Raw genomic sequence first — 57,076 nt, forward strand, 5'->3', positions numbered from 1 at the left:
TCCAGCTTGCGCATGGAGGCCGGCAGCAGGCGCATGTCCACCAGGGCGGTGATCAGGGCCTTGCCGAAAGTGGCCTCTTCTTCGTACACCATCTTGTAGTACTGGATCTTCATGGTCAGCGCGCTGCCGAACACGATGGCGATGAAGGTGATGATGGAGCCCACTGCCAGAGTGGACACACCGGTGATCGCCTGGCCCACGGTACACCCCATGGCCAGCACACCGCCGAAGCCCATCAGCACGGCACCGATGAAGTGGTTGAGGAAGTCCTTGAAGCCGGCGAACCACTCGATACGGAAACCCTTGCTCAGCAGCGACCACAGCAGCGAACCGAGGATCACGCCGAATACCGACATGATGCCGAAGGTCAGCAGGCTGCTGTCGAAGCCCTGGGCGGCATAACCGACGGTCTGCCCCATGGGATTGATGAAGGTGAAGGACTGCGGGCTGAGCGGTGCGGCCACCGGCTTCTCCTCGATGCCCTCGTGGAAATCGGTGTACATGTCCCAGTAATCCGGGGTCACGGCATGGCGCAGGGCCACCGCCTCGTCCTCGATGTTGATGTAGAGATTGGAGGTGATATACCAGGCACCGACCACGCACAGGCCGACCACCACACCACCGAGGATGTTGTCGAAACTGGAACGGAACTCGGCCGATTTGAGGACGAATACCAGCAGGGCCAGCGCAATCACGCCGCCGATGACCAGGCGGGCCATCTCCGCGTTGTCACGGCTCACCAGGCTGCCCAGGTCCTGATAGGGACCGACATTTACCGCCAGCGGACGAATCCAGTCGATGAACAGAATGGACATCAGGGTCTGGTCGCTGCCCGGGAAGGGATTGACCATGAAGTAGGCGATGACGCCGATGATGAGCAGCACCATGATGGACTTGATGTTGCCGCCGCCGATGCGGATCAGGCACTTGTTGCCGCAGCCGCTGGCCAGGGTCATGCCGATACCGAAGATGAAGCCGCCGAGCAGGTTTTCCGCCCACACCAGTTGGCCCATGCGATAGGGCGGGAACGCGTCGTTGGCCGCCACCATGCCGGCCGCCTCCAGCACAATCACGCCGACCAGCGCCACCACGATGGCCAGCAGCCAGGCGCGCATGCGGCCCCAGTCCCCCATGTTGACGGCGTCGGATACCGCGCCCATGGTGCAGAAATTGGTCTTGTTCACCACCGCACCCATCACCAGGGCAATGGCGAAAGTGGACCACAGCAGCATGGATTGTGCTTCGGTAAAGCTGTCGAAAATCATGATGACTCCTCTGTTGTCGTCTATTGAAACCAAAAAACGTAACTGCTCGCCCTGTTGAGCCTGAAAATCTCAGTCGGTCCGCAAATGAACGCGAATGTACGCAAATAAGGCGCAGGATCGAGACATGAGGCGACTCCCCTTTTAGCTCGATGAGTATTTGCGCCCATTTGCGTTCATTCGCGGACTTCATAGCCGTTAGGTTGGCCTAAAGTCCGGCCGGGGCGAGTAGTTACCTTAAAACCGAAACTTGGGCTCGGCGCCCTCGGGGCGCCCTATTTAGCCCCCGCCCCCTCGACATACGGCACCTGCAGCCGCACCGTCTCAGGCGCCAGGCAGATGCGATCGCTGCAGGCCTGGAGGCGCAGTTCCAGCGGAGCGATGCCGCCCTCTTCCGTCTCGCCGCGCTCCAGCGGGACGTCGAGGCGCAGGCGGCCCTCGTAGACCGCCAGCGGCTCTTTTTGGAAACCGAGGCGGGTCACCTTGGGTTGCGGCCACGCGATGGGGCCAAGTCGCCAGGCCGATGCCGCGCCGGCCAGCGTCAGGCGGGTGCCGATCAGGTACTCCTGCAAGGGCTGGTGGGCGTTGATGTGCCAGCCGGGGGCGATCTCCAGTTCCAGGCGCAGCCGCTGGCCGTGGAGGCGGCTGCGCACGCGCACGGTGCCGCGGGCGGCATAGTGCACGGCACCGGCGTCGCCGTGGCGCAGGCGGTTCATGCCGATCAGCAACGAGGTGTACACCTCGGGCTGGCGCGCCGCCGCGCCGGAGAAGGCGGCGAGGATGGCGTCGGCGCGCTCCCGGTAGGTCTCCTCGCCGGTGCGCTGCCAGAGCGCCGCCAGCACGTGCAGGGCCACGGCATTACCGGCGGGCATGGCTCCGTCGGCCCCCTCGCGCGGCCGGGCCATCAGCGGCGCGGCGGTCTCCTCCCCGCCCATGTACAGGCTGCCGTCGGCGTGGGCAAAGCGTTCGAGCATGGCATCGGCCAGTTCCCTAGCCTGCGCCAGCCAGGCCGGGTCGCCGTCCAGGTCGTACAGCGCAATCACCCCCTCCGCCAACAGGGCGTAATCCTCCAGCAGCGCCGGCACCGCGCGGCGGCCGTCGACGCGGGAACGCCACAGCGCATCGCCGTTGCGGTTGTGCCGCCACAGCGAGCGCGCCGCCCGCGCGGCGGCGGCGGCGTAGCGCGGCTCATCCAGCGCCGTGGCGGCCTCGGCCAGGGCGGTGATCATCTGGCCGTTCCAGGCAGTGATCACCTTTTCGTCGCGGTGGGGATGGACACGCCGCTCTCGCGCCCGGTAGAGGAGGTCGTTGATGCGATCCAGGCGCTGCCACAGCGCCTGCTCGGTGAGGCCGAAGCGGGTGGCGAGGCGCTCAGGCGCCTCCGCCAGGTGCAGGATGGTGCGCCCCTGAAAATTGCCGCGGGCGGTAACGCCGTAGACGGTGGCGGCGAACCGCGCGTCGTCGGGCGGCAGCACGGCGCGGAGCTCATCCTCCGTCCAGAGGAAAAACCGCCCCTCCTCCCCCTCGCTCTCGGCGTCGGTGGCGGCGTAGAAGTCGCCCTCCGGGCCGGTCATGTCGCGCAGCACGTAGTCCAGGCTGCGGCGCGCCACGCGCGCGAAACCCGGCTCGCCGGTGAGGCGCCAGGCCATCACGTAGAGACGGGCCAGCTGCGCCTGGTTGTAGAGCATCTTCTCGAAATGGGGCACCAGCCAGTCGTTGTCGACGGCATAGCGGTGGAAGCCGCCGCCCACCTGATCATGGATGCCGCCGCGCGCCATGGCATCGAGGCTGAGCGCGGCCGCCTCACGCGCCCGTGCATCGTCCTGGCGCAGGGCGTGATCCAGGAGCAGGAACAGCCACGGCTCGCGCGGAAATTTGGGGGCGCTGCCGAAGCCGCCCTGCAGGTCGTCGTGGGCACCGAGCAGCCGCCCGACTGCCGCCGCCACGGTGCCGTCGTTCAGTTCGGCGCTGCGGCCCTCCATCGCCAGCCGCCGCTCCACGGCGCCGGCGACCCGCGCGGCCACGGTACGCACCGCCTCGGGTGACTCGCGCCAGTGCGCCAGCGCCTGTACCAGCCAGGCGCTGAAATCCGCCGGCCGGAAATAGGTGCCGCCGGCGAAGGTCCTGCCGTCCGGGGTGAGCAGGCTCGACATGGGCCAGCCGCCATGGCCGGTAATCAGCCGCACGGCGGTCATGTAGACGTGGTCGATGTCGGGGCGCTGCTCGCGGTCCAGCTTGATCGCCACGAAGTTTTCGTTGAGCAGGCGGGCGATGGCCTCGTCCTCGAAGCTCTCCCGCGCCATTACGTGGCACCAGTGGCAGGTGGAATAGCCGATGGAGAGAAAGATCGGTTTGTTCTCGCGCCGCGCCTTGGCGAATGCCTCCTCGCCCCAGGGGTACCAGTCGACCGGATTGTGGGCATGCTGCAGCAGGTAGGGCGAGTCCTCCAGGATGAGGCGGTTGGTGTAGCGCGGGCGGCCGTCGGGCGACAGGTGCCGGGTATGGGGGCGGTAATTGTTCCCGCGGGCGGCCAGTACCGCGTCCAGTTGCTCCTGCAATGCTGCCGGGCGCGTCGCGCCCACCGCTCCCGGCCCCACCGCGGCGACAGCGCCAATTGCGCACAGCAATCCCAGTGCAGCCCCGGCGACTACGAGGCGGAGGCCGGTATTCACCCAGCCGCTGTGCGTCAGCACTGGCCGCACGCCTCCACCGGCAGGCCGCGCCTGAGCCAGCCCGGCCCCGCCGCGCTGCCCGCCATTCCCTCCCTGACGTTGTAGACATGGGTGAAGCCGATACCCTGTAGATATCGCTGCGCCTGGGTGGTGCGATTGCCGGTGCGGCAGATGAGGGCGATGGGCGCGTCCCTGTCGCCCCCCACCTGTTGCAGGATGTAGTCGGTCAGCGACTGCGGTCCCCGGTAGAAGTCGACCCGGCCGGCGCCGGGGGCGACACCGGTCTGGCGCCACTCCTCCGGCGTGCGGATGTCGATCAGCCGCACCTCCCCCGCCCGCGCCTTGGCGTAGGCCTCCGGGGCGGACAGGTCGGGCACCGCCCGGACAGGGGTGGAAAACACGAGAGCCAGTGTCAGAAGGAAAAGTGCACGAATCATCAATATTGCTCCGGGTCAGCGTTGCGCGGTCTGGGCCAGGGCCTGTTCCAGCTGGGCGGCAGGGACATAGCCGCCGATGCGGGTGCCGTCGGACAGGAAAATGGTGGGCGTCCCGGTGATGCCGTAGCGGCGCCCCAAGGCCTGCAGTTCCTCCATCGGGGCGTCGCAGCGTGCCGCCGCCGGGGCCTTGCCGTCGAGGATCCACACCCGCCAGGCGCGGCTGCGGTCCTCGGCGCACCAGATGGCGCGTGCCTTGTCCACGGAGTCCTGCGAGAGGATCGGCAGCAGGAACGTATAGACCGTGATGTCGTCCATGGCCTCCAGTTCCTGCGCCAGCTTGCGGCAATAGGGACAGTTGGGATCCTCGAAGGTCGCGATCACCCGGCGTCCTTTGCCCTTGACCTGTTTCGCTGCCAGCGCCAAGGGCAGTGCGGCGAAGTCGATGCGCGACAGCTCGGACTTGCGCTCCTGGGTCAGGTTGCGCTGCGCCCTGAGATCGAGGATGTTGCCGGCAAAGACGTAGCGACCCGCTGGATCCATGTAGAACACCTCGCCCCCCGCCTGCACCTCGTACAGGCCGAGCACGCCCGCCTCGCGTATGGCGGTGACGGTCCCTTGATCGCCCATCCAGGACCGCAGCGCCGCGCGTATTTCGGCTTCGCCCGCCTGGACGGCGCTCGCAGCGACGAGGAGCAGGGCGGCGAGTGGCGCGCGCCGGCCGATCATCGCCGCGCCTCCGCCACCAGGGCGTCCAGCACCGTCATCATCCGCTCGCGTCCGGCGGTCAGGGTCGGGCTGGTGAGGAAGGTGCCGTTCACCACCACCGCGGGCACGCCGTCCAGTTGCAGCTGCTGGGTCAGCGCGCGCGCCTGACGCACCTTCGCGTCCACAGCAAAGGAATGGAACGCCGCTTGGAAACGCGCCGGCTCGACGCCGTGTTCGGCGAAGAAGGCGGTCAGTGCCTTTTCATCGTTGAGGCGCCGCCGTTCCCGGTGGATCGCGTCGAACAGGGCCGCGTGCATGCGCTCCGCCACCCCCAGGCCCTCGGCGGTGTAGTAAGCGCGGGCATGGATCGCCCAGCCCTCCCCCAATATGGCCGGCACGCGCCGCCAGGCAACGGCATCCCCCTGCCGGGCGCGCCAGTGCTCCAGCAGCGGCTGCAGATTGTAGCAGTGGGGACAGCCGTACCAGAATATCTCCATGACCTCGATTTTTTGTTTATTCCCCACGTTCAGCGTCTGCCCCAGCCTGCGGTACTCGATTCCCTCGTCGATACCGTCGACCGCCGCTGCGCCCCCCGGCAACGTCAAAACCAGTAACAATACTGCCCACCACGGTTTGTCCTTTTTCATTCCGCCCCGCCTCGTGTAAGGTTCAGATATTCTCGACGACCAACTGTTGGTCGCGCATCGGCGCATAGCCTTACACAACGACCATCGATAGATGAGGACGTTCCATGAATACGCTGCATTACCTGTTATTGCTGTCCGCACTGCTGTTGCCACTCCCCGGCGCCGCGCAGGACGACTCATCCGTCGTGGTCCTACCGGCCCAGGGCGACTACGAGTTCGTGGTGGACAGCGTCAAGGAGGCGATCATCAACCGCGGCATGACGGTAAGCGGCACGCTGCACGTCAGCGAGATGCTGGCGCGCACTGCACCGGACCTCGGCTACGACGGTACGCCCTACGCCCGGGCGGAGTCGATCGAGTTTTGCAGCGCGGTGTTGTCGCAGCGCATGGTGCGCGCCGACATCCGCAACCTGGTGATCTGCCCCTTCACCGTCGCCGTCTACACTCCCCGCGAGGCGCCGCAGCAGGTTTACGTCGCCTTCCGCCGCCACCGCCTCGCCGGCAACGACCCGGCGCTGGAACAAGCGGTGTTCGATCTGCTGTATGCCGTCGCCGGCGAGGCGGCGCAGTAACGGATCCGGGCCGAGGACGCACGAAGCCGTTCAACCCGATCCGGCGACCGCGCGCAATGCCCCGGTATCGCACAACTCCAGCTGCCGGCCGTGCAGGCGCACCAGCCCCTGCGCCTGCAATCACCCCATGACGCGGCTCACCGTCTCCGGCACCAGACCGAGGTAGTTGGCGACGTCGTGCCGCGACCGCGGCAGGCGGAACAACCGATCCGGCAGGCCGTGCGTGGCGAAACGGCGCGACCGGTACGCTCACCCTCCGGTGTGCGCCATGGCGCGCAACGGCCGACCCGCCGCGGCATCGAACCGATGGCGTAGCGGTTTGGCCTCCAGGGCCTGGTGAATCATCGATTCGAGCAGTTGATCATCATTGCCGTCCAGCGCCGGCCGCATTGACCGACTGGCGATATCGCCGAGACAGGGATACAACATGCCGTCAGCACCGACCCGCAAGCGGTTGCAGGTGTCGCAGAAGTGACGCGAAATCGGCGTGATGAAACCGACGCGGGTCTCGGAATCGGCCACACGCCAGTAGCGAGCCGGCCCGCCGCCGGGCATTACATCGGGCAGCAGATTGAACTCGCGCTCCAGGCGCTGGCGTACCTCATCCAGGTCCAGATATTGCGCAAACGCCGTCTGACCGCTTGCGCCCATGGGCATGGTTTCGATAAAGCGGATAGACAGGCCGCGCGCGACACAGTACTCCACCATGTCGGTCAGTTCGTCGTCGTTGAAACCGCGCATCACCACCGTATTGAGCTTGATCGGTGTCATGCCCGCGGCGGCGGCCGCGTCGATACCGGCCAGCACCGCATTCAATGCGTCTACACGAGCGCCGGTAATTGCGGCGAAGCGATCCGAACGCAGCGTATCGAGACTGACGTTGACCCGCATCACCCCTGCTAGGCGCAACGGGACGGCCAGCTCAGCCAACCGCGTTCCGTTGGTGGATAGTGAAAGGTCCTCGATACCGGGCAAGCGGGCCAAGCGCCGCGCGATATCGACGATGTCGTTCCGTACCAGCGGTTCGCCGCCGGTCAGGCGCAGATGGCTTACGCCCAGCCGCGCGAAGGCGGCACCGATGCGGACGATGTCGTCCGCCGACAGCAGATCGTCCCATCCGCAGAACCCCCGATAACCGGCCGGCATGCAATAGCGACAACGCAGATCGCAGCGATCGGTGACCGAAAGGCGTAGATAGTCGATACGGCGGCCGTGAGCATCGATCAGCATGATCCGTCCTCAACACCACACAGAATAAAGAAGGCGGACCGGAGGCACAGGCAAGTCCGCCAAACGGTTTACACGCCGGCGCGACGACCCGTCGCCCGGCATTCCGCAACACCTACTTCAGCTCAAGAATGTACTTCACCAGCGCCTTAACGTCGTCATCCTTCAGCGCCGGATTGGGCGGCATCGGGATCTCGCCCCACGCGCCCTTGCCGCCCGCCTTGATCTTGGTTGCCAGCTTGGCCGGCGCGGCGGTATCGCCGGAATACTTCTTCGCCACGTCTTTCCACCCCGGACCGACGATCTTGTTGTCGATGCCATGACAGGTCAAACAGTTGCTCTTCTTTGCCAGCGTCAGCGTCGCCTCGTCGGCCGCGGCAGCGCCGACCGCCAGCATTAATCCGATTGCCAAACTAAAAACGCGTTGCTTCATTTCGATTCTCGGTTGAAGGCGGCGCGGATCGCCCGCGCCGCCGTTTAGGGTTACGCGATATTGCGCGGCTTGAAGCTCATCAGGTTGAAGGCGTGCTTGTACTCCGACTCGCCCACTTTGCGCAGTACGCCGCGGCCCAGCTTGTAGCGGTAGTTGTTGGTCACCGGGTCGGGGACAGCGTGCACCACCGCGTTGCCTTGGGAGCGCGGGTCGTTGAAGCCGGCTTTGGCCACGCCCTCGCGGATCTCGTCGGAGACCAGCGCCACCGCCTTGAACTTGCCCACCGTGGTCTTGATGTGGCCGTTCTTCATCAGGGTGTCGAAGAACAGGTCGTCTTCCTGTACGCCGATGGGTTCGCCCACCTGCACATACACCGCGTCGTTGACGATCTCCACCCAGTCGCCCGACTCGATGCCGGCACGTTTGGCATCGTTGGGATGGATGATGATCGCCGGGAATGGCCAGCGTTGCGACAGGTAGGGCTTGCGATTGTCGTCGAAGCCCGACTGCCACATCTCGTTGAGGCGGCCGTTGGTGATCCAGATCTCGCCCTTCTCCTTGCGCGGCTGCACGGCGGCGTAGAACTGGCTCCAACCCTTGAAGCCCCACGGACTCTTGAGCAGGATCGCCTTGCCGCTGTGGGTATTGAAGGCATACAGCCAATTGCGCTTGACCTCGACGCTTTCGATGTCCTCCCAGTCGTTGGCCGGGTCGTGCAGGCGCTGGGTGCCGATCAGCTTGTTGTCTTTCATGCGGATCGGGGTCTGGATGCCGTCGGTGCCGTAGCTGCGCAGCAGCTCCTGGCCCTTGACGCCATCGGCCTTGGCCTTGACCACCAGCGGGTGGTAGTTGAGCACGCCGTTGCGGCCGAAGCGCGCCGCCTCCTCGAAGATGTCGTTGGAGTCCTTCCAGCCATAACTGCCGTCGGCATCGAAGCCCATCTTCTTGGCGAACTGCTGCACCGCCCACCAGTCCGGCTTGGCTTCGCCCGGTGCGTCGTAGAACTTGGAGTACAGGCGCAAACGCCGCTCCGAGTTGCAGCGGGTGAAGTTGTCCTCGCCCCAGGTCGCCGCCGGCAGCACGATATCGGCGAAGTCGGTGCCAACCGGGCGTACCGGGTAGATGTCCGAATCGACCATCACCATGCCGCCGTTGTCGACACGCTTCTTCAACGTCTCGAAGATCGCCTGGCGATCGAGGCTCCGGATCTGGTGCGGGTTACCGGAGGTGAGCTCCGCCATGCGCCGCTCCAGCTCGTTGGAGGCCATCATGGAGGAGGTCCAGGTGGTGCCGAACACCCAGGCGAACTTCACCTCGCCGTTCATCACCCAGCGGTCCAGGTTGAAGGACTTCTTGCGCCGCCCCGGATACTTCTCCGGCGAGAGCCAGCCGGAACCGCCGCCCGCGCCCATCATGCCGCGCTGGTGGCCGCCGCCGCGCGAGATCACGCGGCCCGGCCGGTTGCCCGCGCCGCAGATCAGGCCGAGACTGGCCAGCGAGGTGGTGTTCATGTAGTTGTTGGACCAGTAGTTGCCCTTCTCCAGCATGAACGATGTCTTGGGCCGGCTGCCGTCCGCCCTGGGCTTGGCGATCCACTCGGCCGCCTTTTGGATGTCCGCTGGATTGAGGCCGGTGATCTTCGCCGCCACATCCAGCTTGGATTCCTCCTGGGAGAGGATGAACTTCTTGTAGTCCTCCCAATCGGACTGCCAGGTACCCCAGGTGGTGCGCCACTGCCAGCCGGTGTTGCGTGTGCCGCGGCCGTAGCCGGAATCCACTTCCCAGGAGTTGGCGATCCACGTGTCGATGAACTCCTGGTCCTGCCAGCCGTTCTCGATGACGATGCGCGCCAGCGCCATGTGCAGCACGCTGTCGGTGCCGGGGATGATGCCCAGCCACAGGCCGCGCCCTTCCTTCTCGGCCCAGGCCGCGCCCATGGTCTTGTGCGGGGTGACGAAGATGAACTTCTTGTCGCCAGGCATCATCCAGGTGGTGAACAGCGTGGTCTTGGTTTCATACGGATCGACGCCGGAGAGGAAGGCTACTTCGCAATCCGCCCAATCCTTGTAGCTGGCGGCGAAGGAGTCGATGCCCACGTCGTCCAGGCCCGTCGCGTCGTTGGTGTTGGAACACTTGTCGTGCGGCGCGATGGCCGGCGTGCCGATCGAGGTCATGCCCAGCTTGGTGATGGCATAGGTATTCTCAAAGTACTGGTAGGAGTACATCTTGATCGCCCAGGCGTGCTCGCCGTGCTTCTTGATGACGTACTTGGAAATATCGGCCATCACGTCGGTGGCCAGGTCCCACGACACCGGCGTCAGCTTGCCGTTGACCCGGATCATCGGGTGCTGCAGACGTTCACGGGTACGGTTTTCCGGGTTGAAGCACTTTTGCGCGATGGTGCCGCCGCGGATGGAATGGTTGCCGCCCATGTTGACCGCCTTGGTGTCGAAGTCGGGGATGACGACGACGTGGTGCGGCTTGCCATTGTGGGACACGATGTTGTGCTGCGACGGGCTGGCCCACTTGCCCATCATCTGGCCGGTGGGGAAGTCGACGCCGTAGGCATTTTGCGACGCCTTCATGCCGCCATCCTTGCCGACCGGCCAGCGGTAGACCTTGTAGCCGCAGGCAATGGTGCAGTAGTCGCAGGCGGTGGTCAGCACATCTGCATTCTTAGGGGGAAGCGGTACCTGCTCCGCCGTGGCAACACCATAGGGATTGGATTTGTCATTTGTACTCATGTCGTTCTCCTCGCTCAGGCGCGACCGGCCAGGTTGTCGGCGTAGCCGTAGATCAGACCCAGGACGCCCACCGCGTAGATGTCGTCGCCCTTCACCTCCAGCAGGATCTGCGGCAGGCTCTCGGTGCCGTGGCCCGACACCACCATGCCGTGCTTGGTGAGATCGAAGGTGGTCAGGTGCAGCGGACAGGGTCCCAGCATCTGGTGCTGCGCCTTGTAGCTGGCCTGCAGCGGGCCGCCCATGTGGGTGCACTGCTGGTTGAAGGCCACCACGTCCTTGCCGGCGCCGACGCCGGCACCGGCCGGCGTGCCGAGCTTGACCAGAATGTTCTGCACATCCGGGAACGGGTAGGCGAACTCCACCGGCACCCCCTGTTTCAGCGCCGACAGCGAACCTACCTTCTGGCGCGGGTAGGACTTGACGGCGGCCGCCTGGGCCAGGCCCGGCACGCCGCCGATGGCGGCGACGGCCATCACCGCGCCGCCCGCCAGCAGGAACTGGCGCCGGCTCATGCAGGCGCGCCCGCCGTGGTCGTGATGCTCGGCGGTGTGTTCCGCCTTGATGACGATCTTCTCTTTCATGTCAGTCTCCTATTTCTTCACGGCCAGCGGCGCGTAGGGCGGCAGCTTGGGCGGGTCCATGAGCAGCGGTTCATCCATGCTCAGGCTTTCCAGGAACGCGACCAGATCCTGTTTCTCGGCATCGGTGAGCCCCAGCGGCTTGAGCAGCGGCGACTTGTTCGGCACAGCCTCGCCACCGCCCACGTTGTAGAAGTCCACCACTTCTTCCAGGGTGTAGAAGATGCCGTCATGCATGTACGGCGCGGTGTATTTCAGCTCGCGCAGGGAAGGCGTACGGAACTTGTGCTTGTCCTTCGGGTTCCTGGTCACGTTGTAGTAGCCGTAGTCGTAGTTCGCACCGCGGTAAACCTTCTCCGTCGTCCCCTTTTGGTAGTGTTCCCAGCGATGGGTGATCTGATACAGCGGCTCGGTCTGGAACACCTCGTTCTCCGGCACACCCAGGGCGTAGAACTTCTGGTCCGAAGCCAACGGGCCGTTGTGGCACTGGATGCAGCCGGCCTTGCCGTTGTACAGCTTCATGCCGCGCAGCTGCGAGGCGGAGAGCGCCTCCTTGTCGCCGTTCATGTAGCGGTCGAAGGGCACCTTCTTGGCATCGGAGACGATGGTGCGCTCGAAGGCGGCAATGGCGCCGTAGGCCTGGGTCATGCGCGGCCACTCGGCGCCGTACACCTTCTTGAAGCGCTCGACGTATTCCGGGATGAAGCGCAGCCGCATCTCCATCAGCGAAGGGTCACCGTTACCGGCGACGTTGCCTTCGGCGGCTGCGGGCGCCTGGGCTTCGAGGCTGGTGACGTTGCCTTCCCAGAACAGCTTGTTGTAGTAGGCGGAGTTGAGCACCGTCTGCGAATTGCGCCAGTGCTGGGTGCCGGGATAGCCGCGCGATATCTCGCCGCCGTCGCCCCAGCCCTTGGAGGGCTCGTGGCACACCACGCAGGGCGAGGAGGCGTCGCCACCCAGGCGGCTGTCCCAGAACAGCATCTTGCCCAGTTCGATCTTCTCCGGCGTCATCGGGTTGTCCGCCGGGATCGGTACCGGCGGCAGGGGTGCCAGCGGCGGAAACTTATCGCCTGCTACGGCGGTGCCGCCTACCATCAACAGTGCCACGGCGGAGGCGATTGTGTTGCGTGAAATTATCTTGTTCATGTTCACCTCTCCTCAGTTCTTGCCGAATTGCCGCGGCTGATAGGCGGGCAGGTCAGGCTTCGCCATCACCACCGCATCACCGGACAACGACAGCAGGAACGCCTTCAGATCGCTCTTCTCTGCCGCGCTCAGGCCCAGCGGCTTGAGTTCGCCGCCCTTGCCGCCGCCCCGGTTGTAGAACTCAAGGACGTCGTCCAATGTCGCCAACATGCCGTTGTGCATGTACGGTGCCGTGTACTTCAGCTCGCGCAACGATGGCGTAGCGAACTTTCCCTTGTCGGCCGGGTTCTTGGTGATGGCGTAACGGCCCACGTCTACATGGGTATTCATGTAGTTGGGCATGCCGTGGGTGGAGTAGTGGCGCGCCATGGTGATGTGGCGCAAAGGCTCGGCCGTCACTGCCGGATTTTCCGGCACGCCGAGGCGATGGAACGAGTTGTCCGTGAGCATCGGCCCGTTGTGGCAGGAGATGCACTGGGCCTTGCCCTTGAACAGCGCCAGACCGCGCTTGGCCTCGTCGGAAATGGCGCCCTGGTTCCCCTTCAGGTAATTGTCGAAGGGCACATTCTGCGAGGTAAGCGACTTGACGAATTCGCCGACCACGTTGAACACGCGCATGCCGTTGATGTCGTCCTTGCGAAACTTCTGCCACATGGCGTTGTATTCCGGCACCTGCTTCAAGCGCTCCTGCATCAGGCGCCCATCCATGTTCATCAGGTGCGCCTCGGTGATCTCGTTGCGCACTAGGGTGCCGAGGTCATTGCCGTCGAGCTGGCCATCCCACTTGAAGTACTTCTTGAAGCGGGCGTTGACCAGTCCCGGCGTATTGCGGAAGTGCTCCGATGCCGGATAACCCTTGCCGAGCGGTGCACCGTCGCCCCAGCCCTTGGCCGGGTCGTGGCAGGTGGCGCACGAGATGCCGGCGTCGCCGGACAGGCGCTCGTCAAAGAACAGGTACTTACCCATTGCCGCCATGTCGGCGTTGTATTTACTCTCGGGCAATGGTGCCAAATCCGGCACGGCCGCCTGTGTCTTGGTGTCTCCATTGGCCACGGCGCAACCCGCGAGGATGACGCCAGCGGCGAGGCCAAGGGCACCGAGCGCCCGTGACAACCTGGTCAGTCTGAATGTCGACATATATCCCCCTACTCAGTTGTGTTCCCGAACGGGAAACTCACTTGCTGAACTCAAACGCGGCAGTGGCGGCTGCACCACCCTTGATACTCACCCGCGCGCTCTTCTCCCCCAGTACCGGATGCCATGCCTTCACCTCGTAGTCGCCGTCAGGCAATCCATCGATCGTGAAGGAACCATCCGCCTTGCTGACTACCGCATACGGGTTCTCGGCTGCGAAGGCCCAGCCGTGCATGAAGTCGTGGGCGTCGCACTCGACTTTGATCACGTTGGCGCGCTTGACCTTGATCGGCTGCTTGAGCTCACCCTTGTCCGGCTGGCCGACGTTGAACATGGTGCGGCGCACCGTGCCGATGATTTCGTAGGTATGGATGTTGTGCAGCACCGGGTCGGAGTTGCGGACGGTGAGATCGGCACCCTTCTGCACCACCAGCACCTCGGGGGCGAAGGCGCAGCCCTTCTGGTCGAGTAACGGGGCAGCGAGTTCACCCCAGGGCTTGCCCTTCTCCGCCTTGGCGACGTAAACAACGGCACCGGCCAATTTGCCGTTGCTGGCATTGACCTCGACGATCTGGCGGTTGCCAGTACCGCATACAGCGTTGTCCTTGGTGATCGGCAGGGCCTTCGGCGCGGGCACCGCGCCCGCGAAACTCACACTGCCGGTCACCTTGCCACTGCCGGCGGCCGTGGCCTCGTAAGCGTGGGAAAGGGGCGCGAGCGCAAGTCCGCTCAGCGCAACGGCACAAATGGTCAACTTGTTCATGGGCATCTCCTGCTGGTTCGTAACGAAAGGTCATCAAGCCTTATTCACCACCAGAGCAATGGCTGTGCCAACGCCACAAATGGCGATCCATGCACCGAAAATCCCTTTTGTTATGCCGGATTATTGGAAATCGCATGGGCGCGCCCTCTCATCAGGCGGGCATTTTCTTACCGGCAGTGAATAAAAATTGACCGTCACTCGTCGGCCCGCCATGGCAGCAGGGCTGCACAGGCGGGCCGAACAGCGGCGATGTCCCGCGGCACGGCTTTTGCTGCACCTTTATGCATTGCAGAAATGTGTGGAGAACAGACATGCGTTGGGACAAAGACGTCGTCGTGGTCGGTGCGGGAATTTCCGGTCTTGCGGTGGCGCATACCCTGGCCGGACATGGGCGCGACGTAACGCTCATCGAGCGGGACACCAGGGTCGGCGGCCGCATGCACACGGAAGCGCGCGGTGGCTTCCTGCTGGAACACGGCCCCAACGCGCTGATCGCACCGGCTGCGGGAGCGGAGACGCTGATCGCGGCTGCGGGTCTGACCGAGCAGCGCATCATGCGCGGCGCGGAGGTGCGTCATCGCTATCTTGCACGCGATGGCCACCTTCATGCCCTGCCCATTGATCCGGCAGGATTTTTCCTGTCGTCCTTCTTCACCCTGCGCGGGCGCCTGCGGCTGCTGGCGGAACCCTTCATCACCGCCCGGCACGACGATGAATCCATCGCGGCCTTCATACGCCGACGCTTCGGCCGCGAATTGCTGGATTACGTCTTCGATCCGCTGGTGGGCGGCCTGTATGCCGGCGATCCGGAACGTTTGAGCATCGATGCCGTGTTTCCCCATCTGAAGGCGATGGAACGCAATCATGGCTCGGTATTGCGCGGCGTGCTGGCGCGGCACCGCCTCGGCCGCGCCTTCGATCCGCAGCGTCGCAGCCTGTTCTCCCTGCGCCATGGCCTCGGCTCCCTTCCAGCCGCCCTGGCTCAGGGACTGGGTCTGCGGGTGCTTACCGGCACCCGTTTGGACGCCATATCACCGTTGCCGGACGGCGGCTTCCGGCTGCGCCTGAGCGGCCAGGGCCGCGACACCACCCTGAGCGCCGCCCAAGTGGTGCTCGCCCTTCCCGCCTATGCCGCCGCGCGCGTGCTTGCGCCGCTGGATGACACGACCGCCGCACGCCTCGCGGGTATCGATCATCCGCCACTGGCGGTGGCCTTTCTCGGCTATCGGCGCGACACCATCGAGCATCCGCTGGACGGGCTGGGCGCGCTCATGCCCAAGGCGGAGAAACGCGACGTGCTGGGTATGCTTTTTTCGTCCACCCTGTTTAACGGGCGCGCCCCGCAGGGCCATGCCCTGCTTACCGCTTACGTGGGCGGCACGCGGCAACCGGACTTGGCCGGGCTACCGCGCGAAGAATTGCTGCAACGGGTGGAACACGAAGCACGCGATCTGCTGGGCGCACGTGCCGCACCGGTGCTGCGCCACGTGCGCTACTGGCAACGCTGTCTGCCGCAACCGGGAATGGACCACGCGCAGTGCATCGCCGCCGTGCGTGCACTGGAGCAGCAATGGCCTGGGCTGCATATCACCGGCAATTATCTGGGGGGGGTGTCGACGGTAGCCTGCATAGATGCCGCGATGACCACCGCAGAGCGCGTCATGGTACAAGGCATGCCGCGGCGTACGGACGGCATGGATGATGTCACGGCGGGTCGACCCTCGGTCGACGTCAGAGCCTCGTGAGGCTCGCGCGCAACTCGGCGGTATATTTCACTCGGCACCATTATTCCTGAATGACCACCACGGTTAACCACTGCGGTCCTGGCGTTTTATGCGGCGACGCAATTCATCACGGGAGCGACGTTCTCCGCGCCACAGCTCATCGGCTACACGGTGCTCCCCCTCCTGCTGGTGGCCATACTGGCTCAGCTTCCCCTCACGCTGACCGAGAGCGCGGCGCTGCAAGCCGGTATCGGCGCCACGGTCATCGCCCTCCATGCCATATTTGGCGCTGTCGGCGATCAAGGCGTGTTGGGGCTAATGTGGATATTGCTGCTGTTCGGTGCCTTCACGCTGGTTGCACAGGGCATCCAACTCCACTTGCTGTTGCTCGTCCATCGTCAAGCCACGCGCGACACACTGAACGTGTCTGCTCAACCGCAGCGCCTTGCTGCCACAAGCGAAGGAGATTGTCGGCAGGCCTGATGCATCCGGCTATGCCGTGCTTGAGGCACTGTGTGATGCCGAACGCCTGCGGGAGGCCATTGCCGTCAAAGCGGGCAATGAAAAGATAGCGGCGACCGCGGTCGCGTTCTGAGAGACGACACTACTGGTCAAAAGCGGAACCGAACCTTGTCAGGCATCAAAGCGCAGCAGTGCCCAGTTGCGTCGCGCCATTGTTCAATATCGGGTCTACGGGCGTTCCGTCCAACCACGCCCGGCGGCAAGACCTGCCAACGCTTGGCGATCCAGCAGATATACCAGGCGATCATCGACCTCGATCACGCGGTTTTGGGCCAGGCGGCCGAATACCCTGCTGACGGTTTCCGGGGTCAGGTTCAAGTGGCGGGCGATGTCGTTGCGCGGCATGGGCAAATCCAGCGGTGTAGTGCCGTCGTCTTGCGCTTGGCGCGTCGCCAGTTCCAGCAAAAGGGCGGCAACCCGTGCCTCGCTCGGTTTACCCAGACGCAAGGTGGCGGTACGCAGCCGCTTCAGCTCCTGCGAATACGCCGAAATCATGGTCAAGGCGAACCCACTGCGTTCGATGATGCGATTGCGCAACAGGGGATAAGGGACGCGGCACAGGCGGCTTTCCATCGTGGCTGTGGCCACGCCGGGTGCAGGAATGCCCCCGGCCAGTTCGCCCAAGCCGATGATCTCGCCGGGCAGATAGAACGCGACCCAGGGATGGCACACATTCCGTGCGGCGAGCTTGATACAGCCCGTCCTGACCACAAACACCGCGCCCGTCATCATCAACCGCTCACCCTCGCGCACCCGGCGTTCGCCGATGCACACCGTGCCGCAGCCGCCGTACGGGCAGGTGGCATCGAAGGGGCAAAGCTTTCGTGCGGGCTGAACGGCGTTTAATTGCGTCACCGGAATGATCTTACCCATGGGGACGGCCTCGCATGGCAAACGGCATGGACGGGCGGTTGGCCTGCATAAACGCCGCAGTCACTCGCGACAGGCCCGCCTGCGCCGCTTTCTCCTCTATACGGGCACGCACCCTTCCGCGCACGAAGGCGGGGATACGCTCCAGCCAAACCCTTGCATCGTCGTCCCAGCTGATCGTTGTCTGTGGCGCAACCGGTGCCGATTCCGGTGCCGCACCGAACGGTTTGACGTAGCGGCATTTGCCGTCTTCCGCCATGAGATCGCCGCCGGTCGCCAACGCCCGCGCACGGCAGCCACCGCAACTGTGGCGGTAATCGCAATCGCCGCATTTGCCCATCGGCAATTCGTTGCGCAGGCGGCCGAAGGCAGCGCCGTGCTGCCAGATATCCGCCAGGGGCCTGCTGCGCAGACTCCCCACGGTGGCGGGAATATAGGGACACGGGGTGACCTCGCCCTGCGGGGTGATGCGCAGATAGGTGCGCCCGGCTAGGCAGGCGCTGGACCAGCTCGCGTAACCGTCCACGGTTTCTCCGGCATGCAGGCCGAGCAGACGGCGCGCATAGGGCGCGCAACGGGCGCGGATAGTGAGATGGGAACGCCCCTGCTGCAACCGCAGGATGTCCGCCAGGGTAGCCTCATAGGTTTCGGGCGTAAGGTCGGTCTGCGTCACACCACGGCCGGTGCAGACCAGGAAGAACAAATTGAGGGCCATGGCGCCGAGATGCGCCGAGAAATCCGCCAGGGCTTCCAGTTCATGGCGGTTTTCCTCGAACAGCGTCGTCTGGACCAACACGCCGAGTCCCGCATCCTGGGCCGCACGCAGGCCGGCGACCGCCCGCGCCCAGGCGCCGGGCACGCCGCGCAACTGGTCGTGAAACTCGGGGGTCACCGAGTCCAGGCTGATGCCGACGCCCGCCGCCCCCGCCTCGCGCAAGGACTGCGCACGGGCGGCATCGAGCAGCGTGCCGTTGGTTCCGATCACCGGCATCAGGCCACCCTGCGCCGCCTGCGCAACCAGTTCATTCAGGTCGCGCCGCAGCAGCGGCTCGCCGCCGGTCAACACCAACATCGCCCCCGGTGCCACGGCCGCGATTTGCGCCATAACATCCAGCGCCTCGGCCGTGCTCAACTCATCCGGCGCCTCGATGCGGCGCTGCACCGCATCGAGATAGCAGTGGCTGCAAGCCAGGTTGCACACTCGGGTCAGGTTCCACGAGATAAGCTGGGGCTGCGGTGCTGCGTTGTCCATGCAGATCAGCCGCTCAGCATTTCCGTCACCGCACGGGTGGCGGCGTCCACCATCGCCTCGGTGACCACCGTCACCCCCTGGCCGCGCGCCATCTTCTCGATGCGCAACCGGGCGTGGTCGCGTACCGAGTCCGGCATCGGCTCCAGACGCGCCAAGGCCGCCGGTTCCCATGTCAGAGGCGGGAAAGCCTCTTTTCCCTGCTTCTTCGGCGGGCCGTTGCCGCTGAAGGGACACTTGCCGCCGGCTGCGGGCATGCCAGGCATGCGGGTGAGCACCGCGTCGATAACATCGGAAGTCACCACGGTATGGCCGCGCTCAATGGCATGTTTGATGATCGCCTTGCGCGCCATGCCCTGAACGAAGCCGGGCACGCGCGCCATGCGCGCCTCCGCCTCCTCGGTCCAGCTCATGGTGGTCTCGGCCACCTGCTCCATGGGCGGCTCGAAGCACTGCGCCGACAGCAGCAGATTGCAGGGCGCCCGGCGCAGCAGCAATTCAGTGGCGCTGCCCAGGTCCATGCCGGCCTCGGAATGGACGCCGATGCGGCCGAGCACCAGCAGCCAGGGCCGCGCCTCGCGTGCAAACTTCAGTATCTGATCCCCGGCCTTGCCGGCCAGCAGATGGGTAGCCAGTTCTATCCCCGCGTCGCCGGCTAGGCGTTTTGCCACATCGAGATGCCCCTGATAAATTTTAGCCAGGCCGGAATCGATGATGTCCTCGTGCAGCTTTTCCTGCTCCTCGAAGCGGAACACGCTCGCCGCCTCCGGCGACAACACCTTGGCGATGCTGTTGAAGGCGACGTAATGGAAGTGCGGATCGAATACCGCTACCGCCACCACCGGTCGCTGAAATATCTTCGCCAACTCGAAGGCGGTCATCAGCCCACCGTAGGACTGGGGACTGCCGTCCAGCGCGACCATGATGGCAGCATCGTCGCATGCCTCGATTTCACGCACCACCAGTACATCGCGGTCGATGCGCCGCGCCACCCGCTCGCACACGCTGCCCAGTTGGGATGACTCCACCGCGCCCAGTCCCAGCGCCCCCATCACCACCAGGTCGGCGTCACCCGCACCGATGTCCTGCACCAGCGCCTGCCAGTTCTTGCCCTCCAGCGACACGCCGCGGCCGGCAAGCCCTGCCGTCGCGCAGCGCGTATGGAATACGTCGAGATAGGAGTCGGAAATGACGCGCAGGCCGCGCGTGATGAGGTCGTCGTGGATGTCGCGCTGCTCGACGAGCTTTTCCTCCTTGCGATAGGGTTCGGGCAGACCGCCCTCCATCTGGCGAAAACGCCGGTCATGCAGTTTGGCGGCGTAGACATGGCTGCCAGTGAGTTGCGCACCGGTCGCCTTGGCCAACTCGATGGCCAGATCGACACCGCGCAGCGACAACGGCGAATTGTCCAGGGGCAGATAGATGGAACCGTACATGGCTGTAACCTCTCACTTCGCAAACAGGCCGCGCACCAGCGCAACGGCCTTGTCCCATGTCGTCTCGCGTGCCGCCGGTGTCGTTTTCTCGACCAGCAGTTCGCGCACCACCTTTACGATCTCGTCTGTGGGGGTAAACAGACCATGGAACTCCGAGCGCAGGTTGCCCTGTGGATCGATGACGATATAGACGGCGTTGTGCACCAAGTCGCCGGCCTGATCGGGGCGTACCACGATGCCGTAATCGGCGGCGGCCTGCGTAGCCTCCTGCACCGTGCCGGTGAGCAGGGTCCAGCGCTGCGGGTCGAGGCCGTGGTTCTGGATAAAGGCGCGCAGGCGCTCCGGCGTATCGCGGTTCGGATCGATACTGACGCCCAGGAAATGCGTCTGCACCCGCTCCTCCGCCGTCATCCACTTGTCCATGCGCGCCAGGATCTGCGGCATGGTGGGGCAGATGTCCTTGCACTCGGTGTACATGAAGATCATCACCAGCGCCTTGCCGCGGAAGTCGGTCAGGGACACCCGCCGGCCATCCTGATCGGTCAGGCTAAACACCGGCGCCGGCTCGTGGGCGTCGATGCGATCCCAGGGATTGTTGGCGGCCTGCACCGGCGCGCCCAGGAACATCAGCAGCGCGGCCAGCAGGGCGGCATAGGCCGCGGCGCGCCAGCGCAGTGCCGATGGCGTGCCCGCCCCCAGGCGCCGCCCCAGCCATTGCCCGGCGGCGGCGGTGGCGAACAACGACAGCGCCTCGGGCCAAGCCAGGGCAAAGACATGGCGCAGCGCCAGCAACAGCATCGCCGACGCGGCGAGCAGGCCGAAACGGCGGTGGGACAGGCGCCCGGCCCCGGCCCGCAAGCGGCCCAGGGGCAGGTTGAACCCCAGCGCCACCGGCGCCAGCAGCCACAGCGCACCGCCATGCGCCAGAAAAGTCATGCCGGCTTTCTCCGCAGCCGCCGTACCAGCCACCATTCGCCGAGCAGGGCCAGGAAAACGAGCGCCAGCGGCCAGAGATAGACGGTGAACGGTGTCTTGGGTTGCAGCAGCAGGTAATACCAGGTGGAGAGCGCCATCTTCATGCCCTCCTCGCCGTGCTCGCCGTCGCGCAGATGGAATGCGATGGGCACGAACTTGCCCGGCGCAAGGCCGATCTCGCCCGCATCGGCGGCGAGGGGGCGACGCAGGATCACGCGATACTGTCCGTCCCGGTATTCGCCCCGCGCGGCGAGCGCGCCGGCATCGCGCGGCTCCTGCCGGTCGTGGCCCTTGGCCGCAACGCGGGTGAGTGCGCCGCTGCCGCTCCAGCGCCAGTAATCCACCCCATGCTTGGCGTCGCCCAGGATGAAATACGGCTTGACGTTGCCGTTCGGCTCGGCGGCGGGCAATTGCACCGCCACTTCGTCCGCCGGCTTGCCGTCGCCACCGACGTTGTGCGTGCCGTCGTCCCACTCCAGCATCAGCGCGGCTTCCCGGTCGTTGTACAGGGCGCGCGCGGTGACCACGTCATGGGCCGGGGTGAACCAGCGCGGTTCGATGATGATCTGCCCGGCCAGGGGAAAGTCCACGTAGTCCGCCCCGTCCCAGGCCGGGTCGTAGGGGTCGCCCGGGAGATCGCCGTCGACGTAGCCGGCCACCAGCACCTGACCGTTCTTCTGCGGCCGCGACAGGCTCTTGACGTAGGCCGCCAGCGCCCAGCGGTCCGCCGCCTCCGGCACCGCGTTGACGAAGGACGGCATGGGCGTGCCGTTGAAGCCAGTGGTGAAGGTGCGATAGATGTCCTCCAGTCGATCGCCACCGCGGAAGCGCCAGCCCTTGGAGAAGTTCACCGGCCGGATCGGATGGCCCCATTCGTCCTTCATGCCGGCGGCGGATGGACCGTCGCCGCGGCCGAACTTGCCGTGGCACTGCCAGCACTTCTTCTGCTGATAGAGTTCCTCGCCCTTGGCGATCAGCTCCGGCGTCACCGCCGGCGGCGTATCGATCACCACCCGCTCCTTGGCCGGCTCCTCCTCGAACAGGCCCAGCATGTCGAAGGTCTTGACGTGGTGCACCAGCTGCCAGCGCTCCCCTTCGGTGAGGTACTTCTTCCACGCCGGCATCGACGTGCCCGGCAGGCCTTCGCTGATCACCTTGAACAGGTCGTGATCGGTAGGCAGTTGGCCGGACAGGGTGGTGCGCACCTTGAAGATGGCGGTGGTGAAATCGCGCGGCCGCGGATAGACGCGGTCTGCGGCCGGGCCGTCGCCCTTGCCTTCGTCACCGTGACACTGGCTGCAATAGCGTTGGTAAAGGGCCTTGCCCTGCTCCGGGTTGGCGGCGACCGGGGTCGGCGGCACCGGCTCGGTCTTCACCTCGGCGGCGAGCGCCGTGGCGGCAAACAGCAGTGCGCAGGCGTCGGCCATGAATGTGCGAACCATGCTCATTTATGCGTCTCCTCTTCCCAGGTACGCGGGGTCGAACCCGAACCGGCGTAGATGTAGAGGATGGCCTTCCATATCTCTTCCTCGGACAAAAAGTTCTGCCACACCGGCATCGCCGACAGCCACGGCGTCGCCCCCTTGGGTAGGCCGGGACCGCCGGTGGAGACGCGCCAGAACACGAAGGACTCCTGCAACATGGAGATGGTGCCGACGTCGCGAAAGTTGGCGGGGATCGGCGTGAAGGCGTGGGCGAAGTGGCCGTCACCGCCCAGCGCATCGCCATGACAGAAGAAGCAGTTCTGGTAGTAAATGACCTTGCCCTCCGCGGTGTACTGCGCCAGCTGCCCCGCGTCCGCCACCCGCAGGGGGTTTTTCAGGCCGGCGGTTTCGACCTTTTTGCCATGGAACGCGAAGCTGGACGGCGGTTCCGGGTGGATAACGCGCGGTTCGAAGGGCGCGTCGAAGCTGGGCGCCGTGCGCAGCCAGGCGGCCCAACCCAGCAGCAGGGGGAGGCCGGCCAGCACCAGCACCTGCAACAGGCGCGGCGCGCGACCGGCGAACACGGCGTGCAGCGGCGCGACGGCGTGTCTGAAGCGCGCCTCGTTGGCGGTGATGAACAGAATGATGCCCAACGTGGCCAGGGTCATGTAGATGGTCAGAACACTGGCCGGGATCGGCGGGCGGATGCCGAACTTCAGGCCGGCGAAAATGGCCAGCCACAGGACGATGGCGAGGTAGAGTGTCCAGCGGACCATCAGACGGCCTCCTTTCTCTCATGGCGCCGCGCCCAGGCGAGCGCCAGCAGCATCAAGACGTTGAACACGGCGATGACCAGGCCCAGGCGCACGCCTTCATGGGACCAGGGCGAGGCCGCGCCGGTAGGGCTGTATTCCTGGCCCGCTAGGCCGGCCAGGTAGGCGGCGATCTCCTGGCGGTCCCCTTCCGGGATGTGCGCACCCGGCGGCATCACGCCGGCGGGAAAGCCCTCCGCGGTCCAGCGCGCCGGGTCGGCGATCTTCAGCGCGATCTCGGCCGGGGCGTGCCGCGCGGCGACCTGGGTGAGGTCAGGACCGACCGCGCCGCCCTCACCTTCCACCGTGTGGCAACCGACACAGCCGTGGGTATTCATCAACTCACGCCCGCGATGCACCGGCCCCTTGGCGACCTCGGCCTTGACGTCTTCCGGCAACACCTTCAGCGTCGGCTCGCCGCCGGAGAGCGATTGCAGGTATCCGATCACCGCCTTCACCTCCGCTATGGACAGGTTGGCCGGCGGCGTCGTGGCCGCCGGCATCATCTTCGGATAGCCGGGGACCAGGAAGGCGTCCGGGTGCAGCAACGCTTCGAGCAGATACTCCTCAGTCCCCGTCCCCGGCTTGCGGGTCGGCGCCTTGGCCGCCGCTTGGCGCAGGTCGGGGCCGCGCTCGTTGCCGGTTTCCTGGTCCTTGTGGCAGATCAGGCAGCCGCCCTTGCCGCGCAGCAGTTCCTGGCCGATGGCGACCAGTTCGTCGGGCGGCGTATCCGGCGTGATGATGCGTTTCTTCGGTGGGAGCTCCTCGAACTGGGGCACCAGTTGCCCGACGTAGGCGTAGAGGGAAACCACCACCAGCATGAAGACGAATACCTTGAGGAAGGTGCGGATCATTGCGCGGCCTCCGCAGCGACGTGCTTGTCCTTCTGGCGCGTGGTGAGCGCGAACACCACCGAGACCATCAGGAAGAAGATGATGACGATGCCCGAGACGATCAGCGTGGCGTCGCCGTGGCTCATGGTGTAGGCGTTGCTGCTCTCATCGGCGATGCGGCCGTAGACATGCCAATACTGGCGGATGCCGGAGCGGATGTAGCCCATCAGCCCCATCAGCCAGGTGAAGCTGATGGCGAGGAAGAACAGGGCGTACTGGGCTCGCGCCGGGATATTGCCCCATTGGATCGGGCCGATTTCCTTCGCCCCCTTGAGCAGCGGGATGTCGATGGCCACGAACACCGCCATCGCCGTCAGCACCGCCCCTACCTGATACACGGAAAAGCCGATACGCGTGATGGACGGCACGAAATAGCTATACACGCCGTAGCCCACCACCACGCCCGCGGCGGCGGCCACCGCCAGCACCTGCAAGCCCTTGCCCAACGTGGCCCACGGCACGGAGGGGATACGATTGCCGCGCCGGTAGAGCATGAACGAGATGAAGGTGGTGAGGATCATCAGGTTTACCGCGGTGTTCTTCGCCGCCATCACGCCGAACAGGCCGAGGAAGGGGTGGTGCGAGCCGCCCATGGCCGCCATCTCGGCGCCGCTGGCGATGATTGAGCGCGGCGTGGCCCACACCAGAAAGCCGAGGGTCAGGATCAGCATCATCGGGATCTGGAACTTGGTGTAGCGATCGGCGCCGGGGATGCGCCCCATGCCGAGCCAGAGATAGAAATTGGCGGCGAAGAACAGCGAACCGATCAGGGTGGCCTGGATGATCCACAACCAGGCGAAGCTGCCGCCCATCATCGATACGCCCATCTGTTCGGAAAACTGGTAAATCTCGCGCCCGAGCCAGTAACCGGCGAAGGGCAGCGGGATGAACGAGCCGATGGCAATGAACGAACCGATGTAGCCCATCCAGTCGAAGCGCGCCCGCTCCTCGTCGCTCTTGGCGTTGAGGAAGCGCACCGCGGCGTAGGCCGCCGCGATGGCGCCGCCGAAGGCGACGTTGGCCAGCAGGCGGTGGATGTTGATGGGCATCCAGGTGAAGTTGGTGGCCGCCTCCCACACGCTGGTGAGGTTGTTGGCCGCATCGATGCCCGCCGGACTCATCATGAAGGTGACCCAGGCATCGGCGACGAACAGCAGCGCGGTACCCCACAGGTTCACCAGCAGGCCAAGCAGCACGTGCCACTTCTTGTGCCGCCCCTGCAACGAATCCCACGTGTACCAATAAAGGTAGGCGACGATCACCTCGCCGAAGATCAGCACGACGTAAATGATCCAGGTGGGCTTGAAGATGCCGCTCATGTAGGCGGTGAACTTCGGATAGAGCGTCATGAACAGCACCAGCAGGATCGCGCCGAGCACTGCGGTCAGCGTGTACGCCATGGACAGCAGCTTGGTGAACTCCCGCGCCAGTTCATCGTAACGCTTCTCTTTGGTGGTGACACCGATGATCTCGGTAATGAGGGCGAAGATGGGCACCCCCAGCACGAAGGCGGCGAACATCAGGTGCAGCTCGGCCACGATCCATACCGCAGTGCGGTTGCTGAAGCCGAACAGCGAACGATAGTCCGCCGGCGGCAGCCAGGACGTGAGCCATTGGGCGATCAGATAGGTCAGCGCCAGCATGACCGATATCTTGATCACCCCCTTATAAGTCCCCCACAACGCGCGGGTGGCCGACGGCGGGGTTGCTGTATCGAGATGGGCCAAAGTGTCCTCCTGTTCGCATATTCGAAGGCGATACCGTGCCCTAATGCAGGCAACGTGCCAGCGCCGCGAATCGTCGGCAAAACCTTGATGATGCTAGGGGAGAGGGAGGAAGACTCGAGGAATTACGCCGGCGAGACACCGGTCACTTTATAACCGCACCGGTCAATATATTACCGACGGAAGCGCTGCTCTTAGCGGATGCAGAGCGCCCATGAACTGCACGCCCACGCGGAACGCGGGAATGCACGCATGTTTCATGCCTTCGCTGCTTTTGCTTCGTATGTCATGCATCAGCCCTGTCCGGGAACTCATCAAAGCCGTACTCGGTAATCTTGTGGCGCAGGGTAAGACGGGTGATGCCGAGGATTTTGGCGGCGTGGGTCTTGTTGCCCTTGCAGGACTCCAGCACGCGGCGTATATGCTCCCGTTCCACGTCTTCCAGCGAAATCATTGCCCCCACCGACGGCACGTTCACACCGGCTCGGACCGTCCCGATACCGCCGGTCAGTTCCTTCGGCAAATGAGGTACTTGGATGGGGTCGTTGCCGGCCAGTATCAGCGCGCGCTCGATCACGTTGCGCAATTCACGGATGTTGCCCGGCCAGGCGTAATCCTCCAGCAACGGCTCCACCGACGGGTCGATACTCGGCTGGTGCAAACCCATGAGGCGCCCGGCATCGACGAGAAAATGCCTCGCCAGCGGCAGCACATCCTCGCGCCGTTCACGCAGCGGCGGCAGGTCGATACTGCCGACATTGAGGCGATAGTACAGGTCCTCACGGAAGGTGCCGGCACGTACCATCGCCTCCAGGTCGCGGTTGGTCGCCGCCACGAAGCGGACGTCGACCTGGATCTCACGGTTGCCGCCCAGCCGGCGGAAGGTCTGCGCCTCCAGCGCGCGCAGCAGTTTGGGTTGCAGCGTCAGCGACAGGTCGCCGATTTCATCGAGAAACAGGGTGCCGCCGTCGGCCAGCTCCAGCAGGCCCTGCTTGGCCTGCTTGGCGTCGGTGAACGCGCCTTTTTCATGGCCGAACATCTCCGCCTCCAGCAGATTTTCGGGCAAGGCAGCGCAGTTGATGGCGATCCATGGCCCCTCGGTGCGCGGCGACAGGCAGTGGATGGAGCGCGCCACCCGCTCCTTGCCGGTGCCCGACTCGCCACGGATCAGTACCGGCACTCGCCCCGCGGAGGCGATGCGCTGGACGATGTCCACCATCCGGCGGAACGCGGGGCTGCTGCCGATCAGCCCTTCCGGCTCGCAGCTCTGCCCCTGGGCGCGGCGCCATGCCAGCTCACGGCGCATGTGTTGGGTCTCCACCGCCCGATGCACCAGTTCCAGCAAGTCATCCAGATCGAAAGGCTTGTTGATGTAATCGTATGCACCTGCCTTCAGCGCCGCCACAGCCGTGCGCACCTCCGGAAAGGCCGTCATGATCACCACCAGGCCGTTGTCGTCCAATTGCTGCAGACGCCCGATCATCTCCAGGCCATCACCGTCCGGTAGCCGCAGGTCAAGTAGCGCCACCTGGTAACGGTGGACTGTGGCCAGAGCAAGTGCGGCCGCGGCGGTGCCCGCCAGATCCACCTCGAAGCCGCGCCGGGTCAGCAGTTCGCCAACGGTCAGGCGCAGGGTGTCATCGTCTTCGACTATGAGTATTCGATCAGCCATGGTCTTCCGGTTTCATTGCGGGCCAAAGCAAAGAAAAGCAAGTACCGTGCCCGATATCGCTCTCTACCTCAACACGCGCGCCATGGTCCTGTACGATCTTGCGCACGATGGCTAATCCCAGACCGGTACCATCGCTGCGCGTCGTATAAAAAGGATCGAAAATGCGGGGCAGGACATCGGCCGGAATGCCGCTGCCGGTATCCGAAATCTCTATACGCACCATGCCGTTGTCCGAGCTGGCCCGAATATCTACGGCGCCGCCTTCGGGCATGGCATGCACCGCATTGATCACCAGATTTAGCAATACCTGTTTGAGCTGGTGCGGGTCCGCCCGCAGCGGCGGCACTTGGCCCACATCGGTGGAAAAACGTATTCCCTTGCTGCCCGAATCCTTCTTGGTCCAGAACAGCACGTCACCCAGCACTGTGGAGAGATCGCAGGCCACTGGTGCGCCGGCACGAGGAGCGGCAAACCCATGGAAGGTCCGCAGAAACCCGGTCAGGCGGTCAATCTCGCTCTCCAGGCGCTTCAACACCTCCTGGAAATAAGCCGGGGTTTCATCGTCATAGCGCATGGTCTGCACCACCGCCTTCATCCCCGCCAGTGGATTGCCGATTTCATGGGCCAATCCCATGGCGAGTTCGCCCAGCGTGGTCATCTTCTCCATCTGGAACATCTGCCGATCGAGTTCGCGCCGCTCGTCCTGCAAGCGCCGCTCCTCGCTCACATCACGCACCACCACAACGAAGCCCGTCTCCTCCGTATCGCCGGTTCGGGTCACCGACAGGGCGAGCACCCGCCCGTCTTTCACGATCTCACAGCGGCATTCACCCGTGGCCAACGCCTTTGCCGCCAATTCGGGCCACTGCGGCAGGTGGGCCTCGATGGTCTGGCCACGCCATACGCCATCCAGCAGATCGAGCGCGGCACCGTTGACCAGGGCGCAGCGCCCCTGCGCGTCCACGGCCAGGATGCCGTCGCCGGTGTGCTGGATAACCGCCGCCAGGAAAGCACGTTCGTGATCGAGTTCGGCGGTGCGCGCCTGCACCTCATCCTCCAGCCGCTCGCGATGCTCGTGCAACTTGCCGATCAGCTCCTGCAGCCGGCCCGCCATAGTGTTGAACTTATCGCCCAAACCTGCGATCTCGTCATTGCCCTCAATTTGCACGCGCCGCGTGAAATCGCCGCCGGCAATGGCCTCGGTTTCGCGACTGAGGTCATCCAGCGGCCCCAGCAAGCGGCGTGACACCAGGTAACCGCCCGCCGCTGTCGCCGTGAGGCTGACGAACAGCACGATGTACAGCGCCGACAGATTGAGGACGGATAGAAACAGCCGGCTTTCCGGAAAGGATAGGGCCAGAGTCCAGCCACCTGAACTGGTGTGATAACGGAACGCATCCAGAAACTTCACCGGTTCGAAGGCGAGAATTCTTCCTTCCGTTGCCTCCAAACCACGCTCTCCAGCAAGGACCTTGCCAATGGCGGCGTGACCATATCCGCCTATCAATTCGGTTACCGGCTGCATGACAAATGCGTCGTCCTCTCCACCAGCGGTACGTGCCAGATAGTGACCGGAGCGGTCGAAAAGATAAGCTGTGCCCCCGCGCGTATCGGCCAGCTGCTGAATCTGATCAAGAAGGATATCTGCGTTCAAGTTGACTATCAGCAGGCCGGCGCCGTGATACGCTTGAAAAGTCACGGGTGTACCAAACCGGATCACCGGGCGTTCCGGCGATTCGACCTGCCCAAACTCAATATTCAAGTCTAGGGGAGAGACGTATATCTCGCCGGCAGCAAGGGTGATCGCCTCTTGAAAGTAATAACGGTCGGACTTGTCCTGCAAGCGATCTGTCGACACCACCACCACGGTGTCTTCTCCCTTGCGATCCACCCGGGCCACTTCCCAGCCATCGCTGGAGATATAGCGGACCTGATAGATATGCGGATAGTGGGAAGCAAAGCGGGCGAAGTCCCTTTCCAGCCGTTCCCGTGCCGCCCGCAGCGCCCCTGCATCGCCCGATGCCCTGGCCATGTGCAGTTCGCGCAAGGAGTCCGTTCCCGACAGATAGAGTAACTCCGACGACAACTGGGCAAAGAACTGCCCAATATGTTCCGTACGTATGTGGATTTCCTGCTCCAAGCTGCCGAGGGTTTCCTTCTTGAGAGTGTTGAGCGAATAGACGATGCCGATCAGGCCAGCAATGGCCGTCGGCACAGCCGCAGCCAGCAGGAACGCCAAATAAATGCGCCGAGATAGACCACCAAAACGCATACACAGCCCCAGAAAGTATCAGGGATAATGGCTTGGCGACCGCACGCTATGCAGTGGAACGGCCGTTATCGCTCCAGTCGCCCGCCCCAGATGTGCTACCAGCCTGCACGGCTTCGTACTCGTCACTCACTACGGTGGCGCACGTAGGCCAAGTATTTCTTGTCTGACAAACAATTACTTACGCTAGTTCTGCTCGACGTATTCAAAAAGGTCACTCACCTGGCATTTAAAGAGCGCACAGAGCTTGTCGATAGTCTCGAAGTCGACCCGTGTCGCTGTTTCTTTTTACAGCAAGGTGATGGTGTTGCGATGCAGGCCGGTTTCACGGGCCACATCGATCACCTTCATCTTTCGCTCCCCCATAAGCCTCGACAAATGACACCGAATCATACCATTCAGCCCCACTAGATAAAAAAATGTCACAAGCGTGTCCTGGTCCTCATCATGTCCCCCCGTGTCAAGCGTGTCCTGGTCCTCATCATGTCGCCACGGGACTTCCAAGTCGCCCTGGCAACATTCGGACTCAGGACAAACATGCGCTTCGCGCAGCCCCGGCACGTCCTGCGTCCCACGGACCTTCGGCCCTGGCCACAAATGACTCTACGCCGGCACGCCTTGGCTGCTACGCCCGCCAAGGCCCGGCTACCGGGGGCTCCTTCGCCGTCCGGGCTCAGTCAGCAGTATGAGCAAGAAGGGCGACTGCTACGACAACGCCGCCATGGAGAGCTGGAATCACAGCCTCAAGGTCGAGGCCATTCACGGTGAACGTTTCATCACGCGGCAGGCAGCCAAGGACCACGTGTTTGAATACATCGAAGTCTATTACAATCAGAAGCGCCTGCACTCGCGCCTCGGCTATCTTTCGCCCGAGGCTTTCGAGCTGAGGCATGTGGCTTAACTGAGTGTCCGTGAAATCGGGGCAAGATCAGGCATCGGGGAGTCCGCCATCGCGGACTCCCCGAGCGGATCACACGGCGTCCAGCTTGCGCAGGGAAGCCGGCAGCAGGCGCAGGTCCACCAGGGCGGTGATCAGTGCCTTGCCGAAGGTGGCCTCGTCTTCGTACACCATCTTGTAGTACTGGATCTTCATGGTCAGCGCGCTGCCGAACACGATGGCGATGAAGGTGATGATGGAGCCCACTGCCAGAGTGGACACACCGGTGATCGCCTGGCCCACGGTACACCCCATGGCCAGCACACCGCCGAAGCCCATCAGCACGGCACCGATGAAGTGGTTGAGGAAGTCCTTGAAGCCGGCGAACCACTCGATACGGAAACCCTTGCTCAGCAGCGACCACAGCAGCGAACCGAGGATCACGCCGAATACCGACATGATGCCGAAGGTCAGCAGGCTGCTGTCGAAGCCCTGGGCGGCATAACCGACGGTCTGCCCCATGGGATTGATGAAGGTGAAGGACTGCGGGCTGAGCGGTGCGGCCACCGGCTTCTCCTCGATGCCCTCGTGGAAATCGGTGTACATGTCCCAGTAATCCGGGGTCACGGCATGGCGCAGGGCCACCGCCTCGTCCTCGATGTTGATGTAGAGATTGGAGGTGATATACCAGGCACCGACCACGCACAGGCCGACCACCACACCACCGAGGATGTTGTCGAAACTGGAACGGAACTCGGCCGATTTGAGGACGAATACCAGCAGGGCCAGCGCAATCACGCCGCCGATGACCAGGCGGGCCATCTCCGCGTTGTCACGGCTCACCAGGCTGCCCAGGTCCTGATAGGGACCGACATTTACCGCCAGCGGACGAATCCAGTCGATGAACAGAATGGACATCAGGGTCTGGTCGCTGCCCGGGAAGGGATTGACCATGAAGTAGGCGATGACGCCGATGATGAGCAGCACCATGATGGACTTGATGTTGCCGCCGCCGATGCGGATCAGGCACTTGTTGCCGCAGCCGCTGGCCAGGGTCATGCCGATACCGAAGATGAAGCCGCCGAGCAGGTTTTCCGCCCACACCAGTTGGCCCATGCGATAGGGCGGGAACGCGTCGTTGGCCGCCACCATGCCGGCCGCCTCCAGCACAATCACGCCGACCAGCGCCACCACGATGGCCAGCAGCCAGGCGCGCATGCGGCCCCAGTCCCCCATGTTGACGGCGTCGGATACCGCGCCCATGGTGCAGAAATTGGTCTTGTTCACCACCGCACCCATCACCAGGGCAATGGCGAAAGTGGACCACAGCAGCATGGATTGTGCTTCGGTAAAGCTGTCGAAAATCATAGTGTCTCCTCACGACAAAAGTTCTGACCGCTGGCAGCCGGTGTGTCAGGTGGGTTCCGAAACGGCGGCAGCTCTTGATAGATGGCGTAGTGCGGCCGGTTATTCCCCGGAAATGAACCTGCCCAAAATACCCCACTGGGGCGGGGGATGCATTATCCCTATTGGTAGGGGGTCGGATCGGGCACGCCGGCAACGGCGAACCCGGCGGCACGCAGGCGGCAGGAGTCGCACACGCCGCAGGCGCGACCAGCGGCATCGGGGTTGTAACAGGAAAGGGTCTGGCCGTAATCCACACCCAGGGCGGCGCCGGTGCGGATGATCTCGGCCTTGCTCATGTGGATCAGCGGAGCATGGACGGTCAGGCGCCGCCCCTCCACTCCGGCACGGGTGGCCAGATTGGCCATCTGTTCGAAAGCAGCGATGAATTCGGGGCGGCAATCGGGATAGCCGGAGTAATCCACCGCATTGACGCCGATGAAGATATCCCCGGCCCCCAGCACCTCGGCCCAGGCCAGGGCCAGGGACAGGAATACGGTATTGCGTGCCGGCACGTAGGTGACGGGGATCCCCTCCCCCGGCGTCTCGGGAACGGCGATGGTGTCGTCGGTCAGCGCCGAGCCGCCGAACTGGCGCAGGTCCAGCGGGAAGGTACGGTGCTCCACCGCCCCCAGGCTGCGCGCGACGCGCCCCGCCGCCGCCAGTTCGCAGCGATGGCGCTGACCGTAGTCGAAACTGAGGGCATAACAGGTAAACCCTGCCGCCCGTGCCATGGCCAGGGCAGTGGCGGAATCCAGTCCACCGGAAACCAGCACCACTGCCCGCTTGTTCGTCATTTACCCCGCGCCTCGCCCCACAAAATCTTGTGTAACTGCAACTGGAAACGCACTTGCAGGCGATCACCCAGAATCCAGTCCGCCAGTCGTGCCGGCGCCAGCCGGCCATGGCAGGGCGACATCAGCACCTCGCAGCGCGCCGTCAGATCATGGCGCCGGATGATCTCCCGCGCCCAGTCGTAGTCGGCGCGATCGCACACCACCACCTTTACCTGATCATGTGCGGTAAGCGCCTCGATGTTTTCGTAGCGGTTCTTCCCCGCCTCGCCCGAGCCCGGCGTCTTCAGGTCCATTACTTTGCTCACCCGTGCATCCACCGCCGCCACATCAAGGGCACCGGAGGTTTCCAGCGATACCTCGTAGCCGGCATCACACAAGCGGCGCAGCAACTCCAGGCAGGCACGCTGCACCAACGGCTCGCCGCCGGTGACGCAGACGTGATGCGCACCATAGGACGCCACCTGCGCCAGTACCTGCTCCAACATCATCCACTCACCGCCGCTGAAGGCATATTCCGTATCGCAGTAATTGCAGCGCAGCGGACAACCGGTCAGGCGCACGAATACCGTGGGCCAACCGACACTGCGTGACTCGCCCTGCAGGGAGTGGAAGATTTCAGTGATGCGCAGACGGGCTTCGTCCATGGGAATACGAAACAGCGATAGGCGGCAAAGGCGCAAAAAGTTTTACGCCTTTGCCGCCAGAGAAGTTAATTTCCCTCACCGCGCATCTTCTGCAGGAAGGCGTTGGCCTGGCCGGCCTCGGTGGTATCGGGATAGAGACGAGCCAGTTCCGTGAGTATCTTGCGCGCCTCGGCCTTGTCACCGAGTTCGTATTGACTGTAGCCGATCTTCAACATCGCCTCGGCCAGCTTGGGACTTTTGGGATAACGCTGCAGCAGCGTACGGTAATCAACCACCGCCTGCTTGAAGTTGCGCTGCGCATAGTTTGCCTCGCCGATCCAGTACTGCGCGATATGGCCATAGCGCCCATCCGGATATTCCTTGAGAAAACTGCGGAAGGCCGCAATCGCCTGTTCATAACGCAAGTCACGCAACTGATCGAAGGCCTGCTGATAGGCCTCGCGCTCTTTGTCCGCATTGGCGTTATGAGTGGAGGCCGGAGCGGTGGCAACAGGGGCGGCGGCTGGCGCCGGGGCGGATGCTGCAACCGGCGCAACCGGAGGCGCGCTGGTGGGCGAGGCAGCGCTTACCGGCGCCGGCGGCACCACAGCAGCCTGCGGCGCCGTCATGCCACCCTCACGCTCCAGGCGCGACAGGCGGCGATCGATGTCGAGATACAGATCGCGCTGGCGCTGGCGCAATTCACCCAGCATATGGGTCTGCTCCTCCATCTGGCCACGCAGTTGCTGGATCTCCTGCTCCAGCCGATCCAGGCGCAGGGCCATGTCAATCAGTGCCTGACTTTCGAGCTGCCGCTCCAGACGTGCCACACGCTCCTCCAGCGGCTCAGCGGCAAGAACTGGCAGTGTCAGGACGGCCAGCAGCGTTACAGCAACAAGTTGGTATCTCGCCATATCAATATCCCGAATAAAGCAGCTCCACGCGGCGGTTCAGGCGCCAGGCCGATTCGTCATGACCGAAGGCCACTGGGCGCTCCTCGCCGAAACTGATCACCTGCACCTGGCGCGCACCGACGCCCTGCAAGGTCATCAGGCGCTCCACCGCCTTGGCGCGGCGTTCGCCCAGGGCCAGATTGTACTCCCGTGAGCCACGTTCGTCGGCATGACCCTCCAGCACCACGGAGATTTCGGGATTCTGCGCCAGATAGCGGGCGTGGGTAGCGATAAGTTCGCGCCCCTCCGGCGTCACCTCGCTGCTGTCGAAGGCAAAATAGATGACGCGCTTGGCCAGCGGGCTGGCCGGATCGGTCAGCGGCGAGGCACCGAATTCGCCACCCAGTTGCGCACTGCCGGTTTCGACGCCACCGCGGCCGTCGTCACGGCCGATGCTGCGCTCCTCCACCGGCACGTCTTCCGGCCGCTCCTCCAGGCTGCCGCACGCCGCCAGCAACAGACTGCTCAAACCGATGACCCACACTGCTTTGCTGTTCATATCTTGTACTCCTATTCGCCGAAGAAGGGAGACCAGGCCGGTTCGCGCACATCACCTTTTTTCAGGCCCAGCCGCTGCCGCGCCCGGCCGTCTGCCGAGACTGCTTCAAGTACGCCGCGATCCCCCACCTCGGTGGCATACAACACCATCGCGCCGTTGGGGGCGAAACTGGGCGATTCGTCGAGCCGGGTGTCGGTCAACACGCGCAACACGCCGCTCTCCAGGTCCAGCACCGCGATGCGGAAGCGGTTGCCGTCGCCATGCACCATCGCCAGCCGCTTGCCGTCGGGCGACAATGCCGGGCTGGCGTTGTAAATGCCTTCGAAGGTGACGCGCTGCGGCGCGTCCAGCGGACGCCCCTGGGGGTCGAGGCGCACGCGGTAGATCTGCGGCCGCCCGCCCCGATCGGAGGTGAAGTAGAGGCTGCGGCCGTCCGGCGCCCACACCGGCTCGGTATCGATGGCGAAGTGCTGGGTCACCCGCGTCAAGCGCTTGCTGCCCAGTTCCAGCACATAGATTTCGGGATTGCCGTCGCGCGACAGGGTCAAGGCCAGACGCTGGCCGTCGGGGGAAAAATCCGGCGCGCTATTGATGCCGGCGAATTCCGCCACCTTCTGCCGCGTACCGCTGGCAATGTCCTGGATGTAGATCATGGAACGGCCGTCCTCGAAGGACACATAGGCCAGGCGGCGTCCGTCCGGTGCCCAGGTCGGCGACATCAGAGGCTGGGTGGAGGTCAGGATCACCTGTTCGTTGTGGCCGTCCGCATCGGCCACCTCCAGACGGAAGCGGCGCTTGCCCGCCTCCAGATTTTCCACCGTGACATAGGCGATGTGGGTATCGAAGGCACCGCGCTGCCCAGTGAGGCGCTGATAGATGATATCGGCGATCTGATGCGCCACCCGGCGCAGCCGTGACACATCCGCCTGCATGGTGTAGCCGGCCAGTTGCACCCCACGCACGGTATCGAACAACTGGAACTGCACCTGATAGCGGCCGTCGCGCAGTTCCATCCGGCCGATGACCAGATTGTCGCTGCCGACGCCCCGCCACAGATTGAAATTGACGTCGCGCCCGTCCACCGGATGCTGCGGCAGGCGCGCCGCGTCCAGCGGCGCGAACTGGCCGCTGCGCGCCAGATCGGCGCTGATGATCGCCGCCATGTCCTGCGCCGGTACACCGGGACCGCTCCAGCCGAAGGGCACCACGGCAATGGGCATGGCGCCTTCCATACCCTGGGTGATCTCGATACTGAGGCGTGCCTGGGCGGTGGTGGTCCACAACAGACACATCAGCAGCAGAGCTTTCATCGCGTTCAAGGCATTACCTCGCTTCGAAGATGAATTCGATTTCACGTTCCCACAGTTCCGGTACCGGCGGCGGCGGCAAGGGCGTCGCCTTGTGCACGGCGATCTCCACCGAACGGTCGAACACGGCATCACCGCTGCCGCGCGTGATGCGTACGTTCACCACATCACCGGTGGGCAGTTGCTGCACCAGCACCGTGCAAGTCATGCCCGGCCGCGCCGTTGCCGGCCGCAGCCAGTTGCGCTCCACCTTGTTGCGGATATCGGCGATGTACTGCTGTACCAGCGTGGCATTCTGCCGCGCACGCTCCTGCGCCCGCTTCTGTGCCTCCGCCTCCATCTGGCGCTGCGCCTCGGCCATCTTGGCCTTCAAGTCTGCCTCCGCCGCCGCCTTCTTGCGCGCCTCTTCCTCCTGCTTGCGCCTGGCCTCCAGTTCCCTGGCCTTCTTCTCCTCGGCGATACGTTTCTTTTCCGCCTCTTCGGCGGCCTTCTGCAAGTCAGCCAGGCGTTTCTGCTCCGCGGCTTCCTTCGCCTTGCGTTCCTGCTCGGCGGCGGCGCGCTGCCTCTGTTCCTCTTCGGCCCGGCGCTTCACCTCCGCCGCCCGCTGTTCCTCGCGCTGGCGTACCTCGCGCGCGCGCTGCGCCTCGTCCCGCAACTGCTGGCGCCGCGCCTCTTCCTGCTGCTGCTGGCGGCGCGCCTCGTCGCGCAGGCGCTGCACCTCGGCCTGCACCTGCGCCTCATCCACCGCCCGCGCCTGGATCGGCTCCGCCTCCGCCTGTGCCGCCGCCGGCTGCGGTCGTGGTGCCGGGGCATGCAGACTCACCCCCAGCAGGGCGACCACCACCGCATGCAGCACCAGCGACCAGCCATAGGGGGCGAACCTACCGGACATGCTCGCTTATTCCGGCGACTCGGTGAGCAGGCCCACGCCCGGCACGCCGGACTGTTGCAGCACCGCCATCACCGCCACCACCTTACCGTAGGGCACATTGCGATCGCCGCGTACATACACCGGCGTCTGCGGTTGCAGGCGCAGTTCAGCGGCCACGCGCACAGCAAGCCTTTCGGCGTCCAGCTGGACCGAACGCTCGGCGCCCTTGGTGAAATGCAGATCACCGGCCGCGTCCACGGTGACCACCAGCGGCGGAATGGACGACGGTGCGACGGTTTCCGCCGGCGCCCGCGGCAGGTCCACCTTGACCCCCTGGGTCAGCAGCGGCGCGGTGATCATGAATATCACCAGCAGCACCAGCATGACATCGATATACGGCACGACGTTGATCTCGCCCATGGGCTTCTTGCGTTTGTGCCGGTACGCCACGCCGCCGCTCATTTGGCGTGGGCCTGGCGCTGCAACAGGGTGGAGAATTCTTCCGTGTAGGCCTCGTAGCGATTCACCAGACGCTCCACGTCGTTGGCATAACGGTTGTAGGCGATGACGGCGGGGATGGCCGCGAACAGGCCCATGGCCGTGGCGATGAGCGCCTCGGCGATACCGGGCGCCACCATGGCCAGCGTGGCCTGCTGCACCGAACCCAGGGCGCGGAAGGAATTCATGATGCCCCACACGGTACCGAACAGGCCGATGTAGGGGCTGGTGGAGCCGACGGTGGCGAGGAAGGACAGATTGGCTTCCAGGCGATCGATCTCGCGGCTCAGCGCCACGCGCATGGCGCGCTGTGATCCCTCCACCACCGCCATCGGTTCCACACCGCCCTGCTTGCGCAGGCGCGCGAACTCGCCGAAACCGGCCTCGAACAGTGCCGCCATGCCGGTGTTGTCATCGCGGGTCTTGGTCACCTGCTTGTACAGCTCGACCAGATCGATGCCGGACCAGAAGCGCTTCTCGAAGGTATTGGCATCGGCCACCGCCGCCTTGAGCAGGCGCCACTTGGCGATGATCTGTCCCCAGGAAACGATGGAGATGACCAGCAGGAGAAGCATGACCGCCTGTACCAGTAGGCTGGCTTCCACAAACAGAGTCAACAGGGAAATGTCGGTATTCATCCTTGGGCACTATCCATCGGCAGAGGGATACGGAGTTGCAACCTACGGTCCGGCAGCCGCCGTGTCTGCGAACTCCATTATTGTTTCTCGTTAAGTTGCTCCAGGGCGGCGACGATGGCCGCCGGTGCCGGTTTCGGCCGCAAAGTCTGCGCATCCAGACTGGCGATCTTCACCTTGCCCCGGCACAGCACTTCCTCGCCGCGGCACACCTCCTGACGGAAGGTGATGCTGGCGCCGCCGTTGTGCACTACCTCCGCCGTGACGGAAAGCGCATCGTTGAAACGCGCCGGCCGCAGATAATCCACCTCGATGGAGCGCACCGCAAAAATGATAGCGGCGTCACGAATCAATGCGTCCTGCTCGAAACCGAGACTGCGCAACCATTCGGTACGCGCCCGCTCCATGAACTTGAGGTAGTTGGCGTAATACACCACCCCACCGGAATCGGTATCCTCGTAATACACCCGCACCGGCCAGACAAACACTGCCACCTTAGTCACCCTTGCCGCCGTTTAGTTCCAGCGACTGCTGCAGGTTACGCGCTGCGGACTGCGGCGGCGTAAAGCCAAAATGCAGATAGGCACTGTTGGTGGCCGTGCGGCCGCGCGGCGTGCGCATCAGAAAGCCCTGCTGGATGAGGTAGGGCTCCAGCACGTCCTCGATGGTGCCACGTTCCTCGCCGATGGCAGCGGCCAGGCTGTCGACCCCCACCGGGCCGCCGTCGAACTTTTCGATCACCGCCAGCAACAGTTTGCGGTCCATCACGTCGAATCCATTGGCATCCACATCGAGCATGTCGAGGGCACGATCCGCCACCGCATCGGTGATACAGCCATCGGACTTGACCTCGGCATAGTCGCGCACACGACGCAGCAGGCGGTTGGCGATACGCGGCGTGCCGCGCGACCGGCGCGCGATCTCGTGCGCGCCCTGCGGCTCGATCTGCACGCCGAGGATGCGCGCCGAGCGCGTTACGATGGACTGCAATTCATCGACGCTGTAGAACTCGAGCCGCTGCACGATACCGAAACGATCACGCAGCGGCGAGGTAAGCAGGCCGGCGCGGGTGGTGGCGCCGACCAGGGTGAACGGCGGCAGGTCCAGCTTGATGGAGCGTGCGGCGGGCCCCTCGCCGATCATGATGTCGAGCTGGTAGTCCTCCATCGCCGGATAGAGTACTTCCTCCACCACCGGCGACAGACGATGGATCTCGTCGACGAACAGCACGTCGTGGGGTTCCAGGTTGGTGAGCAGTGCGGCGAGGTCGCCGGGACGCTCCAGCACCGGACCGGAGGTATGGCGCAGTTGCACGCCCATTTCCTCGGCGATGATGTGCGCCAGGGTGGTCTTGCCCAGCCCCGGGGGACCGAACAGCAGTACGTGATCGAGCGCCTCGTGGCGCTTCTTCGCCGCCTGGATGAAGATTTCCATCTGCTCGCGCACGGCGCGCTGGCCGACGTAGTCGGCGAGCTGGCGCGGCCGAATGGCACGATCCAGCGCCTCATCCTCACGGCTGGCGCCGGCGCTGATCAGGCGATCGGCTTCTATCATTTTTTCATCGCCCCCTTCAGCGCCTCACGGATAATCTCCTCCGAACTGCGTCCATCGGTGATCACGCCGCTCACCATGCGACTGGCCTCGGGCGGTTTGTAGCCGAGGGCGACGAGGGCGCTGACGGCATCCTTCACTTCGTCACGGGAAATTTCGGCGCTGGGCAACGCCATCACCACCGGCAGCACACCTGACTCCTGCCAGTCGGCCAGGCGATCGCGCATCTCCACAATCAAACGTTCGGCGGTCTTCTTGCCAATGCCGGGCAGGCGGGTGAGAGAGGCCGTGTCGTTTTCCTGGATGCAACGGGCGAAGGTATCGGCATTCATACCAGAGAGAATAGCAAGGGCCATCTTGGCTCCGACACCATTGACCTTGAGCAGGGCACGGAACAGGCTGCGCTCACGCTCACTGGCAAAACCGAACAGCAGATGTGCATCCTCACGCACTACCAGATGGGTATGCAGAATCACCTCACTGCCACTGGCCGGCAACTGGTAGAAGGTGCTCATCGGCGCCTCGACCTCATAACCGACGCCGCCCACCTCCAGCAACAGCTGCGGCGGCTTCTTGTCCAGCAGTTTGCCGCGTAAACGTCCAATCATCGCCGTCTTCTCGCCAGGGCCTGGGCTACCGTCAAATGCTGCAGCGTGTGCGCCGTGTGCACATGGCACAGTGCCACGGCCAGGGCATCGGCGGCATCGGCCTGCGGCGGCGCGGGCAGCTTGAGCAGGGCCTGCACCATGTGCTGCACCTGCGCCTTGCCGGCCCGCCCATTACCTACCATGGCCTGCTTGATCTCCGCCGGTGTGTACTCGCTCACCGTCAGTCCTTCCATCAACACCGCGCACAACGCTGCGCCGCGGGCCTGCCCCAACTTGAGGGCCGAGTCGGCATTGCGTGCCATGAACACCCGTTCGATGGCCACATGCCGCGGCCGGTAGACCGCCACCACCTCGCGCAACTCCTCGAATATCGATTTCAGGCGCCCGGTGAACTCGCCACCACCGACACGGATGCAGCCGCTGGCCACATACACGCTGCGCGGCCCGTCACGCTCGATGATGCCGAAGCCGGTGATGCGCGAGCCGGGATCGATCCCGAGAATGCGGGACATCAGAAACAAGTTCCAAGTGACAAGTGGCAGGTAACAAGAAAAGAGTTCGTGCGGCGGCACGCCGCACTCATCCCACTTGTAACTTGTAACTTGTATCTTGTCACTGAATCTGAGCCATTACTTCATCACTGAACTCGGCGTTGCTGTAGACGTTCTGCACATCGTCGAGGTCTTCCAGCATGTCCACCAGCTTCATCACCTTTTCGGCATCCTCCAACGGCAGCTCGACGGTGGTGGCGGGGCGTTCGGTAACCTCGGCCACTTCCGGGGTGAGGCCGGCGGCGATCATCGCCTCCTTCACCTCGACAAAATTCTCCTGCGCGGTGATGACATCGATGCTGCCGTCGTCGTTGCTGACCACATCATCGGCGCCAGCCTCCAAGGCCACCTCCATGATGCGGTCCTCGTCACTGCCGGCCGGATAGCTGAGCACACCGACACGGCTGAACAGGTAGGCTACCGAACCATCGGTGCCCAGATTGCCGCCGCATTTGGCAAAGGCATGACGCACCTCGGACACCGTGCGGTTGCGGTTATCGGTCAGGCAGTCGACCAATATTGCGACACCGCCGGCACCGTAACCCTCGTAGCGGATCTGCTCGTAGTTCTCGCCCTCGCCCGCACCGGTGCCGCGCTTGATGGCGCGTTCGATGGTGTCCTTGGGCATATTGGCATCGAGCGCCTTGTCGATGGCGGTGCGCAGACGCGGGTTACCGCCGGGATCGCCCCCGCCCATGCGGGCGGCGACGGTGATTTCACGAATCAATTTGGTGAAAATTTTGCCGCGTTTGGCGTCCTGGCGCCCCTTGCGGTGCTGGATATTGGCCCATTTGCTGTGTCCGGCCATGGTTACCTCGTCATAGGAATGCCGAAAAATGGCGGCATTTTACCATTAGCGGGGCAACGGCCGACAGCTTGCCGGCTTGGGATATCTCAAATTTCCCGATCAGGAAGCAGAATGGTGGTGCGATCCAGGCCGTGGCCGTCGTCGGTCTCGAAGGAAAATTCATAGTGGCCGATCCGGATCAGATCGCCCTGATGCAATACCTGGCGGGTCACCGGTTCGCCGTTGACCAGGGTGCCGTTGGTGCTCCCCAGGTCCTCCAGCACCACGTTGTGATAACCCTCCAGGTAAGGTGTCGACTCCAGGCGCAGCACCGCATGGTGGGTGCTCACCGCCTGGTCGTCGAGACGGATATCGCTGTCGCCATGCCGGCCGACGGTGGTGCGGTCCCGCACCAGCGGATAACTGCGGATGCCGACCCCCTCGTGCAGCAGCAACAGGCGCGCCATGGGTTCAGGAGACCTGTTGCTGGAACTCGAGGCGTACGCCAGCCACTTCCAGCACATCGCCGTTCTTCAGCGCCTGGCTGCTGGCACCGACAGGCTGATTGTTAAGGGTCGGCCCCCCCTGACTGTTGCCCACCGCCATCGGCACCAGGAAAAAGCCCTGTGCGCGCTTGGCCACCACGGCCACCTGTACCCCAGGCTTGCCCACGGTGTTGTAGGGCTTGTTCAGCTCCAGCATCTCGCCCGCCTTGGGGCCGTTGAGGATCTTCAGCTTGCCGACCATTTCCTTGGGACTTTTCAAGGACTCGCGCTGTGCCGAGGAAATGATGACGGTGGACTCCAGGGTCTGTGCCGCCTCATCGACGAATTTCAGCTCGTGCTGGCCTATGCGCAGCACGTCGCCGTGGCGCAGCTGGCGCCGGTGCACGCGCTGGCCGTTGACCAGGGTGCCGTTGGTGCTGTCGAGGTCCTCCACGAACACCTCCTTGCCGAGGACATGGAACACGGCATGCTTGCCGCTTACCGTACCGTCATCCAGGTGCACGTCGTTGGAGGGTGCCCGACCCAGTGTGATCTTGGGTTGATCGAGGGTCAATTCATTGAGGGTCACGCCATCCAGCATGATGATCAGTTTTGCCATGATGCTCACTCCTTCAGCGCCACTACCCGCACCAGGATTACCGAGATATTGTCGTTGCCGCCGCAGCGGTTCGCCTCGGCCACCAACGCATCGGCAGCCACATCCAGATTATCCCTGTTATCCATCAGCAATTTTGCGATGCTGTTATCAGTCACCATGTCGTTGAGGCCGTCGGAGCACAACAGGTAGATGTCCCCCGGCTCGATCTCGTGGTGATGCACCTCCACATCGACATTCGGCTCGATGCCGAGGGCGCGGGTAATCACATTTTTATTGACCGCATGGGCGGCCTCATCGGCCGTCATGAAACCGCTGGCGACCAGCTCCTGCAGCAGCGAGTGATCTGCAGTGAGCTGCGTCAGCTGCTCGCCACGCAAGCGATAGACACGCGAATCGCCGACATGGCCGATCATCACTCCCTTGCCGCGGAACAGTGCCAACGCCAACGTGGTGCCCATGCCGTTGAATATGACATCGCTGGCTGCCTTGTGCAGGATCTCCTTGTTGGCATCGGCGACGGCGTTCTGCATGCCCACCTCCTGCTCCAGCGTGTCGGCCGGCAGGTCACGCAGCAGCGGGTGCAGCACGGAGATCGCCAGGGCGCTGGCCACCTCACCGGCGTTATGCCCCCCCATGCCGTCGGCCAGCAGGGCCAGGCCCGCGCTGGCGTCCCAGGCGATCTGATCCTCGTTGTGCTCACGTGCGCAGCCCACGTCGGTACGCCCGCTCATCTGCAGTGTGGGTACACTATCCACCTCAGTGATCCTTGGTTATCTGCTGCTTGCAGCGACGCAGGGCATTGGCCAGATGATGGCCGCTCTGCACGCGTTTCTCGATATCTTTGTACAACGCCCGGTTGACGATGGTGCTGACACAGGCCGGCAGGTCCGGGCGCAGCACGCGCACGTCCACATGTTTCTCGTTGGCAATCTTGTACATCAGGCTGGCCAGTGAATCGGCCACGAAGGGCAGCTCACCGGTGAGCAGTTGGAAGAAGGTCACGCCGAGGGAGAACAGATCGGAGCGGCCATCCACCTTCTTGCCGGCCAGTTGTTCCGGCGACATGTAGGACGGGCTGCCCAGTACCGTGCCGGTCTTGGTCTTGCTGGAATCGACCAGGCAGGCAACACCGAAATCGGTCACCTTCACCGTGCCGGTCTTCTCGTCGTACATGATATTGGCCGGTTTGATGTCGCGGTGTACCACCTGCTGCTGGTGGGCATAATCCAGCGCCTCGGCCACCTTGATGATGATATCGAACACCTTCTCCGCCGGCAGCAGATTCTCCGGCCGGCACCAGGCCGACAGCGGTTTGCCCTGCAGGAAGTCCATGGCGATATAGGACAGGTCCTGCTCCTCGCCCACGTCATAGACCGTAACGATGTTGGGATGATTGAGCCGGCCTGCGGTCTCCGCCTCGCGGTAGAAGCGCGCCTTTACCTCGGCCAACTGCTCCTCGTCGAACTCCTGCGACAACGCCATGGTCTTGATGGCCACGGTGCGGCCGATACGGGGATCGCGCCCCAGGTACACCATGCCCATGGCGCCGCGGCCGATCTCGCGCTCCACCTGGTAGCGGCCCAGCATGGGCTTTTGCAGTTTGTCATAGCTGATGGCCAGGGTGCCGCCGCCGGTGTTGGCCGCGAAGCCCTTGCCGAGGGCGGTCATCTTCTCCATCTCCTGATTGAGACGGACGCGATCGCGGCTGTCGCGGAACGACGGCGCGTGCTCCAGGATGTAGTTGAACACACCCACGGCACGGTTGAACTGGCGCTTGCGCTCGAAATCGAGGCCGAGGTTGTAGAGCAGCTCCAGCAAACTCTCGTCCACCGCGCACTGGCGGAACTTCTCGAAGGCCGGATCGAACTGGCCCTGGGCCTGCAGCATCTGGCCCAGATTGCGGTTGGCGAGGTCGAGCTGACCACGCAACAGGTTGGAGCGCTCCTCCTGCAAGCGGCGCAATGCCAGAACCACGATACCTATCAGCAACGCCACCACCGGGACCATCAACGGCAGCCACAGCGACTGGGTCGCCACCAGCAGGAAATGGGTATTGAGCAACAGGAACAGCAACACCAGGCTCAGGGCCAGGCCGGTGCCGAGGCGGAAACGCGGCAAGACGAACATCAGATACAGCCCGACCAGCAGCAAGGCCGCCAACTGCGCCCACACCGCCCAAGCCGGCACACTGACCAGGTCGTTGTTGAGCAGGCTACTCACCACATGGGCACTGGCCACCACCGGCGCCATGGCCTCGCCGATGGGGGTATCCACCCGGTCCACCAGGGCGGGCACGGTGATGCCGACCAGCACGATCTTGCCGCGGAACTCCGCGTCATCCACCTCCTTGGCATACACAGCGGCAAAGGAATGGGTCTTGAACGGTGACCGATCGTCGCGGCCACGGTAATAGCGCGGATAGGCCTGCATGGCAGGATCGGTATGAAAGGTGGTGCCGTCCATGGTGACGCCGCGTCCGGGGGTGACAGTCAACGCACGATGATCCAGTTTCAGGCTATGGGCCGCCACCAGCAGGGAAAACGAGGGAAAGTAGCGTTCGCCGTACTGCAGAACCAGCGGCACCGCGCGCAGACTGTCGCCACCCAGGGGATAACCGTTGAGGTGACCGATGCCGGCCGCCCCGGCGGCAATGGCCGGCACCGGCGGGAACAGCCGGTCGGCCGCCGTGGTGCGGGTGGTCAGCGCGCTGGGAACGAAGTCGAACCACACCGGCCGGTTGGCCGCCACATCGCGCAGGGCAAAGGTATTTACCGTGTCATCCAGCCTCGGCAGTTGGGTGGGAGCCGCCGGGGCGAAGCGGTAGGGCATGCCGAAGACCACATTGCCCGCCTTGCGTGCACTGCGGCCGAAGGCGCCATCGGTATCGAGCCCCGCCTCGGCACGTCTGAGTACCTCCTGCACCGTGTCATCGGCGTATTCGTCACGCAAATGGCGCAGATACCCGAGGCCGTGCTGGTTCTCTGCGGTATCGAGCGGCAGGGCAAAACCGATGACTGCCGCCTTGGCGGCGTTGAGCTGATGGACCAGCTGGGCAAAACGATCACGCGGCCAGGGCCAGGGGCCGAGTCGCTCGAGGGAATCCTCGTCGATGGCGACGATCACCACATTGTCGTCGGCGGTACGGCTGCTGGTAAAACTCACCGCGAGATCGTAGGCCGCCCAGTCGAAGCGGGACAGGGGCTCGCTCCCCGCTGCCAGCAGGCACAGCAGGGTTACGGCGAAACCGGGAAACCAACGCGCTTTCCAGAAGGGTTTCTTCACTCTCTCCACCGCCACAGCCCAGTTATTGTTCTGATACAGACTGCACCGGGGCATTAAACCCTATACGGCGCGGCGGGGACAAGCCGGGTGGGGAAAACTGCCAAGGAATGTGACGGGAGGCACGGAACGGAGAACAGGCGGAATGGCGGCCCCATAGGACGGACTGAAGTCCGCCCTATGGGGCCGCCATTTTCCAACGACGATAAGTCGTTGGAAAATGAAGCCAAGCGAAAATCACACTTTGCGCTTGGCGTGGTTTTGTCCACGGATGGACTTATGTCGCGCAGCCCAGGGAGGGGCGGGAGCGACCTGGGAAGTCCAGGATGGACTTATTCAGACCTTCCCTAATATCACCGGGAACTGACCTCCAGCATGCGCTCCAGCGCCAGGCGCGCCAGCCGCGCCTCCTCCGGCGCCACCTTGATCTGGTTCACCACCTGACCGGCCACCAGATTGTCCAGGGTCCAGGCCAGATGCTGCGGATCGATGCGGAACATGGTGGAGCACATGCATACCGTGGGCGACATGAAGTGGACGTGCTTGTCCTGGTGCTTGAACTGTTCGTGCAGGCGGTTGACCAGGTTCAGCTCGGTCCCCACCAGCCAGCGCGTGCCGGGGGCGGACTCACGCACGGTCTGGATGATGAACTCGGTGGAGCCGACGTAATCGGACTTCTGGCACACTTCGAACGGTGCTTCCGGGTGGGCGATGATCTTGGCGTCCGGATATTTGTCCTTGAAGCGATCGATGTGTTCGGGACGGAACATCTGGTGCACCGAGCAGAACCCCTTCCACAGGATCATCTTCGCATCGCGGATCTGCTGCGCCGTCAGTCCCCCCATGGGCAGGTCGAACTCCCACACCACCATCTGCTCCAGCGGGATGCCCATGGTGTAGCCGGTGTTGCGGCCCAGATGCTGGTCGGGGAAGAACAGCACCTTCTCGCGCTGGGCGAAGGACCACTCCAGCACCTTGCGCGCGTTGGACGAGGTGCAGACGATGCCGCCGTGGCGGCCGCAGAAGGCCTTCAGGTCGGCGGCGGAATTGATGTAGGTGACCGGCGTGATGGTTTCATCCGGATCGAGCACCGTGGCCAGTTCGCGCCAGGCGCGCTCGACGTTGGCCAGGTTGGCCATGTCGGCCATGGAGCAGCCGGCGCCAAGGTCCGGCAGGATGGAAATCTGGTCGGGGCGCGACAGGATATCCGCCACCTCGGCCATGAAGTGCACGCCGCAGAACACGATGTATTCCGCCTTCGACTGCGCCGCCTCGCGCGACAGCTTGAGCGAGTCGCCGGAGAAATCGGCGTGACGGAACACCTCTTCGCGCTGGTAGTGATGCCCCAGGATCACCAGGCGCTCGCCCAGCGCTTCCTTGGCGGCGACGATGCGCGCCTCGCACTCTTCGTCGCTCAGACCGGCATACTTCTCGATGGGCAACACTTCAGTCATGCCATCCTCTCAAAAAGCTCAACTCATTACTCCTTGCCCTCGGCCTTCACCGGCTTGGCCACGCGCACGCCCAGCTCGACCAGCTGCTTGGGGTTCACCGTGGACGGGGCGCCGGTGAGCAGGCAGGCGGCGGACTGGGTCTTGGGGAAGGCCATCACGTCGCGGATCGACTTGGCGCCGGTCATCAGCATCACCAGGCGGTCCAGGCCGAAGGCCAGGCCGCCATGCGGTGGGCAGCCGTACTTGAGGGCATCGAGCAAGAAGCCGAACTTCTCCTCCGCCTCCAACTGATCGATGCCGAGCTGGTGGAACACCTCCTGCTGCACCTCCTTGCGGTAGATGCGCATGGAACCGCCGCCCACCTCGGTGCCGTTCAGCACCATGTCGTAGGCGCGCGACAGGCAGTTGCCCGGGTCGTGGGCCAGCTTGTCCAGGTGTTCTTCCTTGGGCGCGGTGAAGGGATGGTGCAGCGACACCCAGCGGTTTTCCTTGTCGTCGAACTCGAACATCGGGAAATCCACCACCCACAGCGGACGCCACTGGCCTTCCAACAGGCCGAGGTCGTGACCGATCTTGATGCGCAGCGCACCGAGGGCCTCGGTGACCACCTTGGCCTTGTCGGCGCCGAAGAAGATCAGATCGCCGTTCTCGGCGCCGGTGCGCTCGATGAGGCCGGCGAGCGCCGCGTCGTGGATGTTCTTGACGATGGGCGACTGCAGGCCGTCGCGGCCGGCGGCCTTGTCGTTGACCTTGATGTAGGCCAGACCCTTGGCGCCGTAGATGCCGACGAACTTGGTGTAGTCATCGATCTCCTTGCGCGACAGCTTCTCGCCGCCCTGCGGCACACGCAGCGCGGTGACGCGGCATTTGGCATCGTTGGCCGCACCGGCGAATACCTTGAACTCCACGTCGCGCATCAGGTCGGCGACATCGGTCAGCACCAGCGGATTGCGCAGGTCCGGCTTGTCGGAGCCATAGCGGCCGATGGCCTCGGCATAGGTCATGCGCGGGAACGGGTTGGGCAGCGCCACCTCCAGCACCTGGGCGAACAGGTGACGGATCATGCCCTCCATCATGGTCATGATCTGCTCCTCGTCCATGAACGAGGTCTCGATGTCGATCTGGGTGAACTCGGGCTGGCGGTCGGCGCGCAGGTCCTCGTCACGGAAGCAACGCACGATCTGATAGTAGCGGTCCAGGCCGGACACCATCAGCAGCTGCTTGAATATCTGCGGCGACTGCGGCAGGGCGAAGAAACTGCCCTGGTGGGTGCGGCTCGGCACCAGGTAGTCGCGTGCGCCCTCCGGCGTGGCCTTGGTCAACATCGGCGTCTCGATGTCGAGGAAACCGTTGTCGTCCAGGTATTCGCGGATGGCGCGGGTAATCCTGGAGCGGAACTTGAGGCGCTCCAGCATGACCGGCCGGCGCAGGTCGACGTAGCGGTAACGCAGGCGCAGCTCCTCGGAGATCTCGTCGTCGCCGTCGTCGAGCTGGAACGGCGGGGTCTCGGAACGGTTCAGGATGGTCAGGGTCTTGCCCAGCACTTCCACCTGGCCGGTAGGCAGGTTGGCGTTCTCGGTGCCGTCCGGACGGCGGCGCACACGGCCTTTCAGGTGCAGCACATATTCGTTGCGCACCGCCTCGGCAAGGGCAAAGGTCTCCGGGGTATCCGGGTCGAACACCACCTGGACCAAACCCTCGCGATCGCGCAGGTCGATGAAGATCACGCCGCCGTGGTCGCGTCGGCGGTGCACCCAGCCGGACAACTCAACTTCCTGATCGATAAGGGATTCGTTCAAATGGCCGCAATAGTGGCTGCGCATGGGGGAAAAGTCCTGTTACATCAAAAAGTAAAGGCGGGAATGGTACGGCCAGCGCCCCGCCAGCGCAAGGCGCTGGCGGGGCCGGGTACGAGGGACCAGGGGCGAGATACAAGGATGGAGTGTGCTGCACGCACGGCCCATTTATATGAGGCGCTCGGGAAGCGGGCTCATTCCCTCGTCCCTTGTACCTCGTCCCTCGTACCTTGTTTGCCTCCGTTGGGGACGACGACCCCCATGGAGATAATCATCTTCAGGCCGTCGTCCACGCTCATGTCCAGCTCCACCACGTCCTCCCGCGGCACCATCAGGAAGAAGCCGGAGGTGGGGTTGGGGGTGGTGGGGACATAGACATTGACCACCTCGCGGCCGGTCTTCTGCTGCGCCTCGCCCACCCCGGTGCCGGTCTGGAACGCCAGGGTCCACAGCCCCTTGCGCGGGTATTCGACGAGCAACACCTTGCGGAAGGACTGGCCGCCGCCGGAAAACATGGTCTCGGCCAGCTGCTTGACCGCCATATATATGGAGCGCACCAGGGGAATGCGCGACAGCAGGCGCTCCCACAGGGCCAGCAGGCGGCGGCCGAACAGGTTGGCCACCAGCATGCCCGTAAGCAGCACCACACTGACCGCCAGCACCAGCCCCAGGCCGGGGATGTGGAAACCGAACAGCGCGTCGGGACGCAGCCGCTCCGGCAGCAGCAACAGGGTCTGGTCCATGGTGCCGACCAGCAGCCGGACCACCAGCACAGTCACCCCCAACGGCAGCCAGAGCAGCAGGCCGGCGATCAGGTAACGCCGCAAATGGTGCATGCAGCGGCCTTACTTGGCCGCGCAGCCGCAACCGCCGGCGGCGCCGCAGGCGGGTGCAGGGGCGGAGCTGGACTCGGCCACGTTCTTCTTGGCGCCGGACTTGAAATCGGTCTCGTACCAGCCGCCGCCCTTGAGGCGGAAGCCGGCGGCGGAGATCAGCTTCTCCAGGTCCGGCTTGCCGCAGGCAGGACAGTCGCTGAGCGGGGCATCGCTCATCTTCTGCATGGCTTCCATCTCGTGGCCGCAGGACTTGCACGCGTATTCGTAAATGGGCATGGGATCACCTCGTGAAAGACTTGAGCGGGGATATTCCGCCGCAGAAATAGGGATAAAGGCTAAAAATTCAAGCCGGACGGCTACTCCAGGCCAAAGCGCTCGTGCTCGATGCCGCCGGTGCGCTCGATGGCCGCGCGGGCATCGCCGATGGCCTTTTTCAATTTCTGGTGCTCGGTAACCGACTGGCCGGAACGGTAGAACAGTTCCGCCGCTTCCAGCACCTTTTCCAGGGTCTTCACCCGGTAATTCAGATTGAGCAGGGCCTTGGCAATGTGATGGGGGTCGTCGCCCTGCTCGCGCATGCGGCTGGCCTCGGCCAGCGCCTGCTTCATCTCTTCTTCGGTCGGCATACCCATCGCGGTTTCTCCGGCTAACTGACTGATTTGCGGAGTATACCTGAAGAACACAGGTACGAGATACGAGGGACGAGGTACGAGGGACGAGGGATGTGGGGCGAGATACGAGGGACGAGGGGCGCGGGACGCAAGAGCGGCACGCGCAGCCAGCACACCCCGTATCGCGCCCCTCGTACCGGTGTTCTTCGTATAATGTCAAAAACCTGCGACCGACCCCCAATGCACATCCGCCATACCGAACCGCCAGCCCAGGCCCGCCGCGACTGGCAGACCATCCGCTTTCTGCTGCCCTATCTGTGGGCCTACCGCGGGCGGGCCGCACTGGCTTTGCTATTCCTGGTCCTGGCCAAGCTGGCCAACGTCGGCGTGCCGCTGGCGCTGAAGGAGATCGTCGACTACCTGGACAGCCCCGGCCTGCGCGAGCTGGCCCTGCCGGTCACCCTGCTGCTGGCCTACGGCGTGCTGCGCCTCGGCAGCTCCGCCTTCAACGAACTGCGCGACGTGGTGTTCGCCCGCGTGCGCCACGGCATCATGCGCCGGCTGTCACTCACCTTTCTGCAGCACCTGCACGCCCTATCCCTGCGCTTCCACCTGGAGCGCAAGACCGGCGCCATCACCCGCGACCTGGAGCGCGGCACCCGTTCCGCCTCCACCCTGCTCAACTACATGCTGTTCAACATCCTCCCCACCCTGGTGGAGGTGACGCTCATCGCCACGGTGCTGCTGGCGAAGTACGACCCCTGGTTCGCGGTGATCACCTTCGTCACGGTGGCGGTGTACGTGGCCTTCACCTTCGCCATCACCGACTGGCGCATGCGTTACCGTCACCAGATGAACGCGCTGGACTCGCAGGCCAATTCCCAGGCGGTGGACAGCCTGCTCAACTTCGAGACGGTGAAATACTTCAACAACGAAGGCTACGAGCACCGCCGCTACGACGAGACCCTCACCCGTTGGGAAGACATGGCGGTAAAGACACAGACCTCGCTCTCCAGCCTCAACGTCGGCCAGGGTGCCATCATCGCCGTGGGCGTCACCCTGATGATGCTGCTCGCCGCGCGCGGCGTCATTGACGGCAGCATGAGCCTGGGCGACCTGGTGCTGGTCAACGCCTTCATGCTGCAACTGTTCATCCCGCTCAACTTCCTCGGCGTGGTGTACAGCCAGCTCAAACATGCCCTGTCGGACATGGCGCAGATGTTCGACCTGCTGCACCGCCCGCCGGAGATCACCGATCGGCCTGACGCCAAGCCGTTGCAGGTAGGCGACGGTGCGGTGCGCTTCGAGCACGTCAGCTTCGCCTACAACGCCGATCGGCCGATCCTGTTCGATATCGACTTCACCATTCCCGCCGGCAGGAAGGTGGCGGTGGTCGGTCCCAGCGGCAGCGGCAAATCCACCCTGGCCCGCCTGCTGTTCCGTTTCTACGACGTCGGCTGCGGCCGTGTGCTGGTCAACGGCCAGGACGTGCGCGAGGTGACGCAGCACAGCCTGCGCGAGGCCATCGGCATCGTGCCGCAGGACACCGTGCTGTTCAACGACACGCTGTACTACAACATCGCCTATGCCCGCCCCGGTGCCAGCCGCGAGGAAATCGTCGAAGCGGCGCGGCTGGCGCAGATCCACGACTTCATCCAGTCGCTGCCGCAGGGCTACGACACCGTGGTGGGCGAGCGCGGCCTGAAGCTATCCGGTGGTGAGAAACAGCGCGTGGCCATCGCCCGCGCCCTGTTGAAGCGGCCGCGCATCCTGGTGTTCGACGAGGCCACCTCGTCCCTCGACTCGCGCTCGGAACAGGCCATCCTGGAGGCCCTGGCGCGGGCAGCGCGCGACCACACCACGCTGGTCATCGCCCACCGCCTGTCCACCATCGTCGACGCCGATGAAATACTGGTGCTGGAGGCCGGCCGTATCGTCGAGCGCGGCACGCACCGCGCCCTGCTGGAAAGCCAGGGCCGTTATGCCCGGCTGTGGGCGCTGCAACAGGAGGAGCGTGCCCGAGATGTCCTGCCCAGTCCCGCCGCGACCGCCCCGGCCCCCAATCATGAAACCTTGTGATATCGTTCAGCCATGAGCCAAAAACAAACGCCCCCCACCTCCGACACCCTGCAACTGCGCCGCGTCGCCATCGACACCTACCGTGAAAACGTGGCCTATATGCACCGCGAGTGCGAGATCTACCGCGCCGAGGGCTTCCAGGCCCTGACCAAGGTGGAGATCACCGCCAACGGCAAAAAGATCTTTGCCGTGCTCAACGTGGTGGATGACACCAACATCGTCGACCCCTGTGAACTGGGGCTGTCGGAGCAGGCCTTCGATCAGCTCAACCTGGAACCCGGCCATGCCGTAACCGTCGCCCAGGCCGAGCCACCGCCGTCCATGGATGCCGTGCGCCACAAGATTGCCGGCGGCCGCCTGCGGCTGCAAGACTTCCAGGCAATCACCACCGACATCGTCAACAACCGCTATTCCAAGATGGAGATGGCAGCCTTCCTGGTGGCCGCCGGCCAGAACAACCTGGACCGCGAGGAGATCCTGCACCTGACCCGCGCCATGACCGAGTCGGGTGAACGCATCGACTGGCATGAAAGCGTGGTCGCGGACAAGCACTGCATCGGCGGTCTGCCCGGCAACCGCACCTCCATGCTGGTGGTACCCATCGTCGCCGCCCACGGCATGCTGATGCCCAAGACATCGAGCCGTGCCATCACCTCGCCGGCCGGTACCGCCGACACCATGGAGGTGCTGTCCCGTGTCGACCTGTCGCCGAAGGAGTTGCGCGAAATCGTGCACACCCACCGTGCCTGTCTGGCCTGGGGCGGCACCGCGCGCCTGGCGCCGGCCGACGACATCCTGATCTCGGTGGAGCGCCCCCTCGGCATCGATTCGCAAGGCCAGATGATCGCCTCCATCCTGTCGAAGAAACTGGCTGCCGGCTCCACCCACCTGCTCATCGACATCCCCGTCGGCCCCACCGCCAAGGTGCGCCACATGCGCGAGGCGCTGCAACTGCGCAAGCTGTTCGAGTACACCGGCGACCGCATGGGCATCCACCTGGAGGTGATCATCACCGACGGCAGCCAGCCGGTGGGCCGCGGCATCGGCCCGGTGCTGGAGGCGCGCGACGTGATGCAGGTGTTGAACAACGCTCCGGAGGCGCCGTCCGATCTGCGGCAGAAGGCACTGCGCCTGGCCGGCCGCCTGCTGGAATTCGATCCGGACGTGCGCGGCGGTTACGGCTATGCCATCGCCCGCGACATCCTCGACTCGGGCCGCGCGCTGAAAAAGATGAACGAAATCATCGACGCGCAGGGCGCACAGACGGAAAAGTACCTCCCCGGCAAGCTCACCTACGAGGTGTGCGCACCGCAGGACGGCGTGGTCACCAGTATCGACAACTACGTGGTGGCCAAGGTGGCGCGCCTCGCCGGCGCCCCCATCGACAAGGGCGCCGGCGTCGACATCCTGAAAAAGCTTGGCGAACCGGTAAGCAAGGGCGAACCGCTGTACCGTGTCCACGCCGAGTACAAGGCCGATTACGCCTTTGCCAAGGCACTCACCGATCAGAACAGCGGCTACACCATCGGCACGCCCGAGGAAGTGGCCAAGACCTACATGGAGCTGTGAGCATGCTGCTGGGCTTTCACGATTATGAGGCACAGGGTCGCCGTCTGGCGGAAGCCCTCGGTCTGCCCTTCGCTCCGGTGGAGATCCATCGCTTCCCCGACGGCGAGAGCAAGGTAACGCTGCCGGCGGTGCTGCCCGAACAGCTCGTTATCTGCCGCAGCCTCGATCGCCCCAACGACAAACTGGTGGAGCTGATGCTGGTGACACGCACCGCACGCGAGCTGGGCGCCAGGCACATCACCCTCGTCGCCCCCTACCTGTGCTACATGCGCCAGGACATCGCCTTTCATCCCGGCGAGGCGGTGAGCCAGAAGATCATCGGCGGCTTCCTGGCCGAACTGTTCGATGCCGTGATCACCGTCGATCCGCACCTGCACCGCATCGAGCGCCTGGAGCAGGCCATCCCGCGCGGCCAGGCCGTGGCCCTCACCGCCGCCCCGGCGATGGCCGAGTTCCTGGTGCAGCATGTGCAGAACCCCATGCTCATCGGCCCCGATGCCGAATCGGAACAGTGGGTGCGTGCCATGGCCGAACCGGCCGGACTCGAATATGCCGTCGCCACCAAAGAGCGCCTCGGCGATCGCAGCGTGCGCACCAAGCTGCCGGAGGTTAACTATCAAGGCCGCACCATCGTACTGGTGGACGACATGGCCAGCACCGGCCGCACCCTCATCGCCGTCGCCAGCCAGCTCAAGTTCCGCGGCGCCGCCGCCATCCATTGCCTGGTCACCCACGCCCTGTTTGCCGACGACGCCACGCGCCAGTTGCATGAGGCGGGTATCGAGCAGATCTGGAGCGCCGACAGCATCAGCCATCCCAGCAACATCATTCATCTGGCGCCGCTGCTGGCACAGGCGGTGCGCGGCCTCCGTTCCTGAACATCCCGCGCCGAGACGGATGGATTCTGGCTGTGCGGGCGGAATAGACATGTCCCCCTTCCATTCGCCCCACAAACTGCTGCTGTTCATCCTCGCCACCGCCTTCCTGCTCGGCGTGCTGCAGGTCGGCCTGGTGAGCATCGCCTTCGACAAACTCGGGCTGTCGCAACAGGCCGCCTTTCTGCTGCTGTTCAGTTCCCTGGCAGGCAGCCTGATCAACCTACCGCTGTTCTCCGTGCGCGCCGAGCAGCCGCCGGAGCCGACGCAACTGCCCACCTTCTGGCCGGTGCAACTGCCGCCCTTCACCGGCCGCACCGTGGTGGCAGTCAATGCCGGCGGCTGCCTGATTCCGCTCACCTTCTCCCTCTACCTGCTGCTCAACAATCCGCTGCCGCTGTTCCATGCCCTGCTCGGCATCGGCGCCATCAGCGCCATCAGCTACCACATGAGCCGCCCCATTGCCGGACTCGGCATCGGCATGCCCCTGTTCGTCGCCCCCATCAGCGCCGCCCTGGTGGCCATCCTGCTCAATCCCGAGCAAAGCGCTCCGCTGGCCTACATCAGCGGCACCCTGGGCGTGCTCATCGGCGCCGACCTGCTGCGCCTGAAGGATATCCGCCACCTCGGCGCCCCGCTCGCCTCCATCGGCGGCGCCGGCACCTTCGACGGCATCTTCGTCACCGGCATCGTCGCGGTTTTGCTGGCCTGACACCGCAGGCGCTAGTATTGCCCCCGCCCGGCTGGTATAAATCCTGTAGGAAAAACATAACAAGAATATCGCGCCGCCCGGCCGTCCCCACCGCCGGAATACACCGGGTCGTGCACTACGCGCACAATGCAGGGGTATAGCTGTGCAGCAAACGATTTACTACCGCGACGACTCATTGGGCTTTCTCGATGAGAACCGGCCACTCGCCGACAAACTGGCCGCCCTGCACCAGACCGTGGCAGCGCGTTGCCCGTGCATCCACCGCATCGCCATCGCCCTGTACGACGCCCGCACCGACCTGCTGAAGACGTACATCTACAGCAGCGAGGGCGAATCGCCCCTGCGCCATTACCAGGCGCCGCTGGCCAGCAGCCACACGTTGAGCGAGATCGTCGCGCAGGGCAAACCACGCGTGGTCAATGATCTGACCATCTTTGCCGACAGCGCGCACGAGCACAGCCGCCGCCTGCTGGCCGGTGGCTTCGGTGCCAGCTACACCCTGCCCATGTACCAGAACGGCATGTTCCGCGGCTTCGTGTTCTTCAATTCCCGCGAGCGCGGCGTGCTCACCGAAGCCGTGCTGCACGAGCTCGACCTGTTCGGCCACCTGCTGGCGCTCACGGCGATCTACGAATTGCAGAAGATGCAGAACCTGGCCGACGCCATCAACACCGCACGCGACATCACCCGCCACCGCGACAACGAAACCGGCAGCCACCTGGATCGCATGTCGCGCTACAGCCGTCTCATCGCCCTGCATCTGGCCGAGAAGTACAACCTGGATGACAACTTCATCGAACATATTTTCATGTTTGCCCCGCTGCATGACATCGGCAAGATCGCCATCCCGGACAACATCCTGCTCAAGGAAGCCAAGCTCACCCCGGAGGAGTTCGAGGTGATGAAGACC

The 57,076-nt window shown here is 64.2% G+C and carries 54 protein-coding genes and 2 pseudogenes (2 of these 56 running past the window's edge); 9 read left to right on the top strand and 47 right to left on the bottom strand.

Features of this window, described 5'->3' with window-relative positions; all coding sequences use genetic code 11:
* From EP379_RS10285 to EP379_RS10305, 5 genes are all read right to left on the bottom strand, one after another.
* On the bottom strand, positions 1-1,265 hold the 5' portion of the coding sequence (locus EP379_RS10285; RefSeq protein ID WP_127477724.1) for a YeeE/YedE family protein. The gene continues 10 nt to the left of window position 1, outside the view; the window shows 1,265 of its 1,275 coding nt (coding positions 1-1,265); it begins with the start codon at positions 1,263-1,265; its stop codon lies off the left edge, out of view.
* Positions 1,266-1,537: 272 nt separating this feature from the next.
* Complete coding sequence (locus EP379_RS10290) at positions 1,538-3,955, bottom strand: DUF255 domain-containing protein (RefSeq protein WP_172600440.1); 2,418 nt, start codon at positions 3,953-3,955, stop codon at positions 1,538-1,540.
* On the bottom strand, positions 3,949-4,371 hold the full coding sequence (locus tag EP379_RS10295; protein ID WP_127477726.1) for a rhodanese-like domain-containing protein: 423 nt from the start codon (positions 4,369-4,371) through the stop codon (positions 3,949-3,951). Before EP379_RS10295 ends, EP379_RS10290 begins: the two co-directional genes overlap by 7 nt.
* 15 nt (positions 4,372-4,386) lie before the next feature.
* Entirely contained in the window at positions 4,387-5,097 is a 711-nt protein-coding gene (locus EP379_RS10300) for a DsbC family protein (protein ID WP_127477727.1), read from the bottom strand.
* A complete protein-coding gene (locus EP379_RS10305) occupies positions 5,094-5,723 on the bottom strand; it encodes a thiol:disulfide interchange protein DsbA/DsbL (RefSeq protein WP_172600441.1) in 630 nt (209 codons plus the stop codon). The genes EP379_RS10300 and EP379_RS10305 overlap by 4 nt, the downstream gene beginning before the upstream one ends.
* A 104-nt stretch (positions 5,724-5,827) precedes the next feature.
* On the opposite strand from EP379_RS10305, the gene EP379_RS10310 reads away from it, so the two are divergent.
* Positions 5,828-6,295, top strand: a complete 468-nt coding sequence (locus tag EP379_RS10310) for a hypothetical protein (protein WP_172600442.1) — start codon at positions 5,828-5,830, stop codon at positions 6,293-6,295.
* A 120-nt stretch (positions 6,296-6,415) separates the two neighbouring features.
* On the opposite strand, the gene EP379_RS17020 is transcribed toward EP379_RS10310, so the two are convergent.
* The 8 genes from EP379_RS17020 to EP379_RS10350 all read right to left on the bottom strand — a co-directional run bounded on the left by EP379_RS17020 (position 6,416) and on the right by EP379_RS10350 (position 14,320).
* Positions 6,416-6,499 carry a hypothetical protein gene (locus tag EP379_RS17020; protein ID WP_420824458.1) on the bottom strand — a complete coding sequence of 28 codons (84 nt, stop codon included), beginning with the start codon at positions 6,497-6,499 and terminating at the stop codon, positions 6,416-6,418.
* Positions 6,500-6,544: 45 nt separating this feature from the next.
* Positions 6,545-7,525 carry a GTP 3',8-cyclase MoaA gene (moaA, locus tag EP379_RS10320; protein ID WP_127477730.1) on the bottom strand — a complete coding sequence of 327 codons (981 nt, stop codon included), beginning with the start codon at positions 7,523-7,525 and terminating at the stop codon, positions 6,545-6,547.
* Positions 7,526-7,637: 112 nt separating this feature from the next.
* Complete coding sequence (locus EP379_RS10325; RefSeq protein WP_127477731.1) at positions 7,638-7,955, bottom strand: c-type cytochrome; 318 nt, start codon at positions 7,953-7,955, stop codon at positions 7,638-7,640.
* Positions 7,956-8,005: 50 nt separating this feature from the next.
* Positions 8,006-10,699, bottom strand: a complete 2,694-nt coding sequence (locus EP379_RS10330) for an arsenate reductase (azurin) large subunit (RefSeq protein WP_127477732.1) — start codon at positions 10,697-10,699, stop codon at positions 8,006-8,008.
* Between the two features lie 14 nt (positions 10,700-10,713).
* The gene (locus EP379_RS10335) at positions 10,714-11,280 is read right to left on the bottom strand and encodes an arsenate reductase (azurin) small subunit (RefSeq protein WP_127477733.1); all 567 of its coding nucleotides are present in this window, start codon (positions 11,278-11,280) and stop codon (positions 10,714-10,716) included.
* Between the two features lie 9 nt (positions 11,281-11,289).
* Entirely contained in the window at positions 11,290-12,423 is a 1,134-nt protein-coding gene (locus tag EP379_RS10340) for a cytochrome-c peroxidase (RefSeq protein ID WP_127477734.1), read from the bottom strand.
* A gap of 12 nt (positions 12,424-12,435) precedes the next feature.
* On the bottom strand, positions 12,436-13,560 hold the full coding sequence (locus tag EP379_RS10345) for a cytochrome-c peroxidase (RefSeq protein WP_127477735.1): 1,125 nt from the start codon (positions 13,558-13,560) through the stop codon (positions 12,436-12,438).
* Positions 13,561-13,597: 37 nt separating this feature from the next.
* A complete protein-coding gene (locus EP379_RS10350) occupies positions 13,598-14,320 on the bottom strand; it encodes a cupredoxin domain-containing protein (protein ID WP_127477736.1) in 723 nt (240 codons plus the stop codon).
* A 281-nt stretch (positions 14,321-14,601) separates the two neighbouring features.
* Here EP379_RS10350 and hemG point away from each other — a divergent pair, with 281 nt between their 5' ends.
* Together hemG and EP379_RS10360 are read left to right on the top strand one after the other, a co-directional pair.
* The gene (gene hemG / locus EP379_RS10355; RefSeq protein WP_127477737.1) at positions 14,602-16,065 is read left to right on the top strand and encodes a protoporphyrinogen oxidase; all 1,464 of its coding nucleotides are present in this window, start codon (positions 14,602-14,604) and stop codon (positions 16,063-16,065) included.
* A gap of 168 nt (positions 16,066-16,233) precedes the next feature.
* On the top strand, positions 16,234-16,527 hold the full coding sequence (locus EP379_RS10360) for a hypothetical protein (RefSeq protein ID WP_127477738.1): 294 nt from the start codon (positions 16,234-16,236) through the stop codon (positions 16,525-16,527).
* Positions 16,528-16,734: 207 nt separating this feature from the next.
* Here EP379_RS10360 and EP379_RS10365 read toward each other — a convergent pair whose 3' ends face one another.
* From EP379_RS10365 to EP379_RS10415, 11 genes and pseudogenes are all read right to left on the bottom strand, one after another.
* Positions 16,735-17,439, bottom strand: coding sequence for a Crp/Fnr family transcriptional regulator (locus EP379_RS10365; protein ID WP_127477739.1), 705 nt, complete (start codon positions 17,437-17,439; stop codon positions 16,735-16,737).
* The gene (locus tag EP379_RS10370) at positions 17,432-18,688 is read right to left on the bottom strand and encodes a radical SAM/SPASM domain-containing protein (RefSeq protein WP_127477740.1); all 1,257 of its coding nucleotides are present in this window, start codon (positions 18,686-18,688) and stop codon (positions 17,432-17,434) included. Before EP379_RS10370 ends, EP379_RS10365 begins: the two co-directional genes overlap by 8 nt.
* Positions 18,689-18,693: 5 nt before the next feature.
* Positions 18,694-20,121: a universal stress protein gene (locus tag EP379_RS10375; protein WP_127477741.1), complete on the bottom strand. Its 1,428-nt coding sequence runs from the start codon at positions 20,119-20,121 to the stop codon at positions 18,694-18,696.
* Between the two features lie 12 nt (positions 20,122-20,133).
* Positions 20,134-21,057: an SCO family protein gene (locus tag EP379_RS10380; protein ID WP_172600444.1), complete on the bottom strand. Its 924-nt coding sequence runs from the start codon at positions 21,055-21,057 to the stop codon at positions 20,134-20,136.
* Positions 21,054-22,544 carry a c-type cytochrome gene (locus EP379_RS10385; RefSeq protein WP_127477743.1) on the bottom strand — a complete coding sequence of 497 codons (1,491 nt, stop codon included), beginning with the start codon at positions 22,542-22,544 and terminating at the stop codon, positions 21,054-21,056. The genes EP379_RS10380 and EP379_RS10385 overlap by 4 nt, the downstream gene beginning before the upstream one ends.
* On the bottom strand, positions 22,541-23,296 hold the full coding sequence (locus EP379_RS10390; protein ID WP_127477744.1) for a c-type cytochrome: 756 nt from the start codon (positions 23,294-23,296) through the stop codon (positions 22,541-22,543). The genes EP379_RS10385 and EP379_RS10390 overlap by 4 nt, the downstream gene beginning before the upstream one ends.
* Positions 23,296-24,186 carry a c-type cytochrome gene (locus tag EP379_RS10395; RefSeq protein ID WP_127477745.1) on the bottom strand — a complete coding sequence of 297 codons (891 nt, stop codon included), beginning with the start codon at positions 24,184-24,186 and terminating at the stop codon, positions 23,296-23,298. The genes EP379_RS10390 and EP379_RS10395 overlap by 1 nt, the downstream gene beginning before the upstream one ends.
* Positions 24,183-25,886, bottom strand: a complete 1,704-nt coding sequence (locus EP379_RS10400) for a cytochrome ubiquinol oxidase subunit I (RefSeq protein ID WP_127477746.1) — start codon at positions 25,884-25,886, stop codon at positions 24,183-24,185. The genes EP379_RS10395 and EP379_RS10400 overlap by 4 nt, the downstream gene beginning before the upstream one ends.
* Positions 25,887-26,235: 349 nt before the next feature.
* On the bottom strand, positions 26,236-27,621 hold the full coding sequence (locus EP379_RS10405; RefSeq protein ID WP_127477747.1) for a sigma-54-dependent transcriptional regulator: 1,386 nt from the start codon (positions 27,619-27,621) through the stop codon (positions 26,236-26,238).
* Positions 27,614-29,860, bottom strand: a complete 2,247-nt coding sequence (locus EP379_RS10410) for a PAS domain-containing sensor histidine kinase (protein ID WP_172600445.1) — start codon at positions 29,858-29,860, stop codon at positions 27,614-27,616. The genes EP379_RS10405 and EP379_RS10410 overlap by 8 nt, the downstream gene beginning before the upstream one ends.
* 216 nt (positions 29,861-30,076) lie before the next feature.
* Positions 30,077-30,283: pseudogene (locus EP379_RS10415) on the bottom strand (helix-turn-helix domain-containing protein).
* Between the two features lie 253 nt (positions 30,284-30,536).
* Between EP379_RS10415 and EP379_RS10420 the strand changes: the two are divergent.
* Positions 30,537-30,791, top strand: a pseudogene (locus EP379_RS10420) (IS3 family transposase); the annotation flags it as partial.
* 69 nt (positions 30,792-30,860) lie between these two features.
* Here EP379_RS10420 and EP379_RS10425 read toward each other — a convergent pair.
* The 23 genes from EP379_RS10425 to EP379_RS10535 all read right to left on the bottom strand — a co-directional run bounded on the left by EP379_RS10425 (position 30,861) and on the right by EP379_RS10535 (position 50,952).
* Entirely contained in the window at positions 30,861-32,135 is a 1,275-nt protein-coding gene (locus EP379_RS10425; protein WP_127477750.1) for a YeeE/YedE family protein, read from the bottom strand.
* Positions 32,136-32,293: 158 nt separating this feature from the next.
* The gene (gene queC, locus EP379_RS10430; RefSeq protein WP_127477751.1) at positions 32,294-32,968 is read right to left on the bottom strand and encodes a 7-cyano-7-deazaguanine synthase QueC; all 675 of its coding nucleotides are present in this window, start codon (positions 32,966-32,968) and stop codon (positions 32,294-32,296) included.
* Positions 32,965-33,612 carry a 7-carboxy-7-deazaguanine synthase QueE gene (queE, locus tag EP379_RS10435; protein ID WP_127477752.1) on the bottom strand — a complete coding sequence of 216 codons (648 nt, stop codon included), beginning with the start codon at positions 33,610-33,612 and terminating at the stop codon, positions 32,965-32,967. The genes queC and queE overlap by 4 nt, the downstream gene beginning before the upstream one ends.
* 65 nt (positions 33,613-33,677) lie before the next feature.
* Positions 33,678-34,505, bottom strand: a complete 828-nt coding sequence (gene ybgF, locus EP379_RS10440) for a tol-pal system protein YbgF (protein WP_127477753.1) — start codon at positions 34,503-34,505, stop codon at positions 33,678-33,680.
* A 1-nt stretch (position 34,506) separates the two neighbouring features.
* A complete protein-coding gene (gene pal, locus EP379_RS10445; protein WP_127477754.1) occupies positions 34,507-35,043 on the bottom strand; it encodes a peptidoglycan-associated lipoprotein Pal in 537 nt (178 codons plus the stop codon).
* 11 nt (positions 35,044-35,054) lie between these two features.
* Positions 35,055-36,353 (bottom strand): Tol-Pal system beta propeller repeat protein TolB, encoded by a 1,299-nt coding sequence (tolB, locus tag EP379_RS10450; protein ID WP_127478889.1) that lies wholly within the window; start codon positions 36,351-36,353, stop codon positions 35,055-35,057.
* Between the two features lie 13 nt (positions 36,354-36,366).
* Positions 36,367-37,242 carry a cell envelope integrity protein TolA gene (gene tolA, locus EP379_RS10455; RefSeq protein WP_127477755.1) on the bottom strand — a complete coding sequence of 292 codons (876 nt, stop codon included), beginning with the start codon at positions 37,240-37,242 and terminating at the stop codon, positions 36,367-36,369.
* Positions 37,243-37,248: 6 nt separating this feature from the next.
* Positions 37,249-37,683, bottom strand: a complete 435-nt coding sequence (gene tolR / locus EP379_RS10460) for a protein TolR (protein ID WP_127477756.1) — start codon at positions 37,681-37,683, stop codon at positions 37,249-37,251.
* Positions 37,680-38,357, bottom strand: coding sequence for a protein TolQ (gene tolQ / locus EP379_RS10465; protein ID WP_127477757.1), 678 nt, complete (start codon positions 38,355-38,357; stop codon positions 37,680-37,682). The genes tolR and tolQ overlap by 4 nt, the downstream gene beginning before the upstream one ends.
* Before the next feature lie 77 nt (positions 38,358-38,434).
* A complete protein-coding gene (gene ybgC, locus EP379_RS10470) occupies positions 38,435-38,848 on the bottom strand; it encodes a tol-pal system-associated acyl-CoA thioesterase (protein WP_127478890.1) in 414 nt (137 codons plus the stop codon).
* A 1-nt stretch (position 38,849) separates the two neighbouring features.
* Positions 38,850-39,908, bottom strand: a complete 1,059-nt coding sequence (ruvB, locus tag EP379_RS10475) for a Holliday junction branch migration DNA helicase RuvB (protein WP_127477758.1) — start codon at positions 39,906-39,908, stop codon at positions 38,850-38,852.
* Positions 39,905-40,513 (bottom strand): Holliday junction branch migration protein RuvA, encoded by a 609-nt coding sequence (ruvA, locus tag EP379_RS10480; RefSeq protein WP_127477759.1) that lies wholly within the window; start codon positions 40,511-40,513, stop codon positions 39,905-39,907. The genes ruvB and ruvA overlap by 4 nt, the downstream gene beginning before the upstream one ends.
* Entirely contained in the window at positions 40,510-41,025 is a 516-nt protein-coding gene (ruvC, locus tag EP379_RS10485; protein WP_127477760.1) for a crossover junction endodeoxyribonuclease RuvC, read from the bottom strand. The genes ruvA and ruvC overlap by 4 nt, the downstream gene beginning before the upstream one ends.
* Positions 41,026-41,125: 100 nt before the next feature.
* Positions 41,126-41,872, bottom strand: a complete 747-nt coding sequence (locus EP379_RS10490) for a YebC/PmpR family DNA-binding transcriptional regulator (RefSeq protein ID WP_127477761.1) — start codon at positions 41,870-41,872, stop codon at positions 41,126-41,128.
* 86 nt (positions 41,873-41,958) lie between these two features.
* On the bottom strand, positions 41,959-42,318 hold the full coding sequence (locus EP379_RS10495) for an FHA domain-containing protein (protein WP_172600446.1): 360 nt from the start codon (positions 42,316-42,318) through the stop codon (positions 41,959-41,961).
* Positions 42,319-42,322: 4 nt separating this feature from the next.
* Positions 42,323-42,955 carry an FHA domain-containing protein gene (locus EP379_RS10500; protein WP_127477763.1) on the bottom strand — a complete coding sequence of 211 codons (633 nt, stop codon included), beginning with the start codon at positions 42,953-42,955 and terminating at the stop codon, positions 42,323-42,325.
* A gap of 5 nt (positions 42,956-42,960) precedes the next feature.
* On the bottom strand, positions 42,961-43,710 hold the full coding sequence (locus EP379_RS10505) for a Stp1/IreP family PP2C-type Ser/Thr phosphatase (RefSeq protein ID WP_197722772.1): 750 nt from the start codon (positions 43,708-43,710) through the stop codon (positions 42,961-42,963).
* 1 nt (position 43,711) lies between these two features.
* Positions 43,712-46,237 (bottom strand): CHASE2 domain-containing serine/threonine-protein kinase, encoded by a 2,526-nt coding sequence (locus EP379_RS10510; RefSeq protein ID WP_172600447.1) that lies wholly within the window; start codon positions 46,235-46,237, stop codon positions 43,712-43,714.
* A 350-nt stretch (positions 46,238-46,587) separates the two neighbouring features.
* On the bottom strand, positions 46,588-47,688 hold the full coding sequence (nadA, locus tag EP379_RS10515; protein WP_127477765.1) for a quinolinate synthase NadA: 1,101 nt from the start codon (positions 47,686-47,688) through the stop codon (positions 46,588-46,590).
* 26 nt (positions 47,689-47,714) lie between these two features.
* Positions 47,715-49,511 (bottom strand): aspartate--tRNA ligase, encoded by a 1,797-nt coding sequence (gene aspS, locus EP379_RS10520; protein ID WP_127477766.1) that lies wholly within the window; start codon positions 49,509-49,511, stop codon positions 47,715-47,717.
* A gap of 167 nt (positions 49,512-49,678) precedes the next feature.
* On the bottom strand, positions 49,679-50,320 hold the full coding sequence (locus EP379_RS10525; RefSeq protein ID WP_127477767.1) for a DUF502 domain-containing protein: 642 nt from the start codon (positions 50,318-50,320) through the stop codon (positions 49,679-49,681).
* Between the two features lie 9 nt (positions 50,321-50,329).
* Entirely contained in the window at positions 50,330-50,596 is a 267-nt protein-coding gene (locus EP379_RS10530) for an FmdB family zinc ribbon protein (RefSeq protein WP_127477768.1), read from the bottom strand.
* A gap of 80 nt (positions 50,597-50,676) precedes the next feature.
* On the bottom strand, positions 50,677-50,952 hold the full coding sequence (locus EP379_RS10535; protein WP_127477769.1) for a hypothetical protein: 276 nt from the start codon (positions 50,950-50,952) through the stop codon (positions 50,677-50,679).
* A 219-nt stretch (positions 50,953-51,171) separates the two neighbouring features.
* Between EP379_RS10535 and EP379_RS10540 the strand changes: the two genes are divergently transcribed.
* From EP379_RS10540 to EP379_RS10560, 5 genes are all read left to right on the top strand, one after another.
* Positions 51,172-53,010 carry an ABCB family ABC transporter ATP-binding protein/permease gene (locus EP379_RS10540; protein WP_127477770.1) on the top strand — a complete coding sequence of 613 codons (1,839 nt, stop codon included), beginning with the start codon at positions 51,172-51,174 and terminating at the stop codon, positions 53,008-53,010.
* A 12-nt stretch (positions 53,011-53,022) separates the two neighbouring features.
* Entirely contained in the window at positions 53,023-54,579 is a 1,557-nt protein-coding gene (locus EP379_RS10545) for a thymidine phosphorylase family protein (RefSeq protein ID WP_127477771.1), read from the top strand.
* A gap of 2 nt (positions 54,580-54,581) precedes the next feature.
* Entirely contained in the window at positions 54,582-55,457 is an 876-nt protein-coding gene (locus tag EP379_RS10550) for a ribose-phosphate diphosphokinase (protein WP_127478892.1), read from the top strand.
* 49 nt (positions 55,458-55,506) lie between these two features.
* Positions 55,507-56,166, top strand: a complete 660-nt coding sequence (locus EP379_RS10555; RefSeq protein ID WP_127477772.1) for a DUF1614 domain-containing protein — start codon at positions 55,507-55,509, stop codon at positions 56,164-56,166.
* Between the two features lie 142 nt (positions 56,167-56,308).
* A protein-coding gene (locus EP379_RS10560) for an HD-GYP domain-containing protein (protein WP_197722773.1) crosses the window boundary here: on the top strand, positions 56,309-57,076 show its 5' portion. It continues 372 nt past the right edge of the window; 768 of the gene's 1,140 nt are visible here — the first part of the coding sequence; the start codon lies at positions 56,309-56,311; its stop codon lies off the right edge, out of view.

It is taken from the genome of Sulfurivermis fontis (assembly GCF_004001245.1).
Taxonomy (GTDB): Bacteria; Pseudomonadota; Gammaproteobacteria; order Thiohalomonadales; family Thiohalomonadaceae; genus Sulfurivermis; species Sulfurivermis fontis.

What these genes read in the sequence shown, in the direction of transcription:
- EP379_RS10390 (WP_127477744.1), bottom strand. Translation starts at nt 23,296, where the DNA reads ATGGTCCGCTGGACACTCTACCTCGCCATCGTCCTGTGGCTGGCCATT.
- EP379_RS10345 (WP_127477735.1), bottom strand. Translation starts at nt 13,560, where the DNA reads ATGTCGACATTCAGACTGACCAGGTTGTCACGGGCGCTCGGTGCCCTT.
- EP379_RS10495 (WP_172600446.1), bottom strand. Translation starts at nt 42,318, where the DNA reads ATGGCGCGCCTGTTGCTGCTGCACGAGGGGGTCGGCATCCGCAGTTAT.
- EP379_RS10325 (WP_127477731.1), bottom strand. Translation starts at nt 7,955, where the DNA reads ATGAAGCAACGCGTTTTTAGTTTGGCAATCGGATTAATGCTGGCGGTC.
- EP379_RS10425 (WP_127477750.1), bottom strand. Translation starts at nt 32,135, where the DNA reads ATGATTTTCGACAGCTTTACCGAAGCACAATCCATGCTGCTGTGGTCC.
- EP379_RS10530 (WP_127477768.1), bottom strand. Translation starts at nt 50,596, where the DNA reads ATGCCCATTTACGAATACGCGTGCAAGTCCTGCGGCCACGAGATGGAA.
- EP379_RS10370 (WP_127477740.1), bottom strand. Translation starts at nt 18,688, where the DNA reads ATGGACAACGCAGCACCGCAGCCCCAGCTTATCTCGTGGAACCTGACC.
- queE (WP_127477752.1), bottom strand. Translation starts at nt 33,612, where the DNA reads ATGGACGAAGCCCGTCTGCGCATCACTGAAATCTTCCACTCCCTGCAG.
- queC (WP_127477751.1), bottom strand. Translation starts at nt 32,968, where the DNA reads ATGACGAACAAGCGGGCAGTGGTGCTGGTTTCCGGTGGACTGGATTCC.
- EP379_RS10545 (WP_127477771.1), top strand. Translation starts at nt 53,023, where the DNA reads ATGAGCCAAAAACAAACGCCCCCCACCTCCGACACCCTGCAACTGCGC.
- EP379_RS10395 (WP_127477745.1), bottom strand. Translation starts at nt 24,186, where the DNA reads ATGATCCGCACCTTCCTCAAGGTATTCGTCTTCATGCTGGTGGTGGTT.
- EP379_RS10525 (WP_127477767.1), bottom strand. Translation starts at nt 50,320, where the DNA reads ATGCACCATTTGCGGCGTTACCTGATCGCCGGCCTGCTGCTCTGGCTG.
- EP379_RS10350 (WP_127477736.1), bottom strand. Translation starts at nt 14,320, where the DNA reads ATGAACAAGTTGACCATTTGTGCCGTTGCGCTGAGCGGACTTGCGCTC.
- tolQ (WP_127477757.1), bottom strand. Translation starts at nt 38,357, where the DNA reads ATGAATACCGACATTTCCCTGTTGACTCTGTTTGTGGAAGCCAGCCTA.
- EP379_RS10330 (WP_127477732.1), bottom strand. Translation starts at nt 10,699, where the DNA reads ATGAGTACAAATGACAAATCCAATCCCTATGGTGTTGCCACGGCGGAG.
- ruvC (WP_127477760.1), bottom strand. Translation starts at nt 41,025, where the DNA reads ATGTCCCGCATTCTCGGGATCGATCCCGGCTCGCGCATCACCGGCTTC.
- EP379_RS10500 (WP_127477763.1), bottom strand. Translation starts at nt 42,955, where the DNA reads ATGGCAAAACTGATCATCATGCTGGATGGCGTGACCCTCAATGAATTG.
- ruvA (WP_127477759.1), bottom strand. Translation starts at nt 40,513, where the DNA reads ATGATTGGACGTTTACGCGGCAAACTGCTGGACAAGAAGCCGCCGCAG.
- nadA (WP_127477765.1), bottom strand. Translation starts at nt 47,688, where the DNA reads ATGACTGAAGTGTTGCCCATCGAGAAGTATGCCGGTCTGAGCGACGAA.
- EP379_RS10380 (WP_172600444.1), bottom strand. Translation starts at nt 21,057, where the DNA reads ATGACTTTTCTGGCGCATGGCGGTGCGCTGTGGCTGCTGGCGCCGGTG.
- ybgF (WP_127477753.1), bottom strand. Translation starts at nt 34,505, where the DNA reads ATGGCGAGATACCAACTTGTTGCTGTAACGCTGCTGGCCGTCCTGACA.
- EP379_RS10535 (WP_127477769.1), bottom strand. Translation starts at nt 50,952, where the DNA reads ATGGGTATGCCGACCGAAGAAGAGATGAAGCAGGCGCTGGCCGAGGCC.
- EP379_RS10385 (WP_127477743.1), bottom strand. Translation starts at nt 22,544, where the DNA reads ATGAGCATGGTTCGCACATTCATGGCCGACGCCTGCGCACTGCTGTTT.
- pal (WP_127477754.1), bottom strand. Translation starts at nt 35,043, where the DNA reads ATGAACAGCAAAGCAGTGTGGGTCATCGGTTTGAGCAGTCTGTTGCTG.
- EP379_RS10300 (WP_127477727.1), bottom strand. Translation starts at nt 5,097, where the DNA reads ATGATCGGCCGGCGCGCGCCACTCGCCGCCCTGCTCCTCGTCGCTGCG.
- EP379_RS10490 (WP_127477761.1), bottom strand. Translation starts at nt 41,872, where the DNA reads ATGGCCGGACACAGCAAATGGGCCAATATCCAGCACCGCAAGGGGCGC.
- aspS (WP_127477766.1), bottom strand. Translation starts at nt 49,511, where the DNA reads ATGCGCAGCCACTATTGCGGCCATTTGAACGAATCCCTTATCGATCAG.
- EP379_RS10305 (WP_172600441.1), bottom strand. Translation starts at nt 5,723, where the DNA reads ATGAAAAAGGACAAACCGTGGTGGGCAGTATTGTTACTGGTTTTGACG.
- EP379_RS10375 (WP_127477741.1), bottom strand. Translation starts at nt 20,121, where the DNA reads ATGTACGGTTCCATCTATCTGCCCCTGGACAATTCGCCGTTGTCGCTG.
- tolR (WP_127477756.1), bottom strand. Translation starts at nt 37,683, where the DNA reads ATGAGCGGCGGCGTGGCGTACCGGCACAAACGCAAGAAGCCCATGGGC.
- EP379_RS10295 (WP_127477726.1), bottom strand. Translation starts at nt 4,371, where the DNA reads ATGATTCGTGCACTTTTCCTTCTGACACTGGCTCTCGTGTTTTCCACC.
- EP379_RS10555 (WP_127477772.1), top strand. Translation starts at nt 55,507, where the DNA reads ATGTCCCCCTTCCATTCGCCCCACAAACTGCTGCTGTTCATCCTCGCC.
- EP379_RS10550 (WP_127478892.1), top strand. Translation starts at nt 54,582, where the DNA reads ATGCTGCTGGGCTTTCACGATTATGAGGCACAGGGTCGCCGTCTGGCG.
- EP379_RS10335 (WP_127477733.1), bottom strand. Translation starts at nt 11,280, where the DNA reads ATGAAAGAGAAGATCGTCATCAAGGCGGAACACACCGCCGAGCATCAC.
- EP379_RS10340 (WP_127477734.1), bottom strand. Translation starts at nt 12,423, where the DNA reads ATGAACAAGATAATTTCACGCAACACAATCGCCTCCGCCGTGGCACTG.
- ruvB (WP_127477758.1), bottom strand. Translation starts at nt 39,908, where the DNA reads ATGATAGAAGCCGATCGCCTGATCAGCGCCGGCGCCAGCCGTGAGGAT.
- moaA (WP_127477730.1), bottom strand. Translation starts at nt 7,525, where the DNA reads ATGCTGATCGATGCTCACGGCCGCCGTATCGACTATCTACGCCTTTCG.
- EP379_RS10365 (WP_127477739.1), bottom strand. Translation starts at nt 17,439, where the DNA reads ATGGGTAAGATCATTCCGGTGACGCAATTAAACGCCGTTCAGCCCGCA.
- tolA (WP_127477755.1), bottom strand. Translation starts at nt 37,242, where the DNA reads ATGTCCGGTAGGTTCGCCCCCTATGGCTGGTCGCTGGTGCTGCATGCG.
- hemG (WP_127477737.1), top strand. Translation starts at nt 14,602, where the DNA reads ATGCATTGCAGAAATGTGTGGAGAACAGACATGCGTTGGGACAAAGAC.
- EP379_RS10310 (WP_172600442.1), top strand. Translation starts at nt 5,828, where the DNA reads ATGAATACGCTGCATTACCTGTTATTGCTGTCCGCACTGCTGTTGCCA.
- tolB (WP_127478889.1), bottom strand. Translation starts at nt 36,353, where the DNA reads ATGAAAGCTCTGCTGCTGATGTGTCTGTTGTGGACCACCACCGCCCAG.
- EP379_RS10405 (WP_127477747.1), bottom strand. Translation starts at nt 27,621, where the DNA reads ATGGCTGATCGAATACTCATAGTCGAAGACGATGACACCCTGCGCCTG.
- EP379_RS10540 (WP_127477770.1), top strand. Translation starts at nt 51,172, where the DNA reads ATGCACATCCGCCATACCGAACCGCCAGCCCAGGCCCGCCGCGACTGG.